The organism is Geomesophilobacter sediminis, from assembly GCF_016458275.1.
Classification (GTDB): Bacteria; Desulfobacterota; Desulfuromonadia; order Geobacterales; family Geobacteraceae; genus Geomesophilobacter; species Geomesophilobacter sediminis.
The window spans coordinates 230,223-287,675 of the sequence record NZ_JAEMHM010000007.1 but is presented as its reverse complement, the minus strand read 5'-3'; the positions used below and the strand labels follow the sequence as shown (position 1 = coordinate 287,675).

The 57,453-nt window shown below is 62.1% G+C and carries 50 protein-coding genes and 1 tRNA gene (2 of these 51 running past the window's edge); 20 read left to right on the top strand and 31 right to left on the bottom strand.

Annotation, left to right across the window (positions count from 1 at the left end; all coding sequences use genetic code 11):
- From JFN93_RS10510 to secA, 6 genes are all read right to left on the bottom strand, one after another.
- On the bottom strand, positions 1-885 hold the 5' end (the start) of the coding sequence (locus JFN93_RS10510) for a valine--tRNA ligase (protein WP_199384021.1). Its footprint begins 1,782 nt before the window's first position; only the first 885 of its 2,667 coding nucleotides appear in the window; the start codon lies at positions 883-885; its stop codon lies off the left edge, out of view.
- 124 nt (positions 886-1,009) lie between these two features.
- On the bottom strand, positions 1,010-2,053 hold the full coding sequence (locus JFN93_RS10505) for a response regulator (protein WP_199384020.1): 1,044 nt from the start codon (positions 2,051-2,053) through the stop codon (positions 1,010-1,012).
- A 112-nt stretch (positions 2,054-2,165) separates the two neighbouring features.
- Positions 2,166-3,326 (bottom strand): serine hydrolase domain-containing protein, encoded by a 1,161-nt coding sequence (locus JFN93_RS10500; RefSeq protein ID WP_199384019.1) that lies wholly within the window; start codon positions 3,324-3,326, stop codon positions 2,166-2,168.
- 42 nt (positions 3,327-3,368) lie between these two features.
- Positions 3,369-3,776, bottom strand: a complete 408-nt coding sequence (locus JFN93_RS10495; RefSeq protein WP_199384018.1) for a DUF2914 domain-containing protein — start codon at positions 3,774-3,776, stop codon at positions 3,369-3,371.
- Positions 3,777-3,795: 19 nt separating this feature from the next.
- The gene (gene argJ, locus JFN93_RS10490; protein WP_199384017.1) at positions 3,796-4,977 is read right to left on the bottom strand and encodes a bifunctional glutamate N-acetyltransferase/amino-acid acetyltransferase ArgJ; all 1,182 of its coding nucleotides are present in this window, start codon (positions 4,975-4,977) and stop codon (positions 3,796-3,798) included.
- A 163-nt stretch (positions 4,978-5,140) separates the two neighbouring features.
- Positions 5,141-8,008 (bottom strand): preprotein translocase subunit SecA, encoded by a 2,868-nt coding sequence (secA, locus tag JFN93_RS10485; RefSeq protein WP_199384016.1) that lies wholly within the window; start codon positions 8,006-8,008, stop codon positions 5,141-5,143.
- Between the two features lie 197 nt (positions 8,009-8,205).
- Here secA and mnmH point away from each other — a divergent pair, with 197 nt between their 5' ends.
- Complete coding sequence (gene mnmH, locus JFN93_RS10480) at positions 8,206-9,246, top strand: tRNA 2-selenouridine(34) synthase MnmH (RefSeq protein ID WP_199384015.1); 1,041 nt, start codon at positions 8,206-8,208, stop codon at positions 9,244-9,246.
- Between the two features lie 253 nt (positions 9,247-9,499).
- Here mnmH and JFN93_RS10475 read toward each other — a convergent pair whose 3' ends face one another.
- Complete coding sequence (locus tag JFN93_RS10475; RefSeq protein ID WP_199384014.1) at positions 9,500-10,375, bottom strand: DUF2156 domain-containing protein; 876 nt, start codon at positions 10,373-10,375, stop codon at positions 9,500-9,502.
- 404 nt (positions 10,376-10,779) lie between these two features.
- Between JFN93_RS10475 and JFN93_RS10470 the strand changes: the two genes are divergently transcribed.
- The 14 genes from JFN93_RS10470 (at position 10,780) to JFN93_RS10405 (ending at position 26,345) form a co-directional block, all read left to right on the top strand.
- Positions 10,780-12,747: a cache domain-containing protein gene (locus JFN93_RS10470; RefSeq protein ID WP_199384013.1), complete on the top strand. Its 1,968-nt coding sequence runs from the start codon at positions 10,780-10,782 to the stop codon at positions 12,745-12,747.
- 103 nt (positions 12,748-12,850) lie between these two features.
- Positions 12,851-14,242 carry a sigma-54-dependent transcriptional regulator gene (locus JFN93_RS10465; protein ID WP_199384012.1) on the top strand — a complete coding sequence of 464 codons (1,392 nt, stop codon included), beginning with the start codon at positions 12,851-12,853 and terminating at the stop codon, positions 14,240-14,242.
- Between the two features lie 710 nt (positions 14,243-14,952).
- Positions 14,953-15,159 (top strand): hypothetical protein, encoded by a 207-nt coding sequence (locus JFN93_RS10460; RefSeq protein WP_199384011.1) that lies wholly within the window; start codon positions 14,953-14,955, stop codon positions 15,157-15,159.
- A 33-nt stretch (positions 15,160-15,192) separates the two neighbouring features.
- On the top strand, positions 15,193-15,444 hold the full coding sequence (locus JFN93_RS10455) for a hypothetical protein (RefSeq protein ID WP_199384010.1): 252 nt from the start codon (positions 15,193-15,195) through the stop codon (positions 15,442-15,444).
- 84 nt (positions 15,445-15,528) lie between these two features.
- Entirely contained in the window at positions 15,529-16,578 is a 1,050-nt protein-coding gene (locus tag JFN93_RS10450; RefSeq protein ID WP_199384009.1) for a hypothetical protein, read from the top strand.
- 765 nt (positions 16,579-17,343) lie between these two features.
- Positions 17,344-17,649, top strand: coding sequence for a DUF485 domain-containing protein (locus tag JFN93_RS10445; protein ID WP_199384008.1), 306 nt, complete (start codon positions 17,344-17,346; stop codon positions 17,647-17,649).
- Positions 17,650-17,668: 19 nt separating this feature from the next.
- Complete coding sequence (locus JFN93_RS10440) at positions 17,669-19,657, top strand: solute symporter family protein (protein WP_199384007.1); 1,989 nt, start codon at positions 17,669-17,671, stop codon at positions 19,655-19,657.
- A gap of 71 nt (positions 19,658-19,728) precedes the next feature.
- Complete coding sequence (locus JFN93_RS10435) at positions 19,729-20,949, top strand: putative nucleotidyltransferase substrate binding domain-containing protein (RefSeq protein WP_199384006.1); 1,221 nt, start codon at positions 19,729-19,731, stop codon at positions 20,947-20,949.
- Between the two features lie 360 nt (positions 20,950-21,309).
- Positions 21,310-21,675, top strand: a complete 366-nt coding sequence (locus tag JFN93_RS10430; RefSeq protein ID WP_199384005.1) for a response regulator — start codon at positions 21,310-21,312, stop codon at positions 21,673-21,675.
- A gap of 43 nt (positions 21,676-21,718) precedes the next feature.
- Complete coding sequence (locus tag JFN93_RS10425; RefSeq protein ID WP_199384004.1) at positions 21,719-22,402, top strand: PilZ domain-containing protein; 684 nt, start codon at positions 21,719-21,721, stop codon at positions 22,400-22,402.
- A 52-nt stretch (positions 22,403-22,454) separates the two neighbouring features.
- Complete coding sequence (locus JFN93_RS10420) at positions 22,455-22,778, top strand: DUF4212 domain-containing protein (RefSeq protein ID WP_199384003.1); 324 nt, start codon at positions 22,455-22,457, stop codon at positions 22,776-22,778.
- Positions 22,771-24,291, top strand: coding sequence for a sodium:solute symporter family transporter (locus tag JFN93_RS10415; RefSeq protein WP_199384002.1), 1,521 nt, complete (start codon positions 22,771-22,773; stop codon positions 24,289-24,291). Before JFN93_RS10420 ends, JFN93_RS10415 begins: the two co-directional genes overlap by 8 nt.
- A 27-nt stretch (positions 24,292-24,318) precedes the next feature.
- Positions 24,319-25,515: a putative nucleotidyltransferase substrate binding domain-containing protein gene (locus tag JFN93_RS10410; RefSeq protein WP_199384001.1), complete on the top strand. Its 1,197-nt coding sequence runs from the start codon at positions 24,319-24,321 to the stop codon at positions 25,513-25,515.
- Positions 25,516-25,517: 2 nt separating this feature from the next.
- Positions 25,518-26,345, top strand: a complete 828-nt coding sequence (locus JFN93_RS10405) for a sugar phosphate isomerase/epimerase family protein (RefSeq protein WP_199384000.1) — start codon at positions 25,518-25,520, stop codon at positions 26,343-26,345.
- A gap of 231 nt (positions 26,346-26,576) precedes the next feature.
- On the opposite strand, the gene JFN93_RS10400 is transcribed toward JFN93_RS10405, so the two are convergent.
- From JFN93_RS10400 to JFN93_RS10325, 16 genes are all read right to left on the bottom strand, one after another.
- Complete coding sequence (locus JFN93_RS10400) at positions 26,577-27,032, bottom strand: universal stress protein (RefSeq protein WP_199383999.1); 456 nt, start codon at positions 27,030-27,032, stop codon at positions 26,577-26,579.
- Positions 27,033-27,490: 458 nt separating this feature from the next.
- The gene (locus JFN93_RS10395; RefSeq protein WP_199383998.1) at positions 27,491-28,288 is read right to left on the bottom strand and encodes an inositol monophosphatase family protein; all 798 of its coding nucleotides are present in this window, start codon (positions 28,286-28,288) and stop codon (positions 27,491-27,493) included.
- A gap of 22 nt (positions 28,289-28,310) precedes the next feature.
- Positions 28,311-28,757 (bottom strand): ferritin family protein, encoded by a 447-nt coding sequence (locus JFN93_RS10390; protein WP_199383997.1) that lies wholly within the window; start codon positions 28,755-28,757, stop codon positions 28,311-28,313.
- Between the two features lie 341 nt (positions 28,758-29,098).
- The gene (locus tag JFN93_RS10385) at positions 29,099-30,646 is read right to left on the bottom strand and encodes an ammonium transporter (protein WP_199383996.1); all 1,548 of its coding nucleotides are present in this window, start codon (positions 30,644-30,646) and stop codon (positions 29,099-29,101) included.
- A gap of 52 nt (positions 30,647-30,698) precedes the next feature.
- Complete coding sequence (locus tag JFN93_RS10380) at positions 30,699-31,037, bottom strand: P-II family nitrogen regulator (RefSeq protein WP_199383995.1); 339 nt, start codon at positions 31,035-31,037, stop codon at positions 30,699-30,701.
- A 176-nt stretch (positions 31,038-31,213) separates the two neighbouring features.
- A complete protein-coding gene (locus tag JFN93_RS10375) occupies positions 31,214-32,869 on the bottom strand; it encodes an ammonium transporter (protein ID WP_328753832.1) in 1,656 nt (551 codons plus the stop codon).
- A gap of 300 nt (positions 32,870-33,169) precedes the next feature.
- Positions 33,170-33,487 carry a hypothetical protein gene (locus tag JFN93_RS10370; RefSeq protein ID WP_199383994.1) on the bottom strand — a complete coding sequence of 106 codons (318 nt, stop codon included), beginning with the start codon at positions 33,485-33,487 and terminating at the stop codon, positions 33,170-33,172.
- A gap of 137 nt (positions 33,488-33,624) precedes the next feature.
- Positions 33,625-35,421 carry a bifunctional protein-serine/threonine kinase/phosphatase gene (locus tag JFN93_RS10365; RefSeq protein WP_199383993.1) on the bottom strand — a complete coding sequence of 599 codons (1,797 nt, stop codon included), beginning with the start codon at positions 35,419-35,421 and terminating at the stop codon, positions 33,625-33,627.
- Between the two features lie 111 nt (positions 35,422-35,532).
- Positions 35,533-37,434: an APC family permease gene (locus JFN93_RS10360; protein ID WP_199383992.1), complete on the bottom strand. Its 1,902-nt coding sequence runs from the start codon at positions 37,432-37,434 to the stop codon at positions 35,533-35,535.
- Between the two features lie 384 nt (positions 37,435-37,818).
- Positions 37,819-39,984, bottom strand: a complete 2,166-nt coding sequence (locus JFN93_RS10355; protein ID WP_199383991.1) for a putative bifunctional diguanylate cyclase/phosphodiesterase — start codon at positions 39,982-39,984, stop codon at positions 37,819-37,821.
- Positions 39,981-42,623, bottom strand: a complete 2,643-nt coding sequence (locus JFN93_RS10350) for a hybrid sensor histidine kinase/response regulator (RefSeq protein ID WP_236021630.1) — start codon at positions 42,621-42,623, stop codon at positions 39,981-39,983. Before JFN93_RS10350 ends, JFN93_RS10355 begins: the two co-directional genes overlap by 4 nt.
- Before the next feature lie 141 nt (positions 42,624-42,764).
- Positions 42,765-43,451 (bottom strand): type 1 glutamine amidotransferase, encoded by a 687-nt coding sequence (locus tag JFN93_RS10345; RefSeq protein ID WP_199383990.1) that lies wholly within the window; start codon positions 43,449-43,451, stop codon positions 42,765-42,767.
- A 341-nt stretch (positions 43,452-43,792) separates the two neighbouring features.
- Positions 43,793-45,787, bottom strand: coding sequence for a (Fe-S)-binding protein (locus tag JFN93_RS10340; protein WP_199383989.1), 1,995 nt, complete (start codon positions 45,785-45,787; stop codon positions 43,793-43,795).
- 138 nt (positions 45,788-45,925) lie between these two features.
- The gene (locus JFN93_RS10335) at positions 45,926-47,245 is read right to left on the bottom strand and encodes an electron transfer flavoprotein subunit alpha (RefSeq protein ID WP_199383988.1); all 1,320 of its coding nucleotides are present in this window, start codon (positions 47,243-47,245) and stop codon (positions 45,926-45,928) included.
- A gap of 135 nt (positions 47,246-47,380) precedes the next feature.
- Positions 47,381-48,193, bottom strand: coding sequence for an electron transfer flavoprotein subunit beta/FixA family protein (locus tag JFN93_RS10330; protein WP_199383987.1), 813 nt, complete (start codon positions 48,191-48,193; stop codon positions 47,381-47,383).
- 105 nt (positions 48,194-48,298) lie between these two features.
- Entirely contained in the window at positions 48,299-48,454 is a 156-nt protein-coding gene (locus JFN93_RS10325) for a hypothetical protein (RefSeq protein ID WP_199383986.1), read from the bottom strand.
- A gap of 25 nt (positions 48,455-48,479) precedes the next feature.
- Here JFN93_RS10325 and JFN93_RS10320 point away from each other — a divergent pair, with 25 nt between their 5' ends.
- Positions 48,480-49,559 carry an energy transducer TonB family protein gene (locus JFN93_RS10320; RefSeq protein ID WP_199383985.1) on the top strand — a complete coding sequence of 360 codons (1,080 nt, stop codon included), beginning with the start codon at positions 48,480-48,482 and terminating at the stop codon, positions 49,557-49,559.
- Between the two features lie 139 nt (positions 49,560-49,698).
- Here the strand turns inward: JFN93_RS10320 and galU are convergent, their stop codons facing one another.
- The 7 genes from galU to JFN93_RS10285 form a co-directional block, all read right to left on the bottom strand.
- Positions 49,699-50,565 (bottom strand): UTP--glucose-1-phosphate uridylyltransferase GalU, encoded by an 867-nt coding sequence (gene galU, locus JFN93_RS10315; RefSeq protein ID WP_199383984.1) that lies wholly within the window; start codon positions 50,563-50,565, stop codon positions 49,699-49,701.
- Positions 50,566-50,754: 189 nt separating this feature from the next.
- Positions 50,755-51,609: a bifunctional methylenetetrahydrofolate dehydrogenase/methenyltetrahydrofolate cyclohydrolase FolD gene (gene folD, locus JFN93_RS10310; protein ID WP_199383983.1), complete on the bottom strand. Its 855-nt coding sequence runs from the start codon at positions 51,607-51,609 to the stop codon at positions 50,755-50,757.
- Between the two features lie 171 nt (positions 51,610-51,780).
- A complete protein-coding gene (locus tag JFN93_RS10305) occupies positions 51,781-52,029 on the bottom strand; it encodes an FmdB family zinc ribbon protein (RefSeq protein ID WP_199383982.1) in 249 nt (82 codons plus the stop codon).
- A 79-nt stretch (positions 52,030-52,108) separates the two neighbouring features.
- Complete coding sequence (locus JFN93_RS10300; protein WP_199383981.1) at positions 52,109-52,570, bottom strand: CBS domain-containing protein; 462 nt, start codon at positions 52,568-52,570, stop codon at positions 52,109-52,111.
- Between the two features lie 5 nt (positions 52,571-52,575).
- The gene (locus tag JFN93_RS10295; protein WP_199384033.1) at positions 52,576-52,875 is read right to left on the bottom strand and encodes a DUF167 domain-containing protein; all 300 of its coding nucleotides are present in this window, start codon (positions 52,873-52,875) and stop codon (positions 52,576-52,578) included.
- Entirely contained in the window at positions 52,868-53,317 is a 450-nt protein-coding gene (locus JFN93_RS10290; RefSeq protein WP_199383980.1) for a DivIVA domain-containing protein, read from the bottom strand. The genes JFN93_RS10295 and JFN93_RS10290 overlap by 8 nt, the downstream gene beginning before the upstream one ends.
- Positions 53,314-53,643, bottom strand: a complete 330-nt coding sequence (locus JFN93_RS10285) for a YggT family protein (protein WP_199383979.1) — start codon at positions 53,641-53,643, stop codon at positions 53,314-53,316. The genes JFN93_RS10290 and JFN93_RS10285 overlap by 4 nt, the downstream gene beginning before the upstream one ends.
- 148 nt (positions 53,644-53,791) lie before the next feature.
- Here JFN93_RS10285 and JFN93_RS10280 point away from each other — a divergent pair.
- From JFN93_RS10280 to JFN93_RS10275, 3 genes are all read left to right on the top strand, one after another.
- Positions 53,792-53,889 (top strand) — tRNA-Sec (locus JFN93_RS10280).
- Positions 53,890-53,957: 68 nt separating this feature from the next.
- Positions 53,958-54,281 (top strand): DUF6538 domain-containing protein, encoded by a 324-nt coding sequence (locus JFN93_RS26085; protein ID WP_407931880.1) that lies wholly within the window; start codon positions 53,958-53,960, stop codon positions 54,279-54,281.
- An 87-nt stretch (positions 54,282-54,368) separates the two neighbouring features.
- A complete protein-coding gene (locus JFN93_RS10275) occupies positions 54,369-54,542 on the top strand; it encodes a hypothetical protein (RefSeq protein ID WP_199383978.1) in 174 nt (57 codons plus the stop codon).
- A gap of 704 nt (positions 54,543-55,246) precedes the next feature.
- Here JFN93_RS10275 and JFN93_RS10270 read toward each other — a convergent pair.
- The gene (locus JFN93_RS10270; RefSeq protein WP_199383977.1) at positions 55,247-55,906 is read right to left on the bottom strand and encodes a hypothetical protein; all 660 of its coding nucleotides are present in this window, start codon (positions 55,904-55,906) and stop codon (positions 55,247-55,249) included.
- A 352-nt stretch (positions 55,907-56,258) separates the two neighbouring features.
- Between JFN93_RS10270 and JFN93_RS10265 the strand changes: the two genes are divergently transcribed.
- Positions 56,259-57,453, top strand: the 5' portion of a protein-coding gene (locus tag JFN93_RS10265) for an alpha/beta fold hydrolase family protein (protein ID WP_199383976.1). 104 nt of this gene lie beyond the right edge of the window; only the first 1,195 of its 1,299 coding nucleotides appear in the window; the start codon lies at positions 56,259-56,261; its stop codon lies off the right edge, out of view.

Genomic DNA, 57,453 nt, shown 5'->3' with positions numbered 1-57,453 from the left:
CCGGTCCAGGTTGTGGCGCAGGCCGACCTCGAAGTCGTTGAAGTCGTGGGCCGGGGTGATCTTGACCACGCCGGTGCCGAATTCGACGTCGACGTAGTCGTCGGCGATGATCGGGATCTCGCGGTTCACCAGCGGCAGGAGCACCTTCTTGCCCACCAGGTGGGTGTAGCGCTCGTCGTTAGGGTTCACCGCCACCGCGGAGTCGCCGAGCATGGTCTCGGGGCGGGTGGTGGCGACCACCAGGAACTCGTCGCTTCCCACCACCGGGTAGCGCAGGTGCCACAGGTTCCCCGCCTTCTCTTCGTGTTCCACCTCGATGTCGGAAAGCGCGGTGTGGCAGCGGGGGCACCAGTTGATGAGCCGGTTGTCCCGGTAGATGAGCCCTTCGTTGTACAGGCGGACGAAGACCTCGCGAACGGCGTCGGAGAGGCCGGCGTCCATGGTGAAGCGTTCGCGCTCCCAGTCGCAGGAGGCGCCCAGGCGCTTCAACTGCCCGATGATCTGCCCACCGGACTCCCCTTTCCACTTCCAGACCCGCTCGATGAACGCCTCGCGGCCGAGCTCGAAGCGGTCCTTCCCTTCGGCGGTCAGCTGGCGCTCCACGACGTTTTGAGTGGCGATGCCGGCATGGTCGGTACCCGGCATCCAGAGGACGTTGTAACCGCTCATCCGCTTCCAGCGGCAGAGGATGTCCTGGAGGGTGTTGTTGAGGGCGTGCCCCATGTGCAGCACCCCGGTGATGTTCGGGGGGGGGATAACGATGCTGTAACCCGGCTTGTCGGAGGGGACCGTAGCATGGAAGCAGCCGTTATCTTCCCACTGTCGGTACCATCTCTTCTCCACGTCGCCCGGTTCGTAAACCTTTTCCAGCTCTCTTTTTGCCATCAGGTGTGACCTCTAAGTTTGATCCGATCGATCGGTGATCCGACGGATCAGTCGGATCTAAAAAATGAAAAAAGGGGATCGGAAAATCCCCTCTTGTGAAAGCATGCTACCGCCTGTTTCTGCCTTAACCGGGGATGCCGGCCTTCAACTTGCGAATCTCTTCCTTGATCAGCGCCTCGGCGAGGTCGGGGACCACTTCCCAGACGACCCGCTCGATCACCTCCCGGGAGATCCGTGCTACCACCTCGGTGAGCTGCGCCTCGGTCAACCCGGCGGTCGTCGGTGCCGGCTCGCCCACCAGGATCGGCTCCACCGCAACCGTCGCGGTCTGGGAAAGATCGGCGTCCGCGTCGAGGGCGGCGGAAACCGGCTCGGGTGCGAACTCGGAGATCGGGGCCTCGGCGGGCGGTTCCGGTTCGAAGGTGAATGATTCAAACTGGGAAAGCTCGGGGGGCTCGGTCCGCTCTTCCTCGAAGGAGATCGCCTCGGCGTCGAAGGCAGGCGCCTCCTCGCTTTCAAAGGAGATCTCCTCGGCTGCGAATTCGGCAGCGGTCGGAAGCTCGACCGCCTCCACGCTTTCCTGGGGGAGCGGTATCGCGGCGGCCGCCGCGGCGGCGGGGGTCTCCACCTCGAAGGCGCCCCAAAGGTCGTCCTCGATGGTCGCCTCGACGATCTCCTCGTCCAGGTCGATCAACTCCTCTATTTCCGCCTCTTCCAGATCGAGCGGCGCTTCGGCAACGGCAACGGCAGGAGCAACGGGCTCCGGTTCCGGCTCCGGCGCCGCGGCACGGCGCTCCTTGCCGAGAACCAGGAGTTCGTGGACCCGGTCGATGAGCTGCTGCGACTCGAACGGCTTGGTGATGGTCTGATCGGCGCCGCTGGCGGCGGTCTTCTCCTCGTCGTGCGGCTCGAAGGCCCCGACCAGGAGCAGGATGGGAGTCTCCTTCAACTGGGGATCCCGGCGTACCTCCTGGCACACCTCGTAACCGCTCTTGCCGGGCATAAGCGCGTCGACCAGCATCACGTCGGGACGAAGCTCCCGCGCCTTTTCCAGGGCGGCATCTCCGTTGTCCACCACGGTGAGTTCGTATTCCTCATCGGCAAAGATGATTCCTACGACCTTCCGGATGGTAATGCTGTCATCGGCGAGGAGCAGTCTATTCCCCATCGATACCTCCCCTTTCAGTAAGGCCGTTTCGGCCGCGCCTGGCCCAAAACAGTGGCGTGAAAACTAGCATATAGGCCTAGTGGTGTCAAGGTTTTTGCCTTTTCCTCATTGATCACTCATCATGCGACGGGCGGGCATCTTTCACCCCGGTTTGACTTCCGTAGACCGCGCTCGCGACGGTGGAAATTTCGCTGCGCAGCCGGTTGAATTCCCGCACGTGGGCGTAGTCGAGCCGCGTGGTGAGGAGGATGACGAAGGTATCGGCGGCCGGGTCGATCCAGACCGAGGAGCCGGAGTAGCCGGTGTGGCCGAAGGAGATCCGGGAAAAGCCGGTGCCGCGGGGTGCGGAATAGGGAGAATCGATGTCCCAGCCGAGTCCCCGGGCGACCTGGCCGCGCCGGGAATAGTAGGGAACCGACATCTGCGCCACGGTCCGCTCCTGGAGCACCCGCTTCCCGTCCAGCACCCCGCCGGAGAGGATCATCCGGCAAAACCGGGAGAGGTCGCGCGCCGTGGAGAAGAGGCCGGCATGCCCGGCCACGCCGCCCAACTGGCGGCACTGGCTGTCCTGGGGCTCGCCGATGCGGGGCCCCTCCTCGCTGAAAGTGACCGCGCAGCGCAGCCGCCGCGCGGGGCGAAACCCGGTGTCGGTCATCGCCAGCGGGCGGTAGAAGGAGGCCTGGGCGTAGACGTCGAGCGGGGCGCCCGTCGCCCGGCGCACGATCTCGGCGAGCAGGATGAAGTTGATGTCGGCGTAGCGGAAGCGGTTCCCCACCTCCCCTTTCAGCTTCTGGTCGGCCACGCCGCGGATCGCGCTCCCGAGGGCATCGCCTGCCGACAGGGAGAAATCGTCGAGCCCGGAGGTGTGGGTGAGGAGGTTCAGGATCTTGATCTGATCCTTGCCGTGCCCGGCCAGCTCCGGATACCACTTGATGATCGGGTCGAGCAGGGAGAGTCTCCCCTCCTCGGCGAGCTTCAGTACCGACGGCGCGGTGGCGAAGACCTTGGTGAGCGAGGCAAGGTCGAAGATGGTTTCCGAATCGGTGAAGGGGGCGTCCGGGAGGGTGGAAACCTTCCCGTAGGCACGTTCGAAGAGGATGCCGTCCCGGTTACCGACCAGCACGATGCCGCCGGCGATCAGACTGCGTCCGATCGCCTCTTTCACGACGAGGTCGATGGTCGACGGGGCGGAGGGAAAGGCCTGCGCCGCGGCGAAGGCCTGCGGCGCGAAGGACAGAACGATGAGGCAGATGAGGATCTTTAACGTGGTCATGGCTGTCCATGACGGATGCTGCGCATAGCGGTTCACTTACTCCTAGTTCATCTGAAAGCTGACTGACTTGAGGACGTTGCCGTCGCTGTCCTGCGCCTCGCAGCGCCACTGGCCGGACTGACCCTTTTCCAGGACCTTCTTGCTATTGGTGCGCCAATGCCCCCCCTTGACCGGGAGCTCATACTCCCCCACCACCTCGTCGTTCAGGTACCAGACGTGGGTGATGGTGGTATCGGTGTCCCCGGGGGACGAGATCCGGGTAAAGCAGTAGAGCGCCTTGACCGATTTGGAGGAGATCCGGCGCACCGAGTCGATCGGATTTCCCTTGACGATCTTGGTCGTCACGGTCATCTCGGTGATCTTCAGTCCCTCGGCGAAAGCGGATCCGGCGAGCCACGCGATCAGGCAGAAAGCGGCGGCAAACAGACGGCAAAGTCGAGACAGGGTCATGACACCTCCAGGCGGTGCTTCAGGTGCGATAGTCGGCGTTGATGCGCACGTAATCGTAGGTGAGATCGCTGGTATATACCGTCGCAGCTCCGGAGCCGATCCGGAGGTCGATTGTAACGGTGAACTCTTTCTGCTTCAACACTTCGGTGCCGGCCGCCTCGGCGTCGCCGCCGGTGAAGATGCCGTCCTGCACCATGAGGACATCGTCGAAGCTGATCCGCACCTTCCCCTGGTCCATCTCGCAGCCGGAATATCCCACCGCGGCGATGATCCGTCCCCAGTTGGCGTCCTGCCCGAAGAAGGCGGTCTTGACCAGGAGCGAGTTGGCGACGGCAAGGGCCGCCTGCTTGGCGTCGGCGTGGTCCGCGGCGCCCTGCACCCGGATCTCGACGAACTTGGTGGCCCCTTCGCCGTCTTTCACGATCAGCTTTGCCAGGGAGAGAAGGACGTCGTGCAAGAGGGCGACGAAGCGCTCCCCTTCCGGGGTCCCGGCGGTGATCAGCGGGTTGGCCGCCGCACCGTTGGCCATGATGAGCGCGGTGTCGTTGGTGGAGGTGTCGCCGTCGACGGTGATCGCGTTGAAGGAGCCGTCCACCGCCTCCTTGAAGGCGCGGTCCAGAAAGGCCGGCTCCACGTCGGCGTCGGTGACCAGGAAGGCGAGCATGGTCGCCATGTTGGGCTGGATCATCCCCGCCCCCTTGGCGATCCCGGTAATGGTATAGGGGACGCCCCCCGCCGCGCCGCTTCGGGTCTCAAGCTTGGCGAAGGAGTCGGTGGTCATGATGGCGTCGGCGACGTTCTCGATGGTCCCGCCGGAAAGGCCGTCGACGAGCGGCTCGATGCCCGCCCGGAAGCGGTCCATCGGGAGGGTCTGGCCGATGACGCCGGTGGAGGCGATGAGGAGCTCCTCGTCGGGAAGGCCGAGCGCCTCGGCGGTCTTGCGGCCGCAGGTGAGCGCATCGCGCATCCCCTGCTCGCCGGTGCAGGCGTTGGCGTTGCCGCTGTTGACCAAAACCGCGCGGCAGATGCCGTCCTTCGCCCGCTGCTGGGAAATGAGGACCGGGGCGGCCTTCACCTTGTTGGTGGTGAAAACGGCGGCGACCCGGGCCGGAGTCTGGGAAAAGATGAGCGCCAGGTCGAGCCGGCCCGGCTTTTTGATAGCCGCCTCCACGGCGGAGAACTGGAAACCTTTTACTGGCATGTGTTGCCCCTCCTTTGGGGAAGGCCGATCGGAGAACGGGTTCCCCTCGGACCGGTCGGACGGATCAGACCGATCGGTCGACGCTGACCGCGCAGTAGCCGGCGGCACCGGGGTGGCACCAGGTTTTTCCCTGGCCCCTAGCCCCCAGTCCCGAGCCCCTGCTTTACTTCCCGCAGCACTTCTTGAACTTCTTGCCGCTGCCGCAGGGGCAGGGGTCGTTGCGCCCGGCGCTCTTCTTCACCTGGACCGGCTGCTGCTCGGGGGCGTGATCGCCGAGGTTGAAGACCTGCTTGCGCGCCTGGCGCTGTTCTTCCTCGATCCGGCCGATCTCGTCTTCGTGGGCCACCTGCACCCAGAAGATCTTCTCCACGACTTCCTGGCGGATCCGCCCCATCATGTCGAGGAACAGCTGGTACGCCTCGCGCTTGTATTCCTGCTTGGGATCCTTCTGGCCGTAGCCGCGCAGGCCGATCCCCTCTTTCAAGTGGTCGATGGAAAGGAGATGGTCCTTCCACTGGGCGTCGATCACCTGGAGCATGATCACCTTGATCAGGTGCTCCATGAGCTCGGGGCCGAATTCCTGGAGCTTTTCGGTGAAACGGGTGCGGCCGGCGTTTCGGAGCATCTCCTCGAAGTTGACCGGGGTGAGCCGGTCGATGACCTCGGCGGGGAGATCGAGGTGCATCCCGAACTCCTTGAAGACCGCGTCCCCGACCCCCTGCCAGTCCCACTCGCGGGCCGGGACCTTGTCGATGGCGTAGGCCTGGGCGATTTCGGTGATGGTGTCGTCCAAAAGCCCCTGGAAGCTCTCCTGGATCGCTTCGCCCCCCAGGATCTCGCGGCGCTGGGTGTAGATCACCTCGCGCTGCTTGTTCATGACGTCGTCGTATTCGATGAGGTGCTTGCGGATCTCGAAGTTGTGCGCCTCGACCTTCTTCTGGGCGTTCTCGATGGCCCGGGTGATCAGGCCGTGGGTGATCGCCTCCCCTTCCTCGATGCCGAGCTTGTCCATGATCATGGAAACGCGCTCGGAGCCGAAGATGCGGAGCAGGTCGTCCTCAAGGGAGAGGTAGAACCGGGAGGAACCGGGGTCCCCCTGACGGCCGGAACGGCCGCGCAGCTGGTTGTCGATGCGGCGCGACTCGTGCCGCTCGGTCCCCAGGATGTGGAGACCGCCCAGCTTGGTCACCTCTTCGTGTTCCGCCGCGCAGACCGGTTTGAACTTGTCGACCAGGGCCTGGAACTGCCGGGTGTGCTCGGCCATTACCGCGTCTTCCAGGTCGTAGCCGTCGGCCTCGGGGTCGTCCTTCAAAGCGGCGGCGACGATCGGGCCGAGCCCGGTGAAGTCGGCCTCCAGCTTGTCCATGATCTGCTTGTCGCTCCACTCCTTGGCACGCGCCTCCTCGAAGAACTCGACGAACTCCTCGGTGCGGGATTCGGGAGTGCCGTGGAAGGCCTGGCGGGCAAGCCCGTCCGGGTTGCCGCCCAAGAGGATGTCGGTACCGCGGCCGGCCATGTTGGTGGCGATGGTGACCATCCCCTTGCGGCCGGCCTGGGCGACGATCTCCGCCTCCCGGTCGTGCTGCTTCGCGTTCAACACGAAGTGGGGAATCCCCTCGCGCTTGAGGAGCTCGGAGAGGACCTCGGACTTCTCGATCGAGATGGTGCCGACCAGGATCGGCTGCCCCTTCTCGTTGAGCTCCTTGATCTCCTGGATGACCGCGCCGAATTTCTCGCGCTCGGTCTTGTAGATGACGTCCGGGAAGTCGGGGCGCAAAAGCGGCCGGTTGGTCGGGATGACCACGACGTCCAGGCTGTAGATCTTGTGGAACTCGACCGCCTCGGTGTCCGCGGTACCGGTCATGCCGGAGAGTCTCGAGTACATGCGGAAGTAGTTCTGGAAGGTGATCGTGGCGAGGGTCTGGTTCTCGTTCTCGATCTTGACCCCTTCCTTGGCCTCGATGGCCTGGTGCAGGCCGTCGGACCAGCGGCGCCCCGGCATGAGACGGCCGGTGAACTCGTCGACGATGAGGACCTCGCCGTCGCGCACCACGTAGTCCACGTCCCGCTTGAACAGGGCGTGGGCACGCAGCGCCTGCTGGGTGTGGTGCAGGATCTCCATGTTGCGCGGATCGTAGAGGTTCTCGATCTTGAGGAGCCGTTCCACCTTGGAGACCCCCTCCTCGGTGAGGGTCGCCGACTTCGCCTTCTCGTCGATGGTGAAGTCGCCGGTGTAGACCTTGCGCTTGCCGGAAAGGGTATTGGCCTCGACCTCCTTCACCTCGCCTTTGACGAGAAGCGGGATGATCCGGTCGATGATGTAGTACTTGTCGGTGGAGTCCTCGGTCGGCCCGGAGATGATGAGCGGGGTACGCGCCTCGTCGATGAGGATGGAGTCGACCTCGTCGACGACCGCGAAGTTGAACGGGCGCTGGACGTAATCGGCCAGGTCGAACTTCATGTTGTCGCGCAGATAGTCGAAGCCGAATTCGTTGTTGGTGCCGTAGGTGATATCGGCGGCGTAGGCCTCGCGGCGCTCTTCGTCGTCGAGGTCGTGCACGATGACGCCGACCTCGAGGCCGAGGAAGCGGTGGATCTTGCCCATCCACTCCGAGTCGCGCTTGGCGAGGTAGTCGTTGACGGTGACGACGTGGACCCCTTTGCCGGAGATCGCGTTGAGGTAGGAGGGAAGGGTCGCCACGAGCGTCTTGCCTTCACCGGTCTTCATCTCGGCGATCTTGCCCGAGTGCAGGACCATCCCGCCGATCAGCTGGACGTCGAAGTGGCGCATGCCGAGTACGCGTTTGCCGGCCTCCCGGCAGACCGCGAACGCCTCGGGGAGCATCGAATCGAGGCTCTCACCGCGGCCGTAACGTTCCTTGAACTCGAAAGTCTTGCCCCGGAGCGCTTCGTCGGAGAGCTTGGAGATCTCCGCTTCCAGGCCGTTGATCTTCTCCACGATCGGCCAGAGGCGCTTGAGTTCCCGCTCGTTCTTACTGCCTACAAACTTCTTAATCAGCGCGCCAAACATCAATAAACTCTCCTTCGCTTCAGTCAGAAAGGGTTGTGGAAACAGGTCAAGATACCACGAATGTGAGAATCGCTCAACAGAAAAGGGTGGTTACAGGTAACTGTCACCTTCTTGTGGCAGAAAGGTGATCGGCTTTGACCTTCTTGCATTACCGGGGCGCCCTCCTTATAATGGGGGGCCCGATTCAAGGAGAGATCATGCCGGAAACCGTAGCATTCAACGAAAGCCTTTTGGAAACCCACCTCCTGGTGGATGCCCGCACCCCGCTGGAATACGAGGAAGACCACATTCCCGGTGCCGTCAACGTCCCGCTTCTCACCAACGAGGAACGGGTGGAGATCGGGATCATCCATAAAAACGACGGGCCCAAGGCGGCCCGGCTGCGCGGGCTTGCCCTTACCGCGCACCGCTTTCCCGAGATGGTCGACGCCGTGGCCAAGGAGGCCGGCGGCCGTCCCATCGTCGTCTACTGCTGGCGCGGGGGCTTAAGGAGCAAGACCATCGCCACGGTGCTGGATCTGGCCGGTTTCCCGGCGCGACAGATGATCGGAGGCTACAAGGCGTTTCGCAACCAGGTGTCGGCGTTTTTCCAGGATTTCCGCCACCCCACCCCCCTGGTGGTGCTGCACGGGATGACCGGCATCGGCAAAACCACCCTGCTCGCGATCCTGGAACAGCGCGGCTTTGCCGTCCTGGACCTCGAAGGGCTCGCCCGGCACCGCGGCTCCGCCTTCGGCGAGCTCGGGCTTACCCAGGCGCTCACCCAGAAACGCTTCGAGACCCTGTTGTGGGACGCGATCCGCAAGCTCCCGTCCGACATCCCCCTGGTGCTGGAAGGAGAAAGCCAGCGCATCGGGCGGCTGTCGCTCCCCGGCGACTTCTATGACAAGATGGCGCAAGGGATCCGGGTCTGGTGCCACGCCCCGGTGCCGGTCCGGGTGCAGCGCCTGATCGCCGAGTACGGCCTCCCCGAATACAAGGAAGAGATGGCCGAGGCACTGGGACGGATCAAGAAGCGTCTGGGCGGAAAGTGCTACGAGGAGCTGAAGGGCAACCTGGAGCGCTGGGAGATGGAGCCTTTCATGACCGGGCTCATCGAGCTTTACTACGACAAGGTCTATTACAAGAACCGGGAGTGGCGCGAGGACTTCGGCCTGGGCATGGAAAACTTCGAGGCCGCCGCCGACGAACTCTGCACCGTCCTTACCGAGCGCCTCGGCGCCCGCCCCTGCCCCTGAAACCCTATCCGGCCACGGCGTACAAGATGTAACAGCCTCTTTCCTCTGGGAAAAACGCCCGGACGTCCCCTCCCCTTCAAGGGGAGGGGACGGGTGAGGATGGGGTTCTTATCCAGCACCGGTGAATCGCGACAGGAATGTCGCTCCTAGATTTCGAGGCAGCGAATTCGCGCCGGGAAAGGCGCTCCCACCGTGCACGGCTCTCGCATCATGCTCGTAGGGGCGCAGGATGCTGGGGGCCCATCAATCCTTTTTAGCCCTCTCCCTTCACCCGATACTTGCGCACCATCTCCACCGGCTGATAGGAAAGCTTCGCCTGCCGAAGCGACAGATCGCCCAGGTCCTGCTCCCTATTGATATAGGTGCAGTCGGTGAACAAGAGCCGGGCGAACTCGCGGTTCACAAGCTGGTAGATCCCGTCCATGAAGAGATCGGCCTTCTCGAAGTGACAGACGCAGGTCTCGGCGTTCAGCCGTTCGCCGAGCGCGAAGCCGCGCACCTCCCCTTCCACGAGTACCACCACCCCTTCCAGTCCCAGTTCCCGGTTAAGGCGCAGCGCCTCGGCCGCCCCCTCAACCTCACCCCCCACCTGGTCCCCCTGGGCCGCCCGCACCCGGCGCCACTCTTCCAGCAAGGCGAGCGCCCCCTCCAGATGCCCATCCCGGTAAGGCTCCACGGTGAAACTGTGGCGCAGCGAGAAGTAGTTCACCCGGTTCTTTTTCTTGTGAAAACGGCTCCCCGGCAGGGTGGCCAACTCCTCGCGCAGGTAGAGATAGTCGGAATTGTCCCGGTCCTCCACCGCCTCGACCTCGCGCAGGTAGCGCTCGCGGAAGGGATCGTCCGCGCCGTAGAGAGTCAATCCTTCCCCCCAAAGCCGCGCCAGGGCGGCCGGGATGTCGCCGGACAGCGGGGGGAGGAAGTACGGCGTGCCGTCGTACCCTTTTCCAAGAACGACGACCGCATCGCCGACCATGGTCAGCCGGTAGTCGTGGACCACGCGAAAAAGAAAAAGGTTGGCGAAGGAAAATTCCGAGATGCGCGGCTCGAGCTCGCGGAACAGCCGGTCCAGCAAAGGCTTGTCGCTAAGCTCTATGCCACGCGCTTCCGGAAAAGATGGGATGTGCGGCATGACAGGTGTCCTCCCCGAAGGGGCTCAGTATAGCAGCATTCGGCTTTCCGGTGCATGCCATTTTAATTATAAGCAAGGTGTGCAGTCGCCGGCTCATTTACAAGGGGGTGGAACCAAAAAAACTTTTACCTTACCGTGTGGGAGCGCCGGTCCCGGCGCGATCGCCCGCGGTCTGTATCGCCCAAAACCAGAATGCATCGACCAGCCGCGAAATGATGGGCGCAGCATGCTCGGCCCCTACGAGCCTCGTCCGGGCCTGCCCCGCGCACCGCCCCCATCTCCCCACCTGGCCCGTTTCAATTTTCGCAGAATTGCGAAAAATTCACTGGCATTTTGGTACCGGTTTCCGCTAGTATCCCGTATACGTTACATCCCCCCCATTGCGCAGGTGAAAAGGGAGGCCCATGGCCGAGATTATCAATCTCGTTAACAACCTGAAACTCCGCTGGAAAATGATGGTACTGGTACTCCCCCTGGTGACCATCCCGATCTTCATCGTCGGCGGGGTCATCGGGTACATCTCCACCAAGCAGGCCTACCTCGGCATCACCCAGACCAGTAAGGACGACCTCGAACACACCGCCTCCTTTGCGGCCGATCTCCTCAACTCCCATTACCAGCAGTTCCAGGTCTACAAACAGGACAAGGAACGGAGCTTCCACCAGGAGCTCGCCACCCTTACCGACCTCTCCTACAACATGGTCCGGGCCCAGAACAACCAGTACAAGAAGGGGCTCATCGACCTGGAAACTGCGAAGCGGGAGGCGGACCGCGCCCTGAAAAAGGTGAACGTCGGCAAGACCGGCTACATCTATGCCATGACCAGCAAGGGGGAGCTCAAGGTCCACATCGCCCAGGAAGGGAAGAACGTCTTCAACGAGCACGACGACAAGGGGCACTACTTCATCCGCGAGATGTGCGAGAAGGCGGTCCGGTCCAAGCCGGGGGAGGTCCTCTACATCGTCTACCCCTGGCGCAACGCGGAACTGGGCGACAAGGCGCTGCGCAAAAAGGTGGTTGCCTACCGCTACTTCAAGGATTGGGACTGGATCATCGCCGCCGGCGGCTATCTCGAGGAGACCTACGAGGACGTCAATTTCGAGCGGCGCTCCTTCGAGGCGCTCAAGGAAAAGCTCAAGGCGAAGAAGGTCGGCAAGACCGGTTACATCTTCTGCATGGACGGTTCGGGGAACTTCATGATTCACCCGAGCGGCGAAGGGAAGAACTTCATCAAGGCGACCGACTTCAACGGCTCCACCTTCATCAAGGAGATGTGCGAGAACAAAACCGGCTGGATCCGCTACGCCTGGAAAAACCCGGGAGAGTCGGCACCCCGGATGAAGATCGTCCGCTACGAGTATTTCAAACCGTGGAACTGGATCGTCGCCGCCGGCTCCTACGAGGACGAGTTCTACGAGGAGGCGAACGCGATCAAGGGGCGCATCATGGAGAGCATGGTGGTGCTCACCATCCTGGTCTCGGTGATCTCCATGGTCCTGGTCTTCGTCGCCTCGCGGGTGATGACCGACCCGATCGCCCGGATGATGACGGTGATCCGGAAGGTGAAGCGGGGGCGCTTTGACGAGCGGATCCCGGTCACCGCCAACGACGAGCTGGGCGAACTGGCCGTCGCCTTCAACAAGATGACCAGCATCATCAAGCACAACAAGGAGCTGGAGGCGAACCTGGCGCAGCAGGGGAAGATGGCGTCGCTGGGGGTGCTCTCCTCCGGCGTGGCGCACGAGATCAACAACCCGCTCGGGGTCATCCTGGGCTACGCCGGCTATATCGAGGGGAAGCTCTCCCCGGACGACCCGCATTACAAGTTCATCCACGAGATCAAGCGGGAGAGCAAGCGGTGCAAGAAGATCGTCCAGGATCTTTTGAACTACGCCCGGACCCCGCAGCCCGACCTTGAGGAAACCGACATCAACGCCCTTTTGGACCAGATCGTCGATTTCGCCGCCAACCACACCGACATGCACCACGTGTCGGTGCGCAAGGAGCTCCAGCCGGGCATTCCCTCGATCATGATCGACGGGGACCAGATCCGGCAGGTGGCGATCAACCTGATCCTGAACGCCGGGGCGGCGATGGAAAAAGGGGGAACCTTGGTGGTGAGTTCCGAGCTCGCCGCCGACGGGCTGGTGAGCCTCAAGTTCCGCGACAACGGCGGCGGGATTCCCGCCGAGCACATGGAAAGGATCTTCGAGCCCTTCTTCACCACCAAGATCAAGGGAACGGGCTTGGGTCTCGCCATCACCAAGCAGATCGTGGAACAGCACCACGGCAAGATCCGGATCGAAAGCTCGGTCGGGACCGGGACCACCGTGGAGGTGCTCCTTCCGGTGAACCGGGACCTCTACGAGTAAATCCGCTCCAGCGGGGTCCGATCGGTCGTATCGAAGGCCCCGCGCAACAGAGAAGCCAAGAACGACTTTTCCGGCGCCGGACGCCGCCGGGACGGAGGACTTTGTGACGGCACAGAAAAGGGTAATGGTGATCGACAACGAGGAAGGGCTTTGCCGGATGATGGAGGCAGTCCTCTCCGACAATGGCTACCAGGTGACCGCGTTCACCCGCTCGTTCGAGGCGCTGGAGACCTTCACGGCGCGCCAGTGGGACATCATCGTCACCGACATCAAGATGCCGGGGATGGACGGCCTGGAACTGTTGCAGAAGATCAAGCAAAAGGAACCTTCCATTCCGGTCATCATGGTGACCGCCTATGCCACGGTGGAGATGAGCATCCAGGCGCTGCGCAAGGGGGCCTATGACATGCTCACCAAGCCGTTCGAGCCGGAGGAGCTCCTCTACCGGGTCAAAAACGCCCTGAAGCAGACCGCCCTGATGGAGGAAAACCGGGAGCTCCGCGAGGAGCTGGTCGGCAGGTTCCACGTCGAAAACATCATCGGGGCGTCGAGCAGCCTGCGCGAGCTTCTGGAACGGGTGGAGAAGGTCGCGGTGCGCGACACCTCGGTCCTGATCACCGGCGAGTCCGGCACCGGCAAGGAACTGATCGCCCAGGCCATCCACTACAACTCGCCGCGCAAGGAAAAGAAGTTCGTGGCGATCAACTGCGGCGCCCTCCCCGCCTCGCTTCTGGAGAGTGAGCTCTTCGGCTATCGCAAGGGGGCCTTCACCGGCGCCTCGGAAAACCGCCGCGGTCTTTTGGAGACCGCCGACGGGGGGACCCTCTTCCTCGACGAGGTGGGGAACCTGCCGATGACGGTGCAAAAGACGCTGCTGCGCTTTCTCCAGGAGCAGGAATTCAACCGGATCGGCGATCCCACCCCTACCAAGGTGGACGTCCGGGTGCTGTCGGCGACCAACGCCGACATGAAGCACGCGGTGAAACAGGGAGAGTTCCGGGAAGACCTCTACTACCGTCTGAACGTGGTGAACCTCCACCTCCCTCCCCTGCGCGAGCGCAAGGACGACCTGCCGCTGCTGGCAGCACATTTCATCCGGCAGCAAAACGAGAAGTTCGCCACCGCCATCAAGGGGCTCACCCCCGAAGCGCTGGAAGCGGCGACCAACTACCACTGGCCCGGGAACATACGGCAGTTGAAGAATGTGGTCGAGGCGTGTCTCGCCATGGAGAGCGGGGAGTACATCGGCCTTCCGGTCCTGTCCCAGTTCATCGAGATCGCTCCGCAAGGCGATGCCGGGGTTGTTTCCAACATCGTCGAGGAGGGTGAGTACGCCCGTGCCCTTTCGCGGTTCGAAACGGAATACCTGAGAGGGCTTCTGCGCAAAAACGGCGGCAACGTCGAGGCCGCGGCCAAGGAAGCGGGGACCAACATGGCGACCATCTACCGCAAGATCAAGAAGTACGGCATCCGCAAGGACGAGTACGCCGGGTAACCTGCCAGCGGATACGTCGCGTTTCGTTCCTCAAGGCGACCTGCCGCTTCATCCAGAACCAACGGCAAGGTGGCGCCCACCCACCATGTAGGAGCGACCTTCCGGTCGCGATCGAGTCTCTTTACATAAGCAAGGTAGCCGTTTTACCCTGTGGGAGCGCCTTTCCAGGCGCGATTAACTGCTACCGTCAGCACCGCCTGCGGCGGATCGCGCCCAAAATGGTGCTCCCACAGAGAAAAAACCACCCCGTCATTTCTCCCCTCGCCCCACAGTCCACCGTGGGAAGGCACCCACCGATCCAAGCTCACTCCGCCAGACTTGCCAGCACCCAACCGGGAAGGTCGCCCTGCAGCATTTGCAAAACGCATTTGCACTTTTGCAAAACCGTTTGACGCAAGCTTGCAGCGCTGCAAAATGCCGCGCGTTTTTCGCGAAACCACCTCATCGATCTGTTTTTACAGCACATTTTCCTATACCAGCAAAAAAATACCGATTTTCTCCAGCAACCCCTCCTTTTTTTGGTCCGGGGAAATCCCTTTGCAAAACTGCAAAAGCGACCAACGTTCGACACCCCTCATAAACAGCGTAACCCTGCGACCCAGCTACCTTATTGGCGATCATTAAACCGGTGGCACGACAGTTGCTAACAAATGGGCGTTACCCCAGCACTGGTCGCCCGTCGTCGCGGTCCATTCGAGAGTTGAGGCCCTATGCTTAAGGAAACGATCTGCCCCTTTTACGGCAAAAACGATGACTACTGCGATGTGGGATGTGGATATATCTCCCCCTATGACGTGAAACAGATCATCAGGTTTTGCAGCTGCCGCTACCGCGAGTGCCTCAAGTACCGGGAACTTTCGGAGCGACACCCCTCCGAGCTGACCGACGGGTCGCTTTTGGGTGGTGTAAGAGCCTAAAAAGCTCCAGCATTTGATCAAAGGAGAACGGTCATGAGCGAAAAAGAACTGGAACTTCTGTCAAGGATTGAAGAGCTCGAGCGCCACACCTGGCGCAACAGCGCCATCCTGCGCGCCGTCGCGATGGTCGCCTTTACTGCCTTGATCGGGATCGTCGTCGCCTCAGGGGTGGTCGGCGGCGGCCGCGGCAGTCACTGGTCCGGCCCGGCCTGGAACACCATGTGGCTCTACGGCCTGTTCGCCGCCAACGCGGTCTCCATGTTCTGGACCACCCACAAGGAATAGCGGGACGGCCCATCCCGCTCTTCCGGCCAAGTTACGTACTGTTTGCCATTCATTTTTCAAGTTCCGCTTTCGGGAGGACTTGCCATGCCGATGAAAATTTCCCACGCAATGCTTCTTCTGGTCGTTGTGACGATCTGCGCCGTCTTCTCGCTGCGCATCTTCCAAGGGCTCGACGAGATGATGGGAGACCAGTACTGGGTGGTCGACACCACCCAGGGCGATCACGGCTGGTACGGAATGGGACTGCTTCCCTACGTGAAGAAAGTGCCCAAGGACGTGGTCAAGGCGGTCAACACCAACCCGGAGAGCAAGGAAAAGTACATCATCTACGCCCAAAACGGCGACTTCGCCGGGAACTCGGTCTACGGCATCTGCCTCGGGATCCCGCTGATCATGTACCTGATCTGGTTCGCCTTCATCCTGGGCTTCCCGGACCGGATCGACCCGTACCTTCTGCCACGCCGGATCTTCACCACCGCGGTCATCGCGATGCTGTCGGTCCTGGTGAACCTGTTTTTGATGCGCATCGCCGCCGACTTCGCCCGGGACCCGATGTCCCGCATCGCCAACGTCGCCGGCAACCACGCCTCCCTCCTCTTCCACAACGCCGGCATCTGGTTCGCCATCCTCTTCACCGCCTTGGGGACCCCCAACCACAACATCCGCGAGACCGCCGCCCCGGACAGCCGCAACTGGCAGACCCAGGCGAACGAGAAGTTCAACTGGATGTTCGTCCTGCTCGCCGCGGTGACCGTCCTCGAGGTCGCCCTGGTGAAAAACCGTTTGGCGCTCCCCGACGCCGCCGTCGACTACTCGGTCTGGATCATCCTGGTGGTCATCTTCATGCGGATGTACGGCTTCTCCCCCAAATACTGGGTGAAGCGGGGCCGGGGGATCGCCATCATGTTCGCCGGCACCGCGGTAACGCTCCCGGTCTTCTACCTCCTGGAGCGGGCCACAGGGACCCTCGGTGCCGGCTTCGCCTCTCCCATCCTGAGCCAGGCGCTGGGACCGGAGAACGCAAACATCGGACTTTCCCTCATGGTCTCCATCTACCTGATCTTCTGGATGGAGTTCGCCGCGGCCATCCGCCGCAACGGCCCGGCCAAGCCGCTCGCCACCGGGCGTCACTAGGCCGCCGCACCTAAACTTCAACAAGGCAGGGGAAGCGCCATGCTTCCCCTGTTTGCGTCTCCCCGCCCCCTCCTTTGCTCCATTTCCAAACAGACCCCCATTGCCTCCCTTCCGCTGGCTCCGCCCTTCCCGGTAGCGTCTCCAATCTGGTCCACAGCTAATTTCCTATTTTTTTTAGACAACGTTTTACATCCGAAAAAAAGTCGATATCATTAAAACAACGAGCACTTTCTCCTTATGAGAACGCAACCGTGCAGAATTGCGACGGTGTTTTGCCATACCCGCGTTTGCCAAACGCGGGACACTTCCCATTCCAGGAGCAGCCGGGCCGGTAAAAAATTAGCTTTTTTTCTTATCCCATTTTTTTGATATTTTCCTTTGATACCGGCAGGTTAATCGCAACCAGATGGCACCGCCGGTAAAAAAATATTTCGCGGCAGATTTAAAACATCGTTTATTTTTATTGTACATTCCAAAATCATGTGTTAAAAGGAAAACACGTATACGCTTTCACCGGGGGATCGGAAAGCCCCCAGGATCCTCCGGCAAGCGGAGATTGTTGGAACACAATTAAGCCATATCAGTTACTTATACGCCGCGACCATTTAAAGGGCGGCGATAAAAACCCGGTTTGCTAAACAGCACGTTGTTGTTTGAAAAAAAATCCAATTTCGAAAAAGGGGGAATTATCGAAAAGTTATCAAATGGACCTGGCGGGACGCCGACGACGACGACGGGCACTTTACCAAGAAAGGAGTAACGACCATGGCAGAAAAACAGTACAACTGGGCCGCAATTGCTAAGAATCCGAAGTTCGTGGAGCTTCACCGCAAAAAGACAGTGTTTTTATTCGGGTGGTGGATTTTCTCCTGTGTGTATTACTTCCTGCTGCCGATCTCGGCGGCGTACACTCCGGGGATCTTCAAGATCAAAATCATCGGCAACATCAACTTCGGGTACCTCTTCGCGCTTTCCCAGTTCTTCGTCAGCTGGGCACTCGCCCTGTACTACTCGCACGTTGCCAACAAGGACTTTGACCGACTCACCCGTGAACTGGTGGACGAACTCTAAGAACGGAGGACTATAGACTATGAAAAAGATCTTGCTCAGCCTGACCTTAGCCCTCTCCCTGGGCTCTTTCGCCTTCGCGGCCGAGCCGGCCAAAGCGCCGGCAGCAGGCGCTCCCGCTCCGGCGGCAGCAACCGCCCCGGCCCCGACCGCCGCCGCACCCGCCGCGATGCAGGCCGCACCGGCCGCCACCGCTTCGGTTGCCGCCAAGGACGCCGCCAAGCCGGAGGCACCCAAGAAGATCAAGGCCGACAAAACCATCACCATCTCGATGTTCGCCCTGATCATCGCCGCCACCCTGGGCGTCGTCGTCTGGGCCGCCAAGCAGACCAAGAGCGCCGCCGACTTCTACGCCGCCGGCGGCGGGATCACCGGTACCCAGAACGGGTGGGCGATCGCGGGTGACTACATGTCCGCGGCTTCCTTCCTCGGTATTTCCGGGATGATCTCCCTCTACGGATACGACGGGTTCATGTATTCGGTAGGGTGGCTGGTTGCCTACATCACCGTGCTCCTGATCGTCGCCGAGCCGTGCCGCAACGCGGGCAAGTACACCCTGGGGGATATCCTCTCCTTCCGTACCTCCCCGACCCCGGTCCGCGCCTTCGCAGCGATCTCAACGGTTTCCGTCTCCACCTTCTACCTTACCGCCCAGATGGTCGGCGCCGGTAAGCTGATGCAGCTCCTTCTGGAGATCCCGTACAAGACCGCCATCATCGGCGTCGGCATCCTGATGGTCATCTACGTCGTCTTCGGCGGCATGGTCGCCACCACCTGGGTCCAGATCATCAAGGCCGGCCTGCTCATGACCGGTGCTACCGCTCTGTCCATTCTGGTCATGATCAAATCCGGCATGAACCCGGTCCAGTTCTTCGCCGACATCGCCAACAACCCGAACGTTCAGGAGCACGTCCAGAAGGTGGTCCTCAAGGATCCGGTCGCCGTACCGGGCTTCGACTACGGTCAGCGCTTCCTCGAGCCGGGTCTGTTCCTCAAGAACCCGCTCGACCAGATCTCCCTGGGCATGGCGCTGGTCCTCGGTACCGCGGGTATGCCGCACATCCTGATGCGCTTCTTCACCGTTCCGACCGCTCAGGCCGCTCGTAAGTCCGTTATCATCGCGATGTTCATCATCGGCTCCTTCTACATCCTGACCACCCTGCTCGGCTTCGGCGCGGCCATCCACGTCACCCCGCAGGCGATCACCGCGATCGACAAGGGCGGCAACATGGCAGCTCTCATGCTGGCCCAGACCCTCGGCGCCCAGATCACCCCGGTCCTCGGCGACATCTTCCTCGCCTTCCTGTGCGCGGTCGCCTTCGCCACCATCCTCGCCGTCGTCTCCGGCCTGGTGCTCGCCTCCTCGGCGGCCGTGGCCCACGACATCTACGTCAACGTGATCAAGGGCGGCCACGCCGACCAGCACGAGCAGGTCCTCGCGGCCCGCATCACCTCCTTCTTCGTCGGCGCCCTCGCCATCGTGATCGGTATCGCCGCCGAGAAGCAGAACGTTGCCCACCTGGTGGCGCTGGCCTTCGCGGTCGCCGCTTCCGGCAACCTCCCGGTCGTCGTGATGTCCCTCTTCTGGAGGAAGTTCAACACCGCCGGCGTCATCTGCGGCCTTTTGGTCGGCACCATCGCCTCCATCGGCCTGGTCATGGTCTCCCCGAACATGACCTATCCCAAGAAGATTGCCGGCGACGCCAAGAAGGCCATCACCGTTCTCGAGAAAAAGGTTGCCGAAGGCGCCGTCCTCACCGAGAAGCAGGTCAAGGACCTCGACAAGGCACGCAAGGACTACGAAGCCAACAAGGACGGCAAGTCCATCATGGGTCTCGACAAGCCGCTCATCGAGCTTAAGAACCCGGGCATCATCTCCATCCCGCTCGGCTTCATCGCCGCCATCCTCGGGTGCCTGGCCTTCCCGAGCCGCCGCTCCGAAGAGATGTTCGACGAAGTCTATGTCCGCCAGAACACCGGCATCGGCATGGCCAAGGCGGTTGACCACTAACAGTTGGAAATCAAAGTGTGATAGCATGGGGAAGGGTAACCTTCCCCATTTTTTTCTTTTACGGATATCACATGCCCCACACGCTCTACCCTCCCCACCCGATCTCCGAGCCGGAGCTTCTGGAGAAGCTTTTAGGCGAAGTGCGCTCGTTTCTCCCCCTGCTCCAGCGCTCCGAGATGCAGCAGCTCCTCCAGGCCCTGCGCGATAACGCCCAGGAGGAACTCGACCAGATCGAGGCCTTCGCCCGGCGCGAGCAGGCGCTGCGCGCCAGCATCCCCGCAACCGACGACTACGCGAAGCTCCTGCGCATCCACGAGGATCTGAACGCGCTGGAGATGGACCGCTTCCTGCGCTATCACTCGGTTACCGCCCTGCACCAAAACTGCACCGCATACCGGGACGAGCTCGCCCGGCGCGCCGTCGAGCTTGTGACCGCTGAGATCAGCTCCCCCCCTCCCCTCCCCTTTGCCCTGGTCAGCATGGGGAGCGACGGCCGCGAGGAGCAGACCCTGATCACCGACCAGGACTACCTGGTCGTCTACCAGGACGGCGGGGAGCAGGCGGCGGACCAGTGGTTCCGCGAGTTTTCCGAGCTCCTCGTGGAACGGATGGAGGCGATCGGCTTCAAAAAGTGCACCGGCGGGATCATGCCTTCCTTCGAGAACTGGCGCGGATCCCTGCAGCAGTGGCAGCGGCGCCTTTTGGGAATCGTCCGCTACGAGACGACCGACTACGGCAAGAACCTGATGGATCTCATCGTCCTCTCCGACGCGCGCTACGTCGCCGGCGACCGGGAGACCGCAGAAAGCCTCGTGGAGCTGATCCGTTCCCTGGAGATGGACTACTTCCAGGCGCTGTGGGGGATGGCGAAGGCCGCCACCGAGATGAAGCTCGCCCTGGGTTTTTTGAAGCGCTTCTGGACCGAGGGGAGCGGCGAGCACAAGGGGGAGTTCAACTTGAAGCTCCTCGCCTGGGCGCCCTTGGTGATGAACGTCCGGATCCTGGCCATGAACCAGGGGATCCCGGCCACTGCCACCGTGCGCCGCATCGAGCTGCTCCAGGCCGAGGGGAGCCTCTCGGGGCAGATGGCGGCCGGGCTCATCGAGGCCTACCGCGTCCTCACCAAGCACCGGATCCTTTTGCAGATCAAGGTGATCAAGGGAATCCAGAAGGACGCCTACCACGTCAACCCGCACACCCTCCCCAAGGAGGAGCGGGAACAGATCCGCCGCGCCCTGCTGCTCATTGAAGAGCTGCAGAAAGTGATTCACACCAACTTTTCGATCATGTGATAGCAGTGAGCAGTAAGCAACACAGTAAGCAATAAAGCAGTGAGTAATGAAGTAATGCCAGTAACAGATGCCTCCTGCTTAAGGCAGGTATCGTCCTGGCACGCCACGTGGTCCCCCCCGCTCAAAATGCCCGTTGTTCCCCGCTCAATCTCTCCCGGATTCTTCTTCCCCCACCTCGTTCAGTACCAACGACGGCAATGTAAACAAAATACTGAAGGCGACGAAATCCTTATTGAAATGGCACGCCAAAGCACGTATTATGCCGCTTCGGTACTGGTGGTCGGCAGTTGACGGTACCGGCCGCGTCCGGTGCGGCATCGTTTTCTGCTGCCGAAATCACCGGTCCTGATGGGAGCTTACATGGCAAAAATACTCGTCGTCGACGACTCCAAACCGATCCGCTGCATGCTCAGCAACGTCCTGACCAACCGCGGATTCACGGTCGTGGAGGCCGCGGACGGCAAGGAGGCCGCCGAGCTCGCTGCGGGGAGCGCCTTCGACGTCATCATCACCGACGTCTACATGCCCGAGGTGAACGGCATCGACTTGGCCCGCTTGCTGAGGGAGACTCCCGAGCACCGCTTTACCCCCATCGTATTCCTCACTACGGAATCCCGCGAGGAATTCCAGTCCCAAGGAAACGATGCCGGCGCCACCGCCTGGCTTACCAAGCCGTTCAGTCCCAAGTCTTTGATCGACGTGATCAGGCAGGTCGTACCGGAGTAAGCACCCCTCAAGCAGAAACATCGCCCCGAAGTGGAGGAGCACCTTGATCGAAGATGTAGCCCCTGCGAATCTCTGCCTGGCTCTCGTGTCCCGGGACGGCGCCGTTTTGGACGCGTACCGGGAGTTCTTCGATCAGTGCGGGGTGCGCCTCTTTCACGCCCCTACGGTATCCGAGCTCTTCCGCACCCTTCCCGAAACCGAGATCAGCGGCATCATCGCCGACATCCCCGTTATCGTCCGCGCCAGTTACAAGGACAAGATGCTCTTCGAGGAGATCGAAGGCATCTTTCCCAACGTCCGGGTCAACTGGAACAAAGAGGCCGGGTTCAAGGTCCTCTTCTCCGACCGGCACAAGTCCGGGGAGGAAAACCTCCGGGATTTCATCGGCAAATGCGTCGGTTTCCCCCCCCGCAGCCTGCGCAAAGACGATCGCAAGGAATGCGTCCTCAGCGTCCAGATGTGGCAGGAAGGCACAACCCACGAGGCCGCGGTCCGCGCCTTCACCCTGGACATATCCCCCGGCGGACTTTTCATCAGCACCTGCTACCCACCCGAGGTCGGCAGCGTCTTCCTGGTGGAAATCTCCGGATTCCAGACCCTTCCCTTCAAGGTGGTGGTCCGTTGGATCCGCGCCTGGGGGGATGGCGGCGCCATCCCCGGGTTCGGAGCCAAATTCCTCGATCTGAGCGAGCAGCAGGCCGATTTCCTGGCCGGCATGATGCTGTAATTGTTCTTTCGGCACTGATGCTGTAGCGATCGACGTCACACCCGGAGGCGCCATGAGCCACGCACCAAAACGGTACTCGGTCAACCTGTTGCGCCCGAAAAAGGGTTACATGCGCGACGAGGTGGGCACCATCCTCCTTGTGCTCCTGGGGTGGGGGTTGGTCACCTTCGGGTTCCAGATCGTCCTCGCCCTTTGGGCCGGCACTCCGCTCGGGCGCTTTTTGACCCAGACCTACCTGTTCAACCTCCCGCTCCATTTCTTCTTCTCCGGCCAGTTCCTCCCCCTCTGGTTCATCATCCTCTGTGTCTTCTACAACTACCGCCTGGACCGGATCACCGAATACCACAGCCACATGAGGGACCGCAGCTATGAATGATGCCTCCTGGACCATCGGGATCGTCCTTTTCGTCCTGGTCTCCTTCCTGCTGGTCGGCCTGAGGCAGAAGTCGCGGGAGAGCTTGGAATACGGCTTCGGCGGCCGCTACACCGGGCGGATCGGCGGCGGCGCGGCCATCGCGAGCAACTGGATGAGCGCGGCGAGTCTGATGGGGCTGGGGGGGATCATCTACCTGCAGGGGTACCAGGCCCTTGCCTACGTCATCGGCTGGACCGGCGGCTACGTGCTGCTCCTGGTGCTCCTGGCGAGCCAGATCCGCCGTTTCGGCAAGTTCACCGCCCCCGACTTCATCGCCGAACGCTACGGCTCCCCGGTGGCCCGGTTCTTAGCCGCCCTGATCTCCATCGGGATCTCGATCATCTACTGCACCGCGCAGTTCAAGGGGATCGGCCTCCTTTTCTCCTTCATGCTCGGGGTCGAATACAACCGTGCCGTCCTCTACGGCGGGGCCGCGGTGGTCTCCTACCTGGTCATCGCCGGGGCGCTGGGGGTACCGCGCAACCAGCAGATGCTCTACTTCGTCATCTGCGTCTCCTTCATCGTGCCACTCATGTGGCTTGCCCATCACCTGGGGTACTTCTGGATCCTGCCCCAGTTCGGCTACGGCGAGGCGATTTCCGACCTGGCGCGCCAGTACCAGATCGACTTCACCCTCCCCTTCACCAGCGGCACCCTTTTCGGCTGGGTTTCCCTCTGCTTCACGCTCATGGTCGGGACCGCCGGACTGCCGCACGTCCTCTCCCGCTTCTACACCGTCCCCAACGTCCGCGACGCCCGCTGGAGCGTGGTCTGGGGGCTCTTCTTCATCGCGCTCATCTACTGGTCCGCCCCGGCCTTCGCCGTCTTCGGCAGGCTTTTGGAGGTCCGTACCGGCATTCGCCTGCCCCCTCCCGCCGCCGAACGGATGGCCGACCTGGTGGTGATGAAGACCGCCGTTTTAGCAGGGATGCCCGGATGGCTCGTCGGGGTTTTGGCGGCAGGAGCGCTCAGCGCCGCCTTCTTCACCGTCGCCGGGCTTTTGATGACCGGCGCCGCCTCGGTCTCCTACGACCTTTACTACTGCCTGATCAACCCCAAGGCCAACGAAAGCGATCGGATGGCGGTCGCCAAGGGGAGCACCCTGGTGCTGGCGGGGATCGTCCTCCTTTTGGCCCTGAACCCGTGGGGGCTCATCGTACAGATCACCGCGCTCGCCTTTGCCCTGGCCGGAAACACCCTCTTCCCGCTGCTGTTACTGGGCATCTGGTGGGACCGCGCCAACCGCTACGGCGCCATCGCCGGGATGCTGGTCGGCCTTTGCTGCACCTTCGCGCAGCCGCTTTTAGGTGGCACGTTCCCGATCCTCGCCCAGCTCTTCCCGCTGACCTCCTCCGCGCTTTGCGGCGCACCGCTGGTGATCCTGGTGATGATCGCAGTCTCCTTGGCCACCAAGCCCCCCCCGGACGCGATGCGCGACTTCCTGGAGCACGAGGTCCACGGACACCTCGACTAGGCCGAAACCTTCGAGCCGGAGAGCGTTATGCCCCTTTTCATCGGAACCCGAGGAAACGACATCCTTCGCTGGAGCGCGAGTTCCCAACTCGTCTCCGGGTTGGAGGAGCTCCTGTCCCAACGCTGGGAGCGCCAGAGCATCCCCGAAGCGGCGGCGCTTTTGCGCCAATTCCAGGGCGGGCTCGACGAAGAGCTCGCCAGGGAGATGGCGGCGCAGCGAGAGCTGGAGGAGATCCTTCGGGAGGTGGAGCAGGCCGCGACGACCGGGGAACTCGCCGCACTTTCGGCGCGGGGGACCGAATTCGCCCGCAACTACTTCACTTCACGGCGCTCCATCCTGGCCCACTTCGAAATCAACACCGAGCTGCACGACCGGATCGTGGCCCGGTCCATCGCGCTGACCCGCGAGCTGATGCGGAGCAAGGGACAAGGGGAGCCCCCGGCCTTTGCGCTTCTGGTTTCCGGCGATCGGGGACGGGGCGAGCACGGCATCGCCAGCGGCAACCACTATTTCCTGCTGCACGAAGAGGCACCGGAGTTGAACTACCTTTTCATTCACGGCGCCATCGCCGCGCTCAAAGAGGCGGGGGTGATCCAGGAGAACCCGCTCTGGCACGGGACGCTCGGCCAGTGGGAGAGGTTTGTGGCGGGAACCGGCGAGGAACAGGGGGCCGACGATCTGCAGCGCGAGCAGCGCCTGGAAACGCTCGCCGACCTGGGGCCGCTGCTGGGGGATGAGAGCCTGGGGCACCGGGCGCTCGATTTGGCCCGGGACGCGGTGCAGCGCGAGCGTAACGGGGACCTGGTGCAGCGGCTGGGACGCAAAGCGGTAGCGGCACCGGTAGCGGTCGGGCTTTTCGGTCGCTATCGGCTGCTCAAGGAAGGGGAGCAGCGCGGCAAGATCGACCTGGACGGGACGGCACTCCTCCCGCTGCAGGCGACCCTGCGGGTGCTGGCCCTTGAGGCGGGGATTGGCTGCGGCGGAACCCTGGAACGGATCCAGTGGCTGGTGGAGCGCGGCAGTTTAAGCGTCGAGCTCGCGGAAAGGCTCCTCAAGGCGTTCCAGATCCTGGTGCAGTGGCGGGTTGCCGCCCCCGGCAACGGCGGGCGCTACCTCGATCCGGCGAATCTGGACGAGGCGCAGGACGAGCAGTTCCGGGGCGCGGTGGACGCCGTCCTCACCCTGCAGAAGATCGCCTACCAGAAGATTTTCGGACAGGGGTAGGCATGATCATCTCCATCTCCACCGGGACGCTGTTCATTTTCCCACTGGAAAAGGTCTTCGAGATCGCCCTGGAAGTCGGCTTCGACACGGTGGAGCTGGTGATCAACCAGGAATTCCAGAAGGTGAACGCGCGCAAGCTGGTCCGCCACCTGGCGCAGCAGCTCCCGATCCGTTCGATCCACGCCCCGTTCATGCCGCTGGACGGCTGGGGCGGGCCGGTGGACAGCCTGAAGCGCTGCGTCGAGATCGCCGGGGAGTGCGGGGTCGAGCTGGTGAATTTCCATCCCCCGTCCTGGCTGGGGATGGAGCTCGGGTACTGGCGCTGGCTCTACAAGATCTACGATTTCCAGAAGGAAGTCGGCCAGGGGAAGGTGATCCTGACCCTGGAGAACATGCCGTGGACCGGCAAGTACAACCTGAACCACTACATCCTTTCCGAAACCGGGAAGATGATCGATTTCCTCCACGAGCGGAACCTCTACCTGACCTTCGACTGCACCCACATGGGTTCCGGCAAGGCGAACTTCATCAACGACTTCTACCTGTTTTACAACTCGGGTCGGATCCGGAACATCCATTTCTCCGATTACGGCCACGGCCGTCAGCACCTGTTGCCCGGCCACGGCATCCTCCCCCTCACCCGTTTCTTGAACCACTTGCGCAACACCGCCTACAACGAGAGCGTGACGCTGGAGCTGAGCCCGCACGAGTTTCCCCGCGACGAGCGGATCATCGTGCAGAGCCTCAAGGAGATACTGCAGTACCTCAGGAAAGAGACGCAGAAGGAGGAAGGGGAACAACTTCAGTCCACGGTGAACAGTGAACCGTGATTAGTGATCGGAGTCAGTGATCGGTGATCAGTATGTGGCAGGCCCTGTTCCTGTGGGAGCGACATTCCTGTCGCGATCCAAGTCCGCTGATCGCGGCAAGAATATCGCTCCTACAACGTTGGCTCCCGCACATCCAGGTTAAGTACATGGTAAAAAGCCCAAAAAGAAAAGGAGCCATGTCGGCTCCTTTCGCAATTAACTGATGACTGATTCTGACTACGGTGGACTGAATTAGCCTCTCACGACATAGACAGAGCACTTCGCATTCTGCACTACCTTGTGGGAGACGCTTCCCAAGAGCTTCCGTTTCAGGAACCCCTTGCCGGTGCTCCCGATCACGATGACATCGATCTCTTCCTTCTGCGCGAACCGGATCAGCTCATCGGCCGGTTCTCCATACACCACCCCGGTCTCCAGCGGCACGTCCATCTCGGCGGCGAGCTTCTCCACCACGAAAAAGATCCGCTCCTTGAGCTCGCCCCACTCCTCCTTCTCGGTGATGGGACGGGTGGGAAGAAAATCGGTAAAGGTGTTGCGCGGGGCATTGGGGAGCACGAGCAGGCCGTAGACCTTGCTCTTGAACTGGCTCGGGATCCCCGCCGCGAGCCGTACCGCTTCCTCCGCGGCCTTGTCGGAGAGCGGCGACCCGTCGATTGCCACCAGGATTTTCTTCCGCAGGTTGAGCATCTAACTCCTCCGAATCAATGAATCTCAGGGCCGGTTTGCAATTCCGGCAAAAGCATGCGGATTATAAAACAGTTCCGTACCATTGAGAAGGAATTTCGCCGGTCGGGGACAGGAAGATTAAAAAAATAGCCCCGGGAGGGTAGCAGCCACAGCCAACCGTCGGCGCCCCAGCTCGTAGGGGCGCAGCATGCTGCGCCCGTGGCACCGAGGCAAGTGGAAGCACAGATGACGGCGAGGTCCGGTTCCCACGAAGGCTGCGGTTGGCCTGATCCTGTGGGAGCGCCATTCCTGGCGCGAATCAGCTCCGGTGGGTCGCGGCAAAAGGGGTTATTCGCGCCTGGAAAGGCGCTCCCACAGTAAATAGAACTGTCGTCCCCAAATAAAAACGGCACGTTCATCCCATGATGAAAGTGCCGAAAGCTCGTAGGGGCGCCAGCCAGCTGCGCCCATTTCAGCCGTTAAAGCTTCACCTCGATCGGACCCTTATTCAATATCTCCAGCATTTCCGGGTGAATGGCCCCGTTAGATGCCGCGATCCGATGATCGTACACCGAATGCGGCTCCCCGGCATGGTTGGTGACGGTCCCGCCGGCCTCACGCACCAGAAGGGTTCCCGCCGCGACGTCCCACGGCTTCAGCTTGCACTCCCAATAGCCGTCCAGCCGCCCCAACGCCACGTAGGCGAGATCGAGGGCAGCTGCGCCGGCGCGGCGAATGCCGCGGGCGGCAAGCTGGAAACGGAAGAAGTTGCCGAAGTTGTTCTCGTTGTCGGAAGCTACGTCATAGGGAAAGCCGGTGGCAAGCAGGCTGCTGCGCAAGGGCTGCCGGGCCGACACCGTAATCCGCTGCCCGTTCAGATACGCTCCCTCCCCGCGCACCGCGGTGAAGAGCTGGTCCATCATCGAGTGGTACACCACCCCCAGCAGGATCTCGCCGTCCACCTCCAGCGCGATGGAAACGCAGAACCAGGGATAGCCGTGGGCGAAGTTGGTGGTCCCGTCCAGCGGGTCGATGATCCACTTGTGGGAGGCACATTCCCCTTCCGCACCCCGCTCCTCGGCGAGAAAGCAGTGGCCTGGGAAAGCGGCCTTCAGGCGCGAGACGATGATCTCCTCGCAGGCACGGTCCACCTCGGTCACCAGGTCGACCCGTCCCTTGAACGAGACCTCGAAATCACCCGCCACCCGTTGCCGCTGCAGGGCGCCCGCCGCCTTGGCAGCGGCGATGGCAACATCAAGAAACGCGGAATTCTCCAATTTTTTCTCCGTTTTTACCTTCCTAGCACAGGGAACGACCGACCACTTCGCGCATCTGTTCCAGCAGCGTGAAATGAACCTCCTCTTCCGCTGCAATGCTCAAAAAGAGCTCTTTTCGGCAGCCATCGCCATCGGCCGCGGCGATTTCCCGGCAGATTTGCGCGCAGCGGGCCTCGAATTCCATTGCCGTGGCCAGCCTCTGGAGGTCGCCTTCTTCCGGGATGTAATAGGGCTGGTGCAGCGAGAGCCGGCGCAGGATCCCCTTGGCCTCGTCCAGGGTGACGAAATCCTCCAGATCGGGAAGAGTCCCTCGCCGCAGCGCCAACAGTACCCGCTCCTGCCGCATCTCGTCTTCAGCCAGCATCCCGAAAAATTTCCGGATCCCGGCGCTGCCGCTTTGGGCGCCCATTCGGTGGTAGAAGCCGCGCCCCTCTTCCTTTCGTTGGAGCAGATGTTCCATGGTTTCCATACGCTCCCTCCCAGGGTTATTATCTCCGGTTGCATACAGTACCAGAAAAGGAGGGATTTACAAAAACGGCAGGCAGTATGTCACAGAAGAACTCGGTAACCTAGAAAAACAAAGCAGTAACCGGTGCGGCTCAGACACTGAGTTTGTTGACAGGACGGCAAGTTGCCATTTTTGTGGCCCCATTCTCTGTGAGAGCGCCATTTCTGGCGCGAAGGACCGGATTTCTCCCGGCGGCGGCGGGATAGGGTCGCGTCTGGTTCCCAGACTCGACCTACGAGAGACAAAAAAAAGAGGGGATCCGAAGATCCCCCCTTGGATGAAGCTCTGTTGGAAAGCCCTGGTTAGTTGTAAGCGCTTTCCGAATGCTGGGTCTGGTCGAGGCCCATGATCTCGTCTTCCTTCTCGACGCGGAAACCGATCAGCTTGTCGAGGACGAAGGAGATGATGAAGGTAACCACGATGGCGTAGGCGGCGGCAGCGCCGACCGCGATCAGCTGGATGACGAACTGCTTCGGGTTCCCCGAGGTGACGCCGGTGGCGCCGATGGTGGCGAAGACGCCGGTCAGCAGGGCGCCGGTGGTGCCGCCGACACCGTGGACACCGAAGGCGTCGAGGGAGTCGTCGTATTTGAGCTTCGCCTTGAGCATCACGCCGAGGTAGCAGACCACCCCGCCGATGATCCCCATGATGATGGCGGCGCCCGGCTGGACGAAACCGGCGGCCGGAGTGATGATGACCAGGCCGGCGACGACGCCGGAACCGAAACCGAGGGCGGAGGGCTTGCCGGCATGGATCCATTCGGCGATCATCCAGGCGAGGCCGGCAGCCGCCGGAGCGATGGTGGTGGTGGTCAGGGCCAGGCCGGCAAGGCCGCCCGCCGCATCCGAGCAGTTGGGGCCGACGATCGCGGAGCCGGCGTTGAAGCCGAACCAGCCGAACCAGAGGATCCCGACGCCGAGCAGGGTCAGCGGGAGGCTGTGCGGAGCCATCCGCTCATGCGGGAAGCCGTGACGCTTGCCGAGGAAGAAGAGGGCCACGAGAGCCGAGATACCGGAGGAGAGGTGGACGACGGTACCGCCGGCGAAGTCGAGTGCACCCATCTTGAAGAGCCAGCCGTCGCTCATCCAGACCCAGTGGGCCAGCGGATCGTAGACCAGGGTGGTCCAGAGCAGGACGAAGAGGCAGTAGGTGGAGAACTTGATACGCTCGGCCAGGGCGCCGGAAACCAGGGCGACGGTAATCATGGCGAACATGCACTGGTACATGGCGAAGACGAACTCCGGAATGGACCCCGGCTCGGTCGCCACGTTCTGGAACAGGGCGTAGATGGGGGTGCCGTCCTTCACCGTCACCAGGCCGTTCATCAGGACCTTGCTGAAGTTGCCCAAAAGGCCGTGCCCGATGTCGGGACCGAAAGCCAGCGAGTAGCCGATCACCGCCCACTGCACGCCGACGATGCCCATGGCGACCAGGGAGTGCATGATGGTGGAGAGGACGTTTTTCTGGCGGACCATGCCACCGTAGAACATCGCGAGACCCGGAATCATGAAGAGGACCAGGGCCGAGGAAACGAGCATCCAGGCGGTGTCGCCGGTATTGAGGACCGGATCCACGTTCTTGGGAGCGGGCTTGGCAGCGGCGGCGGGAGCGGCGGCGGCCGGTGCGGCTGCTGCCGGTGCAGCGGCAGGAGCCGGGGCGGTTGCTGCCGAGGCAGCGGCGGCCGGAGCATCGGCCGGTTTGTCTTCGGCCAAAAGTGCCGAGGGAGCGGCGAAAAGCCCTGCGGCCAGCGCAAGGGTGGAAAGAGAGAGGACGATCTTGCTGCGGCAGGACTTGTTCAGGCCCGGCAGAGCAGCTTCCTTAGCCTTTGCGAGGATACTTCTTCGTACCATGGGAGTTCTCCATTGAAGGTTTATTTTTTGGCAAGTGCCAGATGTTGAATGCCTAGATAGCCTCGTCGCCTTTTTCGCCGGTCCGGATCCGGATCGCCTCTTCCAGCGGGAGGATGAAGATCTTCCCGTCACCGATCCGGCCGGTGCGCGCGGTCTCCTCGATGGCGGTAACCACCTTGCCGACCAGATCGTCGGAAACGGCGACTTCGATCTTCACCTTCGGAATGAAGTCGACCACATACTCGGCCCCACGGTACAACTCGGTGTGACCCTTTTGGCGACCGAACCCTTTCACTTCGCTGACCGTGATCCCCTCGATGCCGATCTCGTTCAGCGCATCCTTCACTTCATCAAGTTTGAACGGCTTGATGATGGCTTGAATAAGCTTCATTGCTTGCCTCCTTTTCCCGTCGTTGGTCGCCTCGTCAGCGAGATTGACCAAGACTTTGCAGCCTGTGTGCCAAAGACAAAAAGCCCTGTTTTTGCGGGGCAAAAACAGGGCGCAGCAACGCAACTGCACATTTCGGGTGCATGGAGCGCCGTTTAATTAGGCAATCGGGCTGTAACTTACTGCCGCGGCCGCGGCGTGATGCCACTGCCGAAGGGAAGCTGTCTCAAGTTGAATTCCGGATAGGCGGCAACGGCAATTTCGTGCTGGTCCAGCCCCTCCCGCTCCACGTCGCTCGCCACCCGCATTCCGATGAAACGGTCGAGCAGCCGGAAAAACAGGTAGGCGGCAAAAAAGACGAAAATGACATCGATGGCCACCCCCACGCATTGGGCAGCGAGCTGGCCGCCGTCGCCGTAGAAGAGCCCGCGCACGTTCCCTTTGACCCCGTTGAGCCCGCCACCGTAACTCCCGTCCGCAAAGAGCCCCAAGGCCACCGCTCCCCAGGCACCGCCGAGGCCGTGCACCGAGATGGCACCGACCGGGTCGTCCACCCTGAGGGTCCGTTCGACAAAGATGATCGAGATACAGCAGAGGACCCCGGCGGCCGAGCCGATCACCACGCTTGCGAAGGGAGTCACGAAAGCGCAGGGGGCCGTCACCGCCACGAGCCCCGCCAGCAGTCCGTTGGCACTCATGGTCAGATCCGGCTTGCCGTATTTTACCCACATGAAAAGCATCGCGACGAATCCGCCGGCGGCGCTGGCCAGCATGGTGTTGACGGCGACGACCCCGATGCGCAAATCCGAGGCAGCGAGGGTCGAGCCCGCGGTGAAGCCGAACCAGCCGAAGGCCAGGATCAGGGTACCGACGATCGCCATCGGGATGTGGTGGCCGGGGATCGGGTTGGGAGACCCGTCCTTGTTGAATTTTCCGAGACGCGGTCCGAGCACCTTGGCACCGGCCAGGGCAACCACCCCGCCGGTGAGATGCACCACCGACGAGCCGGCAAAATCAACAAAGCCATGTCCAAGGTTGAAATTGGCCCCCAGCTGGGAAAGCCAGCCGCCTCCCCAGACCCAGTTGGCGAAGAGGGGATAGAGCAAGCCGCACATGAAAAAGCCGTAGGCGACGAAGGCAGAGAACTTGAGCCGCTCGGTCATGGCGCCGGTGGGGATGGTCGCGGCGGTATTCATGAAGACCGCCTGGAACAAAAAGGCGACGCAGACCGCCGGATCGAGGCTCGGCCCGCCGAGGAAAAACCCTTTCGCGCCGAACAGCCCGAAGGCTTTACCGAACAGGTGGACGGTGACTTCGCAGTTCAGGCCGCTCCCCCCACCGAGGGTGGGAAAACCACCCAGCCCCCCCGTCTGGAGCGCATAACCGCAGACCCAATAGGCCAGGAGCCCGATGCAGTAGATCATGAGGTTCATCGCCATGGTATGGCTGGCATTTTTGGCCCGGCAGAAACCGGTTTCCACCATGGCGAATCCGGCCTGCAGGAACATGACCAGGAAACCGCAGATCAGGGTCCAGGCGAGGTTAAGGGCGATCCGGAGCTGAGCTGCGGAGCCGGCTGCTTCGGACGCCAGGGCCCGGTCCGAAATCCGGTCGGCGGCGGTGCCGCCGCTCGGCAGGGCAACCGGCGCCGGCGCGGGAGCATCGGCCTTGGCACCGGTCGCCGCGGCCGGCGTATGAGCGGGCGACATCGACAACGGCGCTACGGTTGCGGAAGCGGCGGCCTGGTTCGACTCGGCCGGGAAGGCCGGAGCGGAAACGGAAAGCGCCAGGACCGCAAGCAATAGGGCGATGTAGCTATTGAATTTCCTAGTCACAGCAGATCTCCTTTTCGATACGCCACCTGCCGCGTTGCAGGTGACGCAGAAAGGTCCGGTTTTGGAGCAGCGGCAAAACAAAGGCACCAGGTCACGTAGGTGACGAGGCGCCTTTGCCTGCCTGATTTTCCGGACACGACGTTGTGTCAGTGGATATTGGGTCAGTGGGTAATTTGATGCAGTCCACCCGCCCGACGGGCGCAGGTTGCGTGGCACGGCTTCATCGTGAAACGCAACGGCTTACCGCGGGAAGGTCGGGTTTCGTCCCTCGACGCGACCTGCGGACTCTTTCACTGTCGATCACGATCCATACTGGATCACCGCTCCGCCGGCCACGATGATCCCCAGGCCGACCCAGGTCGAGACGGGGACCGTTTCCTGGAATACGAAACGGCCCGCCAGGATGCTGACGACGGCGAAGACCGCCACGTAAACGCCGAGAAGCTTTGAGAAATCCCACTTCACGGTGTTGACGACGACCCCGTAGCAACCGAGCATGAGGAACCCGCCGACGATCAGCCAGAGCAGGCTCCCCCGGAGCCCCTTCCGAATGACGGCATCCCCGCCGACTTCAAGGGCGGCGGCAGCTATGAAAACGATCCAGGCAAAAGCAGTCATTTTATGTTTCCTTTCAATCTGTGGCAGCGGGGCGACCTCAAAGCCCGGCATCCGGCCGGTGCCGCAGGCTGCGCCGCTGCATAATCCGGTGCGCCCACCGATCTGACACCCCGCGGCATCGTTTCTTGACCGTTGAGCTAGTGGGCCGGCCCCCGCTGCAGGATCAGGAAGAGGAAGAGAAGAAAGACCAGGGTCACCACGACAGCGCCTACCGCGGTCCACATGATTTTCCTCCCCCCGTTCTTCCACGGCGACGGCGCCTTCAGCCGGTCGCAGCGACCGGTGAGCTGGACCGCCTCCAGGTGCTCCAGTTCATGCCGCATGGTCGCTACCGAGTCGTAGCGGTGCTTGGGCTCCCGCTCCATGGCGTGGAGAATCACCTCTTCGAGCTGCGGCGAGACCTTCGGGTTGCGCTTACGGGGCGCTACCGGGTCCCCGGTCACCCGTGCGTTCATGATCACGAACATGTTCTCGCTTTCGCCCGAGAACGGGGTAACCCCCACCACCATCTCGTAGAGCATGGCGCCGGCGCTGTAGATGTCGGTCCGCTCGTCGCCCCGCTTCCCCTTCACCTGCTCCGGTGCCATGTAGTCCGGGGTCCCGACCGCCGGGGTGAACCCGGCGAAGGTCACCCGCCGTCCCTCGGCGGCCTTGGCGATCCCGAAATCCATGATCCGGATGGTGCCGTCAAAACAGATCATGATGTTCTGCGGCTTCAGGTCCCGGTGGATAACCCCATGCTCGTGCATGTGCGCGAGCGCTTCGCAGATTCGGCCGGCCAGCTTGACCGCATCTTTTTCCGGCAGCGGCCGCACGCTGTTCAGAAGGTGGGCGAGGGTGTAGCCGCGCAGGTACTCGGTTACGATGTAGGGCCGGCTGCGGAATTCGACCGGGACGAACTTCAGTATGTACGGGTGGTTGAGGAGGAACCCGATCTCCTCCTCCCGCTCGAATCGGGAGTAAAAGCCCGGATCGCTCTCGAATTCCATGAAGGGGACCTTGACCGCCACGTCCTCGCGGGTAAGGAGGTCGGTCGCCTTGAAAATGGTCGCCATCCCGGATCGGCTGATGGTCTCGGTAATGAAGAACCGTTCGTCCAGGGTCTGCCCGGGCTGAATTTCGTACCCCTTCGGGGCCGGAGGCGGTTCGTGGTAAACCGGGAGCCCCCGGTAGTAGGACTTCTTCTCTACCTCGTTGATCTGCAGCACCTGGACCGAGAGGTTATCGTCGGTGCCGTGCTGCTCGGCGAGGGCCACCAGTTGGCGGCAGGCCTGGGCCGGCGACAGGCGCATCACGATTTCGGCGATCTCGGCGTCGGCCACGTGGGCGTAGAGCCCGTCGGAGCAAAGCACCACCCGGTCCCCCTTGAAGACCGTGGACTGCTCCACGTCGAGGCGGATCATCGGGTCCTGACCGACGCTTCGGGTGAGTACCGAGCGGTGCTCGCTGGTTTTCGCGTCCTGCTCCGAGATGAGCCCGAACTTCTGCTGCATCCCGACGTAGGAATGATCCGTGGAGAGCTGCTTGATCTCTCCCTTACGCACCAGGTAGACCCGGGAATCCCCCACGTTACCCACCACGATCTCGTCATCGCGCAGGATTACCAGGCAAAGGGTGGTCGCCATCGGCGAGCGCCCGTGGTTTTCCATGGCGCGGTCGTACACGGCGAGATTTGCCGCGTTGAACATCTGGGTCAATAGCTGCTGAGGAGTCTTCTCGGCGGTCTCGCTGCGAAACGTAGCCAGTGCCGTCTCCACCGCAAGCCGGCTGGCCACCTCGCCGCGGTCCAGCCCCCCGACCCCGTCGGCCAGGGCGGCAACCGCACCATGCGAGCGTTTCTCCTCGATCACCTGCGGCTGCCAAAACCCGACGAAATCCTCGTTGTTTTCGCGCACCGGTCCCGGTGATGATAATTCGGCGTAAGTCACTTCCATAGTGTCAGCACCTTAGCATGTTTGCCGTGAGGAAGAAAAGCGCCGGGAGTGCCAAGGACGGCCGCCCGAAGACGGCCGTCCTGGCAAAGGATACCCGGCGCGGCGCTGAGCCTATAACGAGCTCGTGGAAGGCTTGGCGGTAAGGATGACTTCCTTGCCCGCCTTCTTGCTGCTCTTGAGGAAGTAGATCGCTCCGTAGAGACCCCAGACGGCGCAGACCCCCAGGGCGATGAACGGCTCCTTCCAACTCATCCCGGCCACGGTGAACGGACCGACGATGTAGAAGAGCATGATGGCCAGGTTGGCCAAAAGACCTGCCACCGGGATGACCACGTGCTTGAAGCCGTTGAAGCTATGGTGCTCCTTGAAGGCGACCATCGCGATGACGCAGGTGATCATGTAGAGGAGGAAGGTGCCGAAGTTGCTCACCAGGGTCATGATCAGCAGGGTGTTGGGGAGCTTGGTGTACATCTCCGGGGAGAAAATCCCGAAGGCGTACCAGATGTTGTGCTTGTCCAGGGCGGCCGGTGCGGCGGACTGCCCCCCCATGTAGACCGAGACGGTCACGATGCCGATGATGGCCGAGATGGCGGCGAGAGCCCAGATCGCCTTGTAGGGGGACATGGTCTTGCCGTGCAAAAGCCCGAAGTGCGAGGGAACCTCCTCGTCGCGCCCCATGGCGTAGGTGACGCGGGCGCCGGTGGAGAGGCAGGAAAGGGTGGTGCCGATCAGGGCGAGGAAGACGGTGAAGGCCTGGACCAGCATGAAGGCCTTGCCGGCCGCGGCGGAGCCGAAGAGCCAGGTCCCGGTGATGAGCATCATGTCCCCAAGCGGAGCGCCGGAGGCGCCGGCCATCGGCATGGTGTAGCCGTTGTGCAGCATGTAGTTGGCCGCGAAGTACTCGATCAGGTAGCAGACCGCGCCCTGGATCACCAGCGAGAGAAGCACCGCGCGGGGAACGTCTTTTTTCGGGTTCTTCGCCTCATCGGCCATGGCGGTAACGGTTTCGAAACCGACCAGGATGAGGATCGCGATCGCGGCCTGGATGAAGATGAAGTTGAAGCTGTGCGGGGCGACGACGGATGCCGCGGTCGCGTGATAGTTGAAGGTGGTATTGCCTTTGTCGTCCTTGGTGATGGCCCCTTCCGGAGAGTAGTCCACCTTGAAGGGAGCGGCCAATTTCAGATCTTTTACCGGCTTGCCGTCCTTGTCGGCCGCAACCGGTTCGCCGGTCTTCTCGTCCTTCATGTCCTGCATCTGGTAGACCGGTTTGCCGTCCTTGTCCAGGCTGGGCTTCCCGTCCACCAGGACCGGGGTCGGGTTTCCCTTGTCGTCCTTCACCACTTCCTGGGCCACCTGGTAGGTGACCGCGACTCCGTTGGAAAGGTGGTAGCCGGTGGAGCCCTGCGGATGCTGGGAGCGGTAGCCGATCGCGATGACCGAGAAGACGAGCAGTGCGGAGATCTGGACGATGTTGATCACGACGTTGACTGCCGTGGTGCCGGTGACCCCGCGGAAGGCGATGTAGGCGACCGCGAAGGCGAAGATGACGCAGAAGATTGCCATGAAGAGCGGGCTGTTATAGGTACCGCTGAAAGTATCGGGGAAAAACTGCTGCAGGAGGAAGTTCGCGAGGATGGCGGTTACCCCCACCATGACGCCGGGGTAGACCCAGTAGTAAAGATGGCTCGCCCAGCCGGTGATGAACTTGGCCAGTCGGGCGAACTTGAAGGCTTTGGTCTTGGAGAGGAAGGCCTGCTCGGCGTACAGGTAGGAGGAACCGGGGCCGGGGTAGAGCTTGGAGAGCTCGGCATAGCTGTAGGCCGTAGCGAGACAGAGAAGCAGGGCGAAAAGAATCCCGAACCACATTGCGCTACCAGCCATCGGTGCGCCGTACAAAGACTGCATCTGGAAAGTCAACCACAGGAACGCGCCCGGGGCGATCAGCGCCATTGCGTTCATCGTCAGGCCGGTAAGGCCCAGCGTGCCCCTTGTTTCTTCTTGTTGTGCCATTTTCATATCTCCTTTGAAATCTAGGCTCGGCAAGGCATCGATGCCCTGCTCAGTAACTCCCCTAATCAACTACTGCCCGTAGTCACCTGCTGCCTTGCCCTCCTTTGAAAAAGATTTTTGGCGTAAAAAAAACAAAAAGGCGCCTTCCACCATCTGCTGAGATGCGGTGAAAGGCGCCTTTGCCTGTATGCGTTGGTCTTCAATGACTCCCGGGGTCACACCATCGTGCCCGGCGCCCATCGTATTGCAGTAGCCATGCCAGCGTTCGACACACCTCCGTAACACAGCAAACACGGGGCACGGGCCACATCCTTACGGAATCGTAAGTTGGAAAATGCTTATAAAATGTTGCTGCCCTGACTATAAATTAGGCAGCCGGGGGGATCATTGGCCGGCGGTGGGGGGATAGGGGGAGGATACTGCTTGGGGTGGGGCGGAAGTGGCTGCAGCACCGAACATGGCGGCGATCTGGTCGGGGAGGACGGGGTGGCTGAAGAGATAGCCCTGGAAGATGTCGCAGGAATTGCCGCGGAGAAATTCGAGCTGCTCCTGGGTCTCCACACCTTCGGCCACCACCTGCAGCTTCATGGTATGGGCCATTTCGATGGTGGCCAGGGTGATGGCGGCGTCGTCGGGATCGGTGATGATGTCGTCGATGAAGGTGCGGTCGATCTTGAGCACGTCCAGCGGGAAGCGTTTCAGATAGGAGAGCGAGGAGAAGCCGGTGCCGAAATCGTCGATGGCCAGCCGCACCCCCATCTGCTTTAAAGCGGTGAGCATCTTCACCGTCTTCTCGGTATGCGCCATGAGCACCCCTTCGGTCAGCTCCAGCTCCAGGTGCCCCGGGTCCATTCCGGTCTCGCTGAGCACCCGGGTGACCGTTCCCAAAAGATCGTAGCGGGCGAAGTGCTGTCCGGAGACGTTCACCGCCAGGGTGAGCGGGGGGAGCCCCGCCTCCATCCAGAGCCGGTGCTGGCGGCAGGACTCGCCGAGCACCCATTCGTCGATCTGGATCACCAGGCCGATTTCCTCCGCCAGCGGGAGAAACCGCGCCGGCTCGACCACGCCGAGCTCCGGGTTGTTCCAGCGCACCAGCGCCTCCACCCCGATGACGGTACCGGTGCGGCTGGAGATCTGCGGCTGATAGTAGACGGTGAACTCCTGGTTCTTGAGCGCCTTGTGCAGCTTGCTTTCCAGGATGATCCGCTCCAGGGCGCGCGAGTTCATCGACTCGTCGTAGATCTGGTAGCCGTTTCTCCCCTCCTCCTTGGCCTGGTACATGGCGCCGTCGGCGTTTCGGATCAGGTCCGAGGCGGAGGTCGCGTCGAAGGGATAGAGGCTGATCCCGATGCTGGTGGAGACGAAGACCTCCCTCCCCTCAAGGGAGTACGGCATCGAGATCACCTCCAGGATGCGCCGCGCCACCTTGGCCACGTCCTGAAAGTGCTCGATGTCCGACAACAAGATGGTGAATTCGTCCCCCCCCAGCCGTGAAACCAGCGACCCCGGGAGATCCCCCTCGGCGGTGGCGAGGCAGTCGCTGCGCCTCACGCAGTGCTGCAGACGGTCGGCGACATCCTGCAAAAGCTTGTCCCCTACCCCGTGCCCCATGGTGTCGTTCACCAGTTTGAAGCGGTCCAGGTCGAGATAGAGCACGGCCAGCATCCGGTCGTTGCGGTTGGCGTAGACGATGGCCTGTTCGAGCTGCTGCAGGAAGAACCGGCGGTTGGGGAGCCCGGTCAGGGCGTCGTAGTAGGCAAGGAGCCGGATCTGCTCCTCGGCGCGCTTGCGCTCGGTGATGTCCTGGATGGTGCCGGTAAGCCGGATCGGGCGGGCGTCCTCGTCCACCACGGTCACGAGCTCGGCGTGGAGGGTACGCTCCACCGCGTCGGCGAGCAGGATGCGGTAGTCGAAGGACAAGGGGATCTTCTTTTCTACGGCCTCGTCGATCGAACCCTGCACGAAGGCGCGGTCCAGCTGGTGTACCGAGTCGAGGATCGGGTTGGCGGTCCGTTCCCCGTCGACGCAGCAGATGTTGTAGACCTCGTCGGAGCAGTGGATGTCCCCGGTGGTGAGATCCCACTCCCAGCTCCCGATGTGGGCGAGGCTTTGGGCATGGGCCAGCACCGCCTTGCTCTCCTTGAGCTGCTCGAAGGCGTTGCTCGCCCTGAGGATGTAGCTCACCCGGTAGCGCAGGATGTGCCAGTTGATCGGCTTGGTGATGAAATCGGTGGCGCCGGCCTCGTAGGCGCGGTCGATCGACTCCAGGTCGTTGAGCCCGGTCATCATCAGGATCGGGGTGTCGCGCCCCGGCTCGGTGCGCCGGATCGCGCTGCAGACCGAGAAGCCGTCCATCCCCGGCATCATGACGTCCAAAAGGACGATGTCGGGGACGAGGTTCTGGAATAGCTCCAGGGCCTCCGCGCCGCTTTGGACGTCGCGCACCGCAAAGCCGGACGGCTCCAGCGATTCGCGGGTCAAAAGCCTGATGTAGAGGTCGTCGTCGGCCACCATCACCAAGGGGGCGCTCCTTTTCATCTTGCGGATCATAGCCCCCCTCCCATCAGCGCGTTGCGGACGGTCCGGTACTCCTCTTCGGCGCGCTGTAAAAGCGGCAGGGCCCCCTCGGTGGACCCGCTGCGCCCGAGCGCCTCGAGCTCGTCGCAGACCCCGGCCAGCTTGACGGCGCCCAGGTTGGCGCTGCTCGACTTGAAGCTGTGCGCGGCGACCTTGAGCATCATCGGGTCCTTGCCGGATTCCGCCTCGCGCATCGTCTGCAAAAGCGTCGGGGTGCTGGTCAGGTACAGATCGACCACCTTGCGCAGGATCTCCAGCCCGCGGGTGCCGGAGAGGCTCTGGATCATGGCCAGCGCCTGGGGCATTTCGTCGGGGACCGCTACGGCGGCCGGGGCGGGCGGCTGGGCCGGGGCACCGACCAGGTGCTTGCACAAAAGCTGGGCCAGCGCCTCGCGAGCGAAGGGCTTGGAGAGGTAGTCATCGGCCCCGGCCTTCAGGCACGCCTCCCGGTCCCCCTTCATCGCATACGCGGTGAGCGCGATGATCGGGAGCCTCGGCTCCTCCGGGTCTTCCCCCTCCCGGATCAGGCGGGTCGCCTCCAGGCCATCCATCTCCGGCATCTGGGTGTCCATGAGGACCACGTCGTAGCGGGTCTGACAGACCATCGCCAGCGCCTGCACCCCGTTCACCGCCACCTCCACCCGGCAGCCGAAGCTCTCCAGCATGCCGCGCCCGACCTCCTGGTTCACCTCGTTATCCTCGACCAAAAGGACCAGCGGGATCGCCCCGTCGGCGGTCTGCAACAGGGAGGCATCCTCCTGCCAGGGCTCCATCCCCAGCGACCGGACCAGGGCCTGGTAGAGCGGCGTCTGGCGCACCGGCCGCTGCAGCACCCCGGCCACAGTATCATCCCGCTCCGGCTCCTGGTCCGGATCGGCCAAAAGCACCACCGCCAGGGACCGGGCCGCCGGGTGGGTGCGCAGCGCGCGGGCGAGTTCGCTCCCCCGGGCATCGGGGAGGCGGCAACTCACCAGGGCGACGTCGAAGGGTGCCGCCACCACCTTACGCAGGGCTTCGCGGGCATCCCCGGCAACCACGGTCTCCATGCCCCAGGAGGAGGCCAGGCGGCAGATCGGATCGCTTCCGGACGGCTCCACGACGAGAAGACTCTTGCCGCGCAGGGCGTTGAAGGCGTGCGACGGCGCGGTCTCCTGCTGATCCTGAAGTTCCAGGCGGGCGGTGAAACTGAAGGTGGATCCCTTCCCCGGTTGGCTGGAGACGGAAATCGTCCCCCCCATCAGCTCGCTCAACTGCCGGGCGATGGCCAGCCCCAGGCCGGTTCCCCCGTAGCGGCGGGTGATGGTCTGGTCCGCCTGGGAGAACTGCTCGAAGATATGCTCCTGGGCCTCCGGTTCGATGCCGATCCCGGTATCCTGCACGGTGATCCGGATCAGGGCCGGCTCCTGCTCCAGGGTCGCCTCCAGGCGCACCTTGCCTTGCTGGGTGAATTTCACCGCGTTGGCCAGGAGGTTCACCATGATCTGGCGCAACCGGACCGGGTCCCCCTGCACCATACGGGGAAGCCCGGGATCCACGGAGGCGAAGAGTGCCAGTCCCTTTTTCTGGGCGTCTTCGGCCAGAAGTTCCACCGCCTCGTGCACCGTGTCGTGCAGGTCGAACGGGATCGTCTCCAGCTCCATCCGCCCCGCCTCGATCTTGGAGAAGTCGAGGATGCTGTTGATGATGGAGAGGAGCGCCTCCCCGGAGTGGCGCACCGTATCGACGTAGCGCGCCTGCTCGGTGGTGAGGTCGGTGTTGAGCAAAAGCTCGGTCATCCCCAGCACCCCGTACATCGGAGTCCGGATCTCGTGGCTCATCTGGGCCAGAAAATCCGACTTGGCCCGGCTCGCCGCCTGGGCGGTCTCCATGGAGAGCTGCACCTCGTCGAGGCTCGCGGCGAGTTGTCCGTTCACCTCGGAGAGCTCCCGGGTCCGCTCCTCCACCTCGATCTCCAGCTCCATGCGGTGCAGCGCGAGCCGTTCGTCCCGCACCGAGATCTCCTCCAGCATGTTGTTGAAGCAATCGAAAAGAAGACCGACCTCGTCGTCGCTCCAGCGGGAGACCCGCACCTTGTAATCCTGGCGGCGCGAAACGATCCCCATCTTGTGGGTGAGGTGGACGATGGGGGCCAGGATGAGCCGGTCGAAGCGGGAGCGGAACTGGCGTCCCAAAAGGAACAGGCCGCCGAGGAAGCAGCCGGTGACCGCGAGACAGTAGGTGAGCGTGGCGCAAAAGGGAGCGGCGGAGGGATGCAGGATGAGGCGATAGGCGCCGGAAGGAACGCGGAGGGAAACCGACCGGTCCGGCAGCCAGTCGGAAAGAAGCGGCTCCCACACCCCCTGCCGCGGCACCAGCGAGACGGCCAGGAGCCGGCCGGTGGAGGAGCGGAGTTCGACCCGGGCCAGGCGGTGCTGGGTCGTCAGTCGGGCGAGGTCGTTGCGTAACCGGGGAAGATCGGGCGGTGGAGATGCGGCAATCTGCAGCTCGATGGCCCGGGCCAGGCTATCCAGGGCGAGCCGCTGCTCGTCGAGAGAAACCGTGAGGGCACAGGAAATGAAGCTGATGGCTGCCGCGACGACAAGAGCGGCGTTGCCGGCGAGGAGTACCGTCATCAGCTTTCCTTTGACTGAGGAATCAAGGGACGTCCGACGCATCTCAGCACCCCCCGCAGCGACAGGAGTGGGATTGGCGCTTTACCGTCCCTTCCGGGGCGGAAAAACAAGTTAGAACTTTACAATAAGAGGTCTTTTATTTCAAGAAAGGTACCGGCGGAGGGCAAGAGAGACAAAGTTGCCGATGATGCGGCGGGAATCGGCGTCGTAGGCGGCGCGACCGACCTCGTACTGGCGGACCAGGTCCGGTTCGGGAGGGGGGAATTCGCTCCAGCAGGAGACGATGTCGCGATCCACCTCGGGATGGAACTGCACCGCATAGGCAGTTGCGCCGTAGCGAAAGGCCTGCACCGGGCAGGCGGCGGAGTGGGCCAGGAGAGTGGCCGAGGGGGGGAGGGTGAAGCTGTCGTTGTGCATTTGGAAGGTGGTGAACGTTTCGGCAAGACCGGCGAAGAGCGGATCCCCCGCTCCGGCCTCGGTGAGGGTCACCGAGTGGATCCCCTTCTCGCCGTGGGACGAAGGCGAACTGACCGTCCCCCCCAGGACCTGGGCCAGGAGTTGCCCGCCGAGGCAGATCCCGAACAGGGGGACCTGCCGGTCCACGCACTCCCGCATCAGGCTGCGCACCCGGTCCAGGTAGGGAAAGCGTTCGGTGGCATAGACGCTCATCTCGCCGCCGAGGACGATCACCCCTTGGAAACGGGTCGGATCGGGGAATGCGAGGTCATCGTAGCCGGCGACGACGCGAAAGCTGGCCGCGCGCGCCTCGATGATCGGAGCACAGCTGCCGGCCGGACAGTGAGGATCATTCTGAACGATCAAAAACATGCGGACTCCCTATGCCACCGGCGCCGTCTCGTCGCAGCGAAAACCGTCCCATCGCCGGCCAGGGCGTTTCCCCGGTGGGAGCGCCTTTCCAGGCGCGATTAAGCCTGAAGACAATTCCCTCTCCCGGAGGGGGAGGGAGCCAAGACAAGTAGGAGCGACATCTCTGTCGCGATCACGGTCTGTCTATCGCGTCGGAAAAGGTTCTCCCACCGGCTTGGCGCTTGCCCCGACCAACCACCTACCTCCCTGCGCAGAAGCCACCCGGTTTAAATACAAAAGGGGCGGATCGCTCCGCCCCTTTGCGTAGGTACTTCAAACGTTCCGGGAAGCAGCGGAACCTTCTAGGCCTTGGGGCGCAGCCCCTCGGCGACGATCTCGGCGATGTCGCGCACTCGGACCTCGGGTTTGCCGCGGTCCTTGAGCCCATCCTCGAACATGGTCATGCAATAGGGGCAGGCAACGCAGACGGTGTCCGGGCTCTGCTTGAGGGTTTCGTCCACCCGGTGGTGGTTCACGCGGTCCCCCTGGTGCTCCTCCATCCACATCCGGCCGCCGCCGGCGCCACAGCAGAAGGAGTTATCGCGGTTGCGCTCCATCTCGGCCGGGGCCTTGCCGGTGGCAGCGGCAACGACCGCCCGCGGGGCATCGTATACCTTGTTGTGCCGCCCCAGGTAGCAGGGATCGTGGTAGGCGACCTTGCCCAGCTCCTTGGCCCCGTCGTGCAGCTTGATCCTGCCGGCCTCAAGCAGGGACTCGATCAGCTCGGAGTGGTGCACCACCTCGAGATCCAGGCCGTACTGGCGATAATCGTTTTTCAGCGTATTCAGGCAGTGCGGGCAAAGGACGATGACCTTCTTCACCCCGCGCTCGGTGAAAAGGGCGGCATTTTCCTTGGCCATCTTGTCGAACAGGTACTCGTTACCCAGCCGGCGCAGGCTGTCGCCGCAGCACTTCTCGTCCTTACCCAGGATCCCCCAGGAGATCCCCGCCGCGTTGAGCACGGTGGCCAGGGCGACGGTGACGTGCTTGGTGCGGGAATCGAAGGAGCCGGCGCAGCCGACGTAGAGGAGGTACTCGGTCTGCCCCGCCTCGAAGCGCTGCACGTCCATGGGGCCGTGCCACTTGGTCCGCTCGCTGGGTGCGATCCCCCACGGGTTGGAACGCTGCTCCATGTTCTCGAAAAGGTTCAGGAGTTCTTCGGGGAAGCGGGCCTCGGTCTCGACCAGGTGGCGGCGCATCTTGACGATCTTGGGCATCTGCTCGATGAGGACCGGGCAGACCTCCATGCAGGCGCCGCAGGTGGTGCAGGACCAGATCGCGTCTTCGGTGTTGGTCCCCTCTCCTTCCGCGCCGATCAGCGGCAGGTGCGGCTTTTTCCCGGCGGCGAGGTCGTCGGCATTCTCCATCAGGTTCATCTTGATGGCATGCACGATCTGGCGCGGGTTGAGCGGTTTGCCCGTGTTGTTGGCCGGGCAGGCATCCTGGCAGCGGCCGCACTCGGTGCAGCTGAAGCCGTCGAAAAGATCCTTCCAGGTGAACCCGTCCACCTGCCCCACCCCGAAGGTCTCACCTTTCTCGAAACGCTCCCGCGGCTGGGTGTTCGGCTGCTCGAGGCTGCCGAAGTAGCAGTTGGGAATCGCGGTGATGATATGCATGTGCTTGCTGCGGGGCAAAAGGCAGATGAAGGCGCACAGGACCAGGGCGTGGATCCACCAGAAGAGCTCCGCCACCCCGGGGAGCTGGTTCCCGAAGGGAGCAAGGAGCGAAGCGGTAAAGCGGGAGACCGGCATGAAGGGGGCGGCCCCCGGGTCCTCACCCATGGCGAGGAGGGCGCCGTGCATCCCGAAGTAGGCGACCATCAACAGCGCGATGAAGAGCAGGATGAGGAACCCTTCCAGGCTGCGGGCCTTCACGTAGCGGCTGTCCAGGTAGTCCGGCTTGAAGAAGAGCCGCCGCGCCAGGGAAAAACAGACCGCCACCAGTGCGAAGATCGACACGAAGTCGAAGGCGAGCAGGAGCAGGTGATGGACCCCCTCCGGGAGCGCGGCCAGGCTCGCCTGCGGGATGACGCCGTTCACCAGGAACTCGGCGTTGGCCAGGGCCAGAATCATGAAGGACCAGAAGATCACGAAATGATTCAAGCCGAAGGGGCGCTGCACGACGCGCAGCTGCGCGAAGGCGTAGCGCAGCATCTCCTGGAGCCGGCGACCGGGGTGGTCGAAGCGGTCCTCGGGCTGCCCCAGGCGGACCAGGGCGAGCCGGCGGTACAGGCTGAAACAGAAGAACGCGACCGAGGCGATCAGCAGCGGTGCGAACAGCGTGGTATGTGACGTCATGCGTAACCTCTATTCAGTACAGTCAGTGATCAGTAGACAGTGACCAGGATCAGTGATCAGTGCAGGTGGCAGTACAGCGTCAAGCTCCATTCTGTTCACTGACCACTTACTCTGACTACTTTTCATCGACTACTGTCGTTACTGATTCTTCCCCTTCATTTCCTTGAGCTTGCGGGTGAAGGCCGGGACGATCTTGAAGAGGTCCCCGACGATGCCATAGGTGGCCACCTCGAAGATCGGAGCCTCCGGATCCCGGTTGATGGCGATGATCACGTCGGAGTCCTGCATCCCGACCAGGTGCTGGATCGCACCGGAGATGCCGCAGGCGATGTAGATCTTGGGACGCACCGTCTTCCCGGTCTGGCCGACCTGGCGGTCCGGCGGCATCCAGCCGGCATCGACCGCGCTGCGGGAGGCGCCGACCACCCCGCCGAGGACGTCGGCGAGTTCCTGGAGCATCGGGAAGTTTTCCGGCCCCATCAGGCCGCGTCCGCCGGAGACGATGAACTCGGCGCCGGAGATGTCGACCTTGCTCCCGCTGCCGTCCTTGAGGATCTCCAGCACCTTCACCGGGATCTCGTTCTCGGCAACGTTGACCGCCTCGCGGACGATCTCGCCGTTTGCCATCGGATCGAACTCGGGCATCGCCATCACGTGGGGACGGACGGTCGACATCTGGGGACGGTATTTGTCGCACATGATGGTCGCCATGATGTTGCCGCCGAAGGCGGGGCGGGTCTGCATCAGGTTGCGCTTGTCGTCGATCCCCAGTCCGGTGCAGTCCGCGGTGAGACCGGTCTTGAGCCGGGTGGCCACGACCCCGGCGAGGTCGCGCCCCTGGCCGGTGGCCCCCATCAGGATCACCTCGGGACGGTACTTCTCGGCGAGGGCGCAGAAGCAGCGCTCGTAAGATTTGGTGCGGTAGTGGCGCAGCACCGGCGCGTCCAGCAGGTAGACCTTTTCGGCACCGTAGCCGAACGCCTGCTTGCAGAGGTGCTCGACCTCATGCCCGAGCACCACGGCGCAGAGCTCGGTCTTGAGCGCATCGGCCAGTTCCTTCCCCTTGCCGAGGAGTTCCCAGGAAACCTTGGCGGCCTCGCCCTCGGTCTGCTCGACGAAGACCCAGACCCCGCGGTATTCGGCGAGGAGCTTCTTGATGCGGGCCTCTTCCGGGTCCTCCTCCGGCTCGTGGGTGGTGCCGGCGGCGGCGAGCTGCTCGAGGATCTTCTTCTCCTCGTCGGTGAATTCCATCACCAGCGCGCTCGCCGGGCAGACGTTGACGCATTTTTTGCAGCCGATGCAGCGGTCGAAATTGATGATCGGCTCGCCCTGCTCGTTCATCTCGACCGCGTCGACCGGGCAGGCGCTCTGGCAGCGGGCGCCGCAGGCGATGCACTTGCCCTGCAGCAGTACCGCCTTGCCGCGCGGTTTTTTGGGAGGTTTAACGTCCTGAGTCATTAACTTTCCTGTTCCAGCTGGTTTTATAGGTAACGAAAGCGTAAGGCTTACATAAGGAAACTTGCATACTTTTTACTCGATCTGCCGCCGGTGCAGATGCTATCGTGCAACCTGCGACTGCTCATCGCTCACTGCCTAGACGGTGAGCAGGTCCTTCTCCAGCATCTTCTGGATCAGGAGGTCCGCCGCCCCTTCCGGGTCGTTGACGCCGTCGCCGACGATCTCCCCTTTGTCGCGCTCCGGAGAGAAGATCCGGCTCACCCAGGTCGGGGACCCCTTCAGCCCGATCTCCTCGACGTTGAGCTTGAGCACCTTGTTGTCCCAGACCTGCACCTCGGCCTCCTGTGAGGCAAGCCGCATCGGGACCGACGGGTAGCGGGGACGGTTCAACTCGCGCACCACGGTCAAAAGGACCGGCAGCGGCGCTTCGACGATTTCGTGGCGCCCTTCGAGCTTGCGGCGGACGCGGATGGTGCGCCCCTTCTGATCGAAGGCTTCGACGCGGTCCACCAGGGTCAGCTGTTCGAGGTCCAGGCGGGTCGCGATCCCCGGGCCAACCTGGGCGGTGTCGCCGTCGATGGTCTGCTTGCCGCAGATCACCACCCCGACCTCCTCCTCGGCGCTCAACCGTTCGATGGCCGCCGCGAGCACCCGGCTGGTGGCGAGGGTGTCGGCGCCGCCGAAGGCACGGTCGGAAAGCAGGATCGCCTGGTCCACGCCCCAGGCGAGTGCGCGGCGCAGGGTCGCTTCGGCGTTCGGGGGCCCCATCGAGATCGCGGCCACCCGGAACCCGAACTCGTCTTTGAGCCTGAGCGCCGCTTCCACTGCATGAGTGTCATAGGGGTTGACGATGAACGGGATTCCTTCCCGGACCAGCGTGTTCGTTACCGGGTCGATCTGAACTTGAGTGGTGTCAGGCACCTGTTTTATACATGCAACAACAAGCATTTGAGGAACCTCGTCCTAAATAAGTAAGCTAATACTGTAATTAAATAAGCAAAGTTGTACTGTAATCATACTAGATAAATTGCATACAGTATACTTTGACCTAAGTCAAAAAAGCAACTGGTATGAGCAGCAAAATGGTGTTTTTTTGGCCGAAACGCCCACCGTTCCTGAGTTGATGGCTGGCAAATCGGCTTTATCGATCGGTGACAATTCACCAGCGTTGCATTTTTCTGACGCGCTGGTTACTATAGAGCGTTCCATACCTGAGCCCTTCCGGCGGAGATAGATGTCCGACAAGCATATAGAAAAATCACTTCTCTACCTCGTCTTCCTCTCTATCGTGCTCCATGTGGCTGCCTACAGCGTCTTTTCTCTCCTGCCGCCCGAAAAGCCGAAGGTCCCCAAAGACGCCACGATGATCGAACTGACGGACCTTCCGCCGCCGCTGCCGAACGCGAAGGACCTCAAGGCCAAGGAGCAGCCGAAACCCAAGCCGGAACCGAAACCGGAGCCCCCCAAGCCGAAGCCCAAGCCGAAACCGGAACCGCCTCCCAAACCGAAGGTTCTTCCCAAGCCGGAGCCGCCCAAGCCGCTGCCCAAGCCGCTGCCGCTGCCCAAGCCGGTGACGCTCCCCAAGCCGCAGGCCGTGAAGCCGCCACCGCCGCTGGTCCGGCCCAAGCCGCCGGCGCCGCAGCGGACCCTGCCGCCGCAAAAACAGCTCCCCCAGTCCACGAGGGAGGCGGCGCCCAAGGCGTTCAACAAGAGCGAGCGGACGGTGGAGAGCAAAAACGCCCCCAACGTCAGGGGGAAAACGGAAGCGCCCAAGGCGGCGCGGACCCCCGGAAGGAGCGACTCCCCGTTTAGGATGTCGGAAAACGGCGGTAAGGAGATATCGCGGGGCGAGGGGCTGCTCAGGCCGCAACGGGGAGAGCAGCGCGAACTGGCGAAACTGTTCCCGAGCGCGAGGCACCTGGCGAATCTGGAGGAGGGTTACCGCAAGAGATACGAGGAGGCGGAACAGGGCGACACCCGCCTGATGGATACCGACGACCCCACCATCGGGACCTTCGCCTACCGCTTCCGGAACCTGCTGCGGGACCGGCTCAACGCGATCACCCCGTGGAACCTCGGCATCGGGAAAGGGATTACCATCCTCACCATCACCTTCAACCGGGAAGGAAACGTCGTCGACATCAGGCAACTCGAGTCGAGCGGGAACCGGGTACTCGACGAGCTTGCCGCCACCGCGTCGCGCACCGCGGGGTATCCCGGGCCGCTGCCGCGCAAGTGGGAGCACGACCAGCTCAACCTGATCTTCGTCTTCCGCGTCGGCGAAGGCGGTGTCATCACCAACCGGTGGGAGTGATGGCAATGAGCAGGTTGCCATGAGCAATGCGCAAAAGGCAAAAAGAGAGAAGGGGACTGACACCAACGGTATCAGTCCCCTTCTCTTTGAAGCTATCGAAGTTCTACCAGCAACTGCTCATTGCTCACTGCCCACCGCCTCAGTATCCCAGTCGCTCCCGCAGATACTCTTCAAAGCTCCCGTTGAACTCGTCGCGCTTGAGCGCCATGTCCACCGTCGCTTTCAGGAAACCGAGCTTGTCGCCGCAGTCGTGGTGCGTCCCTTCAAACTTGCATCCGTAGATCGGCGCAGCCTTCACCAGGGTCTTCAGCGCGTCGGTCAGTTGGATCTCCCCGCCCTTGCCCGGCTCCTGCCGCTCAAGAATCGGGAAGATCTCGGGGGTGAGAATGTAACGGCCGATGATGGCAAGATCGGACGGGGCGTCCTTCACCGCCGGTTTCTCCACCAGGTCCGACACCTGGAACACCTGGTCGGAGATGACGTTGCCGCTGACGCAGCCGTACGACGAGATATTCTGCATGGGAACCTGCTTCAGGGCCAGAACCGGGGACGCATACTGGTCGTACACGCTTAAAAGCTGGGCGAGGCAGGGAGGATGGGCATCGATGATGTCGTCGCCGAGCAGAACCGCAAACGGCTCGTCGCCGATGAACTCCTTGGCGCAGAGGATGGCGTGCCCCAGGCCCAGGGCCTGTTTCTGCCGGACGAAGAAGATCTTCGCCATCTCGGCGCTCTCCCGGACCTGGCTCAGTTCGAGATCCTTCCCCTTGTCGTAGAGAAGCGACTCCAGTTCGAAGGCGATGTCGAAGTGGTCCTCGATCGCCCTCTTGTTGCGGCCGGTCACGAAGAGGATCTGCTCGATTCCGGAGGCGACGGCTTCCTCGACGACATACTGCACCAGCGGCTTGTCGATGAGGGGAAGCATCTCCTTGGGAGTAGATTTGGTAGCCGGCAGGAATCGGGTCCCCAGACCCGCCACCGGGAAAACGGCCTTTTTAACCTTCATTACATCCCTCCAGGGGAATCAAGTATCGCGCCGGCCGTGCCGGGCGTTCCCGCATTTTATTGCAAATGCCCCCATCCCACAACCAAGGAAGCAGGAAAGAGGTCGCACCAAGGCCGCCCGACATCACGCTGAACTGCGCAGCATGCTGCACAGTTCAGCCGCGGCAATCACGTGAACCGGTTATTTCTGCTACTTCTCCGCCGAACGCTTCGCGGCTTCCAGGGTGTTGTAAAGCAACATGGTGATAGTCATCGGGCCGACGCCCCCCGGGACCGGGGTGATCGCGGAGGCGCGCTCCGCTGCGGCGGCATACTCCACGTCGCCGACCAGTTTCTTCTCGCCGACGCGGTTCACACCGACATCGATGACCACCGCCCCTTCCTTGATCCATGCCCCCTTGATCATCTCGGGAACGCCGACGGCGGCGATCAGGACGTCGGCCTGGGCGACCTTCGCGGCAAGATCACGGGTGCGCGAGTGGCACAGGGTGACCGTGGCGTTTTGCTGCAGGCACATGAAGGCGACCGGCTTGCCGACGATGTTGGAACGGCCGACCACGACCACCTCTTTGCCGGAAAGATCCACCCCGGTTTCCTTGAGCATCACCATGACGCCGTAGGGGGTGCAGGGCTGGAAGAGCGGCTTGCCGATCACGAGGCGCCCGACGTTGTACGGGTGGAAACCGTCGGCGTCCTTGAGCGGGGAGATCGCCTCGAGCACCTTTTCCGTGTTGATCTGCTTGGGGAGCGGGAGCTGGACCAGGATGCCGTGGATCTTCGGATCGTTGTTCAGCTTGTCGATGAGCTTGAGGAGCTCGGCCTCGGAGGTGGTGGCGGGGAGCTTGTATTCGTCGGAGAAGATGCCGACGTCGGCGCACGCCTTTTCCTTCATGGAGACGTAGACCTTGCTGGCCGGGTCCTCGCCGACCAGGACCACCGCCAAGCCCGGGGTGACCCCTTTTTCCTTGAGTGCCGCCGTGTCACGGGCGATCTCGCCCCGAATTTTTGCCGCAATTGCCTTGCCGTCGATGATGGTAGCTGCCATGGATCAGACTCCTTGTGCCGCGCTCCCGGCAACTGCGTGACCCCGAAGAAAGTGCGGAGGCACGCCGGTGCAAGGCTCGACCGGCCGTCATAGATAAAACTGCCTAGTTAAAATCGTGTTGCATTAAGGTGTTTACCGGCAAAAAAAACCCCCGTCACCGGGGGTTTTTCATCAGGCTGCCGAAGGGCATCCGGCGCAGCCACCGCCGCCACCCTGGCAGGGAGGGGTCGGCTTGCCGTTGCTGCTGGAGTAGCCGTCACCGTACCAGCCGCCGCCTTTCAGGGCGAAGCCGGACTGGGAGATGAGCTTTTCCACCTCGCCGCCGCAGGACGGGCAGACCGTCTCGGCGGGATCGGAGAATTTCTGGCGTTTCTCAAAGCGATTTTCGCAACTTTTGCACTGGTACTCGTAGAGCGGCATTTCTTAATCAACCTCCTGTCGGAATCTAATCCGTGATCCGACCTAAATATACGTAGCGTCCCCCCGGATTGTCAAGGGGCTAAGCGGCCGGAGTTTCGAGACTCCGGGTCATGGCGAAAAGCAGGCGGGAGCGGTAGATGATCCCGACCACCTTCTTGCCGCTGACCACCGGCACGCGCTGGAAGCGGTGTTTGAGAAAAAGATCGGCGACGTCGAACAGCCCCGCGTCCTCGGTGACCGAGATCGGCTGGTGTTCCATGATCTCGGAGACCGGCAGCGACTTGATCTTGTCGCAAAGCGCGGCGCAGCGTTCCTCGTCGGTGCCGCTGGAGGTTTTCCCCTCCATCATCGCCGTGATGACGCTCAACGGGGTGAGGATTCCGGCGAGGCTGCCGCGCTCGTTGAGCACGATCAGGCCGGGTGCGGCATTGATGAAGCTTTCGTCCCCGAAGTTGTGCTTCAAGACGGCCACGGCCTCGGCGACGGTTGTCCGGACCGAAACCGTAGGGACATCGGTTACCATTACGTCTTTTGCCTTCACTTTCGCTACTCCTTGAAGATCGTGATCAGGGTGCGGCTGTCCACACCCTGCACCTGCACTACTTTGTGTCGGGACTTCCCTCCCGACTTGATGCTCACCTTGGACTTGGCAACGCCAAGCGCCTTGGCGATCAGCTCGACGCACTGCTTGTTCGCGGCGTCCTCCACCGGAGGGGAAGTGAGACGGACGCGGAGCTCGCCGTCCTTGGGGGGGCAGATCTCGCAGCGGGACGCCCGGGGTTGGACGTGGACGTTGAAGGTTATGCCGTCTGGGGATTCGGTGACGTGTAGCGGCAGGTCATTCATCGCCAAGGGCAAGGAGCTTGTAATAGGTGTCGAGAAGGGCCTTGAAGCCGGACTCGAACTGGACCTTTTCCCGTTTCAGCTCGGCGATCTGGTTGTTGAGCCCGATGAGCTTGTTCTCCGCAGCGGCGACGATCTTCTCCCCCTTGAGCTCGGCCTCGGAGACGATGAGCTGCGCCTCCTTTTGGGCGTTCCCCTTCATCTCTTCGGAGATCTTCTGGGCGGCGAGCATGGTCTCGCGCAATTGCACCTCGCGCGCCTCCATGTCGGCAAGGGACGCCTGGTGGCGGTTCAGGCGTTCCTTGAGCTGGTCGTTTTCGCGGATCAGCTCCTCCATCTCGCGGGCGACCGTCTGCAGGAAGGCATCGACATCGTCGGCGTCCAGACCGCCGACCAGCTTTCCCTTGAACTGCTGCTGCTGGATGTCCATCGGGGTTATTTTCACGGGCCCTGCACCTTGAGCTGAGAACTGTAGGAAATGAGATAGTAGTATGCCGTGTCGAAGACGATGATCTGGACCAGGTAGATGAGCAGGAACACTACCAGGGGAGAGAGGTCGATCATGCCGGTGTTCGGCATGTAACGGCGCACCCGGTACAGGATCGGTTCGGTGACGCGGTAGATGAAGTTGACGATGGGATTGTAGGGATCGGCGTTGATCCAGGAGATGATAACCCGCGCCAGGAGGAGGTATTTATAGACGGTAAGAAGTCCGCTTGCCAGTTCGACGATCTTTGCGAGGGCAAAAAGAATATTGGCAAACAGTATCATTCAGGCACCTTTAACAGGTAATGTATGGACCACCATGCTATACAGAAATTGCGATACTTTGTCAAGAAAAGCTCCATGCTATTTCCCGTTGCCAATTCGGTAATTCCTCCCTATAATTCGGGTTTCCTTCCGACAAAGAGAACGACAAGGAAGCACAACCGTCGCTGGTGGGCGGCCCGGTCTTCAAAACCGGTGTGGGGGGTGAGAAACTTCCCAGGTGGGTTCGATTCCCATGTGCTTCCGCCAACTCAGCCCCAAGTCTGCATCTCACTGAAATTACGGCTAAATTTGCGGCACCGAAAGAATTGACCACTGTGTACCCACAAGTTGCACCACAACGGGGGTACGCAAGGTATCTTTATCGACGCCGTGGTACGTTTCATTTCCGCATCAAAATCCCGCAGGATCTCCTCCAGGCAATCCCCTCCCCCGAGCTGATCAAATCGCTGAAGACGAAGGACCGGAAGCTCGCGCAGACGGAAGTGAACCCCTACGTGCAAGAAACGCAGGAGGTTTTCACCCTCCTTCGGATCGGGGTGCTCTCACCGACCCAGGCCCAGGAGCGCCTTTACACCATACTCCAGAGGAAAACCGCTTCGGAGCTCCTACTACGACTATGGAAGTCACTCTTGCTTTGAGCAATTGAGGTTCAGGACAGACGGGCATCCCGTGCCATTACAATAACCCGTGACGGCAGGTAACCGGAAATCGCGATCCAGATCGCGGTGGCGGTCGAGGAACAGACGGCGACCATCGGCGAGATCAACAACAGCCATCAGATCACCAGTGTCGCCACCATGACCTCCGTCACCTCACACGAGGAAGCGGAGGCGGTGAACCAGCTGGCCCGACTGGCCGTAGGGCTGAAAGCAGTGGTGGAGCGGTTCCGGCTGCAGTGATGCGATGAACTCTTCCGGCGCTTTGACATCCGGTAGTGAGGAAGGGGCGGTCCATAACGGCGAGGCCCCCTCCCCTGTTATGGACGTGGTGGCCGAAAGGAAGGACCTTGGGTCCGAGGGTGACGGGGTGGTGTGGGGAAGTACGGGGATGCCCTCCGTTATTAAGGATGGCTGGGTCGAAAACAACGAGGCGCCCTGCGCCGTCGAGGAGGCGGTGGTGGATCGTCAGGGGATCTTCTCCCTTGGTAAGTAAGGGGGGGGGACCGATAGCGAACCTTTCTCCCCTGTCCGGGACGAGGCTGGGGCTAATAGCGAGGGACCCTCCGCTATCAAGGAGGTGGCGTGGGATAAATACGAGGTGTCCTCAGGTATTAAGGAGGGGATGGTCGATAAGAGCGAGGTACCCTTCGTTAGTTAAGACGGGGTGGTGGATAACAAGGAGGTGGCCTCCGTTATTACGGAAGGGGCGGTCGATAATAGCGAGGCATGGTCAGCTAATAAGGACGAGGCGTTCGATAATAACGAGATGATCTCCGATAATACGGAGCTGAGGTGGGAAAAATACGAGGCGCCATCTGCTTCTTAGGACGGTGTTGAGGTTCGCTGCTGGTTTGCGCTGTTACCGTGAGGGAGCCTTGCTGTGGGGTGGCCTCCGGTTCGGGTGAGACGACGGGCTCCATCGTGGAGCCCGTCGCCGTTTTGGGTCAGGTAACCGGTATGGTTACCGGTTTGCCCCAGGGACCGGCCCCGTCGTCCCCGATCGCTCTGCCTCGGAAGGAGTATCTGCAGAGGGAATCGAGTCCCTGGATCACGATCTTCTTGCACCCCCGATGGGGAACGGGAGCATCGTCGATCCAATTCTCCTCAACCGCGGGGTCCAGTTTGGTGAATTGGAACTGGTACCCGAAGGCGTCGGCCTGGCTGTCGGCGTTGAGCAGGGCGGCGCCTGGTTCGTCGAGGTTTATCGCCTCGAACCCGGTAAGCGCCGTCAGGGCCGCCCGACCTCCCTTCAAAGTCCTGGTGCGGCGCTCCGCGATGGGAAGGGCCGTGGTGTGCAACTGGCTTTCGTCCTCCATTGCCTGCAGTTGAACATGGAAGCCGATCCTGGTGAGCTCCTTGATGACATCCGCAAGATGCATGTTACGGGACGGGATGTTGGAGTGGTCTCTCGCGCTGGTGAGGCGGACGCTTTCCTCAAGGTTCGTACCCGCCGCGGCCAAAGGGGCGAGCGGTATATCCTTGAAGAAGGGGTGATCGGTGAGCGCCTTGATGACATCGTTTTTGAGGGCCACGGCCTCCGCGGGACCGAGCGAGGCCAGGCTGTTCAGGTTGAGCAGCGTGGGAACGGGTATCTGTGCGTTCATAGGGCACCTCCTCAGGCATTTGCTGAGCCGGCATTGGACCGGCCTTATTATTTTCGGCTTATATACCTACACTTTTCTTCCCGTCTTGCAAGAGAGGCCCTAATCTTTTTTCCTCAGTGCGCTCAGTTTTCCCAACGGTCCCCGCTCCTATCCGCCCGTTCCACCGTCGCCGCTCACGATATGCCATAGCGCCTCGACGCTTCACGGTATTCCGCAATGACGATTACGGAATAACGAAAAAGCCGGCGACGCCCGCCCGCTAACGCAGTGTAATCAAGGCTTTTTTGACTGGCACTCTTATAGCATTAATGAGCGAGACGCAGGTACCAAAGAACGTGGAGGGGAGGCCGAGGTGAGAAAGAGCGGTTCAAGGATCAAAAGCTGGTGCGGGCTTCTCCTCGGGGCGTTCCTGTTGCTTCCGGCAGGTGCCCGGGGAGAGGAGAGCGGCTACGGCTATCCGATTGGCGATGCCTATGCCGCCAGCATTTTGGGGACCCCGAAGCCGCTCCGGGTAAAGGTCGCCGGGGAAGTCCCACTGCAGAACAGACTCCTGGAGACGGATCCGAAGAAGCCTGAGATCTTCTTCTACGACCGGGGGCTGCGCTACACCGTGGCGTTCCAGGACCACAAGGCCCCCCTGGTCTTCCTCATCGCCGGGACCGGCTCCAGCAGCAAGACGGCGAAGATGGTCGCGCTCATGGAAAACCTGTACCGTGCCGGCTTCCACGTGATCGGACTTCCCTCCCCGACCTTTCCCAACTTCATCATCGACGCCTCCACGACCCATGTCCCCGGGCTCCTCCCGGAAGATGCCGCCGACCTGTACCGGGTGATGGAGCAGATCTGGAAGCAGTGCCAGGGGCGGATCGAGGTCTCCGACTTCCTGCTGGCGGGATACAGTCTCGGGGGGACGGAGGCGGCCTTCGTGGCGAAGCTCGACGACGAGCGCAAGCTCTTCAATTTCCGCCGGGTGCTGATGCTTAATCCGGCGGTAAGCCTCTACAGATCGGTTTCTCGGATCGAGGTGCTTTTAGACCGCATCCCCGGGGGGGCCAGAAGGATCGGAGCGTTCTACAACCGGGTCATTGCCAAAGCCACCGATTTCTACCGCAAGGGGGACTTCGTCGCCATCGACGACGATTTTTTGTACGCGGCGTACCAGGCGCACCTCATGGACCGGGACGAATCGGGGGGGGCGATCGCGGTCTCCTTCCGCATCAGCTGCGCCGGGATGATCTTCGTCTCCGATGTCATGACCCGGGGCGGGTACGTCGTGCCGGCGAACCGGGTTCTGAAAAACAGCGATTCGCTCAGTGACTACTTCTGGGCCTCCCTCCATCTCTCTTTTCTGGACTACTTCAACGAGTACTTCGTCCCCTATTTCCAGAACCGGGACCCCGGCCTCACCAGGGAGGACCTGATCGAGGCCTTGAGCATCCAGAGCATTGAAAGCTACCTCGCCACCTCCGGGAAGGTGGGGGTGATCACCAACGAGGACGACTTCATCCTCGCTCCCGACGAGGTCGACTACCTGCGCCGGGTATTCG

What these genes read in the sequence shown, in the direction of transcription:
- JFN93_RS10505 (WP_199384020.1), bottom strand. Translation starts at nt 2,053, where the DNA reads ATGGGGAATAGACTGCTCCTCGCCGATGACAGCATTACCATCCGGAAG.
- JFN93_RS10500 (WP_199384019.1), bottom strand. Translation starts at nt 3,326, where the DNA reads ATGACCACGTTAAAGATCCTCATCTGCCTCATCGTTCTGTCCTTCGCG.
- JFN93_RS10495 (WP_199384018.1), bottom strand. Translation starts at nt 3,776, where the DNA reads ATGACCCTGTCTCGACTTTGCCGTCTGTTTGCCGCCGCTTTCTGCCTG.
- argJ (WP_199384017.1), bottom strand. Translation starts at nt 4,977, where the DNA reads ATGCCAGTAAAAGGTTTCCAGTTCTCCGCCGTGGAGGCGGCTATCAAA.
- secA (WP_199384016.1), bottom strand. Translation starts at nt 8,008, where the DNA reads ATGTTTGGCGCGCTGATTAAGAAGTTTGTAGGCAGTAAGAACGAGCGG.
- mnmH (WP_199384015.1), top strand. Translation starts at nt 8,206, where the DNA reads ATGCCGGAAACCGTAGCATTCAACGAAAGCCTTTTGGAAACCCACCTC.
- JFN93_RS10475 (WP_199384014.1), bottom strand. Translation starts at nt 10,375, where the DNA reads ATGCCGCACATCCCATCTTTTCCGGAAGCGCGTGGCATAGAGCTTAGC.
- JFN93_RS10470 (WP_199384013.1), top strand. Translation starts at nt 10,780, where the DNA reads ATGGCCGAGATTATCAATCTCGTTAACAACCTGAAACTCCGCTGGAAA.
- JFN93_RS10460 (WP_199384011.1), top strand. Translation starts at nt 14,953, where the DNA reads ATGCTTAAGGAAACGATCTGCCCCTTTTACGGCAAAAACGATGACTAC.
- JFN93_RS10455 (WP_199384010.1), top strand. Translation starts at nt 15,193, where the DNA reads ATGAGCGAAAAAGAACTGGAACTTCTGTCAAGGATTGAAGAGCTCGAG.
- JFN93_RS10450 (WP_199384009.1), top strand. Translation starts at nt 15,529, where the DNA reads ATGCCGATGAAAATTTCCCACGCAATGCTTCTTCTGGTCGTTGTGACG.
- JFN93_RS10445 (WP_199384008.1), top strand. Translation starts at nt 17,344, where the DNA reads ATGGCAGAAAAACAGTACAACTGGGCCGCAATTGCTAAGAATCCGAAG.
- JFN93_RS10440 (WP_199384007.1), top strand. Translation starts at nt 17,669, where the DNA reads ATGAAAAAGATCTTGCTCAGCCTGACCTTAGCCCTCTCCCTGGGCTCT.
- JFN93_RS10435 (WP_199384006.1), top strand. Translation starts at nt 19,729, where the DNA reads ATGCCCCACACGCTCTACCCTCCCCACCCGATCTCCGAGCCGGAGCTT.
- JFN93_RS10430 (WP_199384005.1), top strand. Translation starts at nt 21,310, where the DNA reads ATGGCAAAAATACTCGTCGTCGACGACTCCAAACCGATCCGCTGCATG.
- JFN93_RS10420 (WP_199384003.1), top strand. Translation starts at nt 22,455, where the DNA reads ATGAGCCACGCACCAAAACGGTACTCGGTCAACCTGTTGCGCCCGAAA.
- JFN93_RS10415 (WP_199384002.1), top strand. Translation starts at nt 22,771, where the DNA reads ATGAATGATGCCTCCTGGACCATCGGGATCGTCCTTTTCGTCCTGGTC.
- JFN93_RS10410 (WP_199384001.1), top strand. Translation starts at nt 24,319, where the DNA reads ATGCCCCTTTTCATCGGAACCCGAGGAAACGACATCCTTCGCTGGAGC.
- JFN93_RS10405 (WP_199384000.1), top strand. Translation starts at nt 25,518, where the DNA reads ATGATCATCTCCATCTCCACCGGGACGCTGTTCATTTTCCCACTGGAA.
- JFN93_RS10400 (WP_199383999.1), bottom strand. Translation starts at nt 27,032, where the DNA reads ATGCTCAACCTGCGGAAGAAAATCCTGGTGGCAATCGACGGGTCGCCG.
- JFN93_RS10390 (WP_199383997.1), bottom strand. Translation starts at nt 28,757, where the DNA reads ATGGAAACCATGGAACATCTGCTCCAACGAAAGGAAGAGGGGCGCGGC.
- JFN93_RS10385 (WP_199383996.1), bottom strand. Translation starts at nt 30,646, where the DNA reads ATGGTACGAAGAAGTATCCTCGCAAAGGCTAAGGAAGCTGCTCTGCCG.
- JFN93_RS10380 (WP_199383995.1), bottom strand. Translation starts at nt 31,037, where the DNA reads ATGAAGCTTATTCAAGCCATCATCAAGCCGTTCAAACTTGATGAAGTG.
- JFN93_RS10370 (WP_199383994.1), bottom strand. Translation starts at nt 33,487, where the DNA reads ATGACTGCTTTTGCCTGGATCGTTTTCATAGCTGCCGCCGCCCTTGAA.
- JFN93_RS10365 (WP_199383993.1), bottom strand. Translation starts at nt 35,421, where the DNA reads ATGGAAGTGACTTACGCCGAATTATCATCACCGGGACCGGTGCGCGAA.
- JFN93_RS10360 (WP_199383992.1), bottom strand. Translation starts at nt 37,434, where the DNA reads ATGGCACAACAAGAAGAAACAAGGGGCACGCTGGGCCTTACCGGCCTG.
- JFN93_RS10355 (WP_199383991.1), bottom strand. Translation starts at nt 39,984, where the DNA reads ATGATCCGCAAGATGAAAAGGAGCGCCCCCTTGGTGATGGTGGCCGAC.
- JFN93_RS10350 (WP_236021630.1), bottom strand. Translation starts at nt 42,623, where the DNA reads ATGACGGTACTCCTCGCCGGCAACGCCGCTCTTGTCGTCGCGGCAGCC.
- JFN93_RS10345 (WP_199383990.1), bottom strand. Translation starts at nt 43,451, where the DNA reads ATGTTTTTGATCGTTCAGAATGATCCTCACTGTCCGGCCGGCAGCTGT.
- JFN93_RS10340 (WP_199383989.1), bottom strand. Translation starts at nt 45,787, where the DNA reads ATGACGTCACATACCACGCTGTTCGCACCGCTGCTGATCGCCTCGGTC.
- JFN93_RS10335 (WP_199383988.1), bottom strand. Translation starts at nt 47,245, where the DNA reads ATGACTCAGGACGTTAAACCTCCCAAAAAACCGCGCGGCAAGGCGGTA.
- JFN93_RS10330 (WP_199383987.1), bottom strand. Translation starts at nt 48,193, where the DNA reads ATGCTTGTTGTTGCATGTATAAAACAGGTGCCTGACACCACTCAAGTT.
- JFN93_RS10325 (WP_199383986.1), bottom strand. Translation starts at nt 48,454, where the DNA reads ATGGAACGCTCTATAGTAACCAGCGCGTCAGAAAAATGCAACGCTGGT.
- JFN93_RS10320 (WP_199383985.1), top strand. Translation starts at nt 48,480, where the DNA reads ATGTCCGACAAGCATATAGAAAAATCACTTCTCTACCTCGTCTTCCTC.
- galU (WP_199383984.1), bottom strand. Translation starts at nt 50,565, where the DNA reads ATGAAGGTTAAAAAGGCCGTTTTCCCGGTGGCGGGTCTGGGGACCCGA.
- folD (WP_199383983.1), bottom strand. Translation starts at nt 51,609, where the DNA reads ATGGCAGCTACCATCATCGACGGCAAGGCAATTGCGGCAAAAATTCGG.
- JFN93_RS10305 (WP_199383982.1), bottom strand. Translation starts at nt 52,029, where the DNA reads ATGCCGCTCTACGAGTACCAGTGCAAAAGTTGCGAAAATCGCTTTGAG.
- JFN93_RS10295 (WP_199384033.1), bottom strand. Translation starts at nt 52,875, where the DNA reads ATGAATGACCTGCCGCTACACGTCACCGAATCCCCAGACGGCATAACC.
- JFN93_RS10285 (WP_199383979.1), bottom strand. Translation starts at nt 53,643, where the DNA reads ATGATACTGTTTGCCAATATTCTTTTTGCCCTCGCAAAGATCGTCGAA.
- JFN93_RS10270 (WP_199383977.1), bottom strand. Translation starts at nt 55,906, where the DNA reads ATGAACGCACAGATACCCGTTCCCACGCTGCTCAACCTGAACAGCCTG.